This is a genomic window from Pseudomonas sp. MF4836, assembly GCF_002018875.1.
Classification (GTDB): Bacteria; Pseudomonadota; Gammaproteobacteria; order Pseudomonadales; family Pseudomonadaceae; genus Aquipseudomonas.
The window spans coordinates 1-55794 of record NZ_MVOL01000008.1; the positions used below are offsets into that span (position 1 = coordinate 1).

The 55794-nt window shown below is 57.6% G+C and carries 60 protein-coding genes, 4 tRNA genes and 2 rRNA genes (1 of these 66 only partly in view); 54 read left to right on the forward strand and 12 right to left on the reverse strand.

Annotated features, from left to right (window positions below):
- The 52 genes from MF4836_RS18835 to bfr all read left to right on the forward strand — a co-directional run.
- Positions 1–109, forward strand: a 23S ribosomal RNA gene (locus tag MF4836_RS18835); the annotation flags it as partial.
- A gap of 154 nt (positions 110–263) precedes the next feature.
- Positions 264–379: ribosomal RNA gene (gene rrf / locus MF4836_RS18840) — 5S ribosomal RNA — on the forward strand.
- Between the two features lie 187 nt (positions 380–566).
- Complete coding sequence (birA, locus tag MF4836_RS18845; RefSeq protein ID WP_078471561.1) at positions 567–1526, forward strand: bifunctional biotin--[acetyl-CoA-carboxylase] ligase/biotin operon repressor BirA; 960 nt, start codon at positions 567–569, stop codon at positions 1524–1526.
- The gene (locus MF4836_RS18850; protein WP_078471562.1) at positions 1516–2265 is read left to right on the forward strand and encodes a pantothenate kinase; all 750 of its coding nucleotides are present in this window, start codon (positions 1516–1518) and stop codon (positions 2263–2265) included. The genes birA and MF4836_RS18850 overlap by 11 nt, the downstream gene beginning before the upstream one ends.
- Positions 2266–2272: 7 nt before the next feature.
- Positions 2273–2719, forward strand: coding sequence for a hypothetical protein (locus MF4836_RS18855; RefSeq protein WP_078471563.1), 447 nt, complete (start codon positions 2273–2275; stop codon positions 2717–2719).
- 142 nt (positions 2720–2861) lie between these two features.
- A tRNA-Tyr gene (locus MF4836_RS18860) sits at positions 2862–2946 on the forward strand.
- Between the two features lie 25 nt (positions 2947–2971).
- Positions 2972–3045, forward strand: a tRNA-Gly gene (locus tag MF4836_RS18865).
- Positions 3046–3071: 26 nt separating this feature from the next.
- Positions 3072–3147, forward strand: a tRNA-Thr gene (locus MF4836_RS18870).
- An 85-nt stretch (positions 3148–3232) separates the two neighbouring features.
- Positions 3233–4426, forward strand: coding sequence for an elongation factor Tu (gene tuf, locus MF4836_RS18875; protein WP_010467251.1), 1194 nt, complete (start codon positions 3233–3235; stop codon positions 4424–4426).
- 54 nt (positions 4427–4480) lie between these two features.
- Positions 4481–4556: transfer RNA gene (locus tag MF4836_RS18880), tRNA-Trp, on the forward strand.
- A gap of 45 nt (positions 4557–4601) precedes the next feature.
- The gene (gene secE / locus MF4836_RS18885; protein WP_009045851.1) at positions 4602–4970 is read left to right on the forward strand and encodes a preprotein translocase subunit SecE; all 369 of its coding nucleotides are present in this window, start codon (positions 4602–4604) and stop codon (positions 4968–4970) included.
- A 9-nt stretch (positions 4971–4979) separates the two neighbouring features.
- Positions 4980–5513 carry a transcription termination/antitermination protein NusG gene (gene nusG, locus MF4836_RS18890; protein WP_003317113.1) on the forward strand — a complete coding sequence of 178 codons (534 nt, stop codon included), beginning with the start codon at positions 4980–4982 and terminating at the stop codon, positions 5511–5513.
- 118 nt (positions 5514–5631) lie between these two features.
- Entirely contained in the window at positions 5632–6063 is a 432-nt protein-coding gene (gene rplK / locus MF4836_RS18895; protein WP_003210097.1) for a 50S ribosomal protein L11, read from the forward strand.
- Positions 6063–6758: a 50S ribosomal protein L1 gene (rplA, locus tag MF4836_RS18900; protein ID WP_003176434.1), complete on the forward strand. Its 696-nt coding sequence runs from the start codon at positions 6063–6065 to the stop codon at positions 6756–6758. The genes rplK and rplA overlap by 1 nt, the downstream gene beginning before the upstream one ends.
- 199 nt (positions 6759–6957) lie before the next feature.
- Positions 6958–7458 (forward strand): 50S ribosomal protein L10, encoded by a 501-nt coding sequence (gene rplJ / locus MF4836_RS18905; RefSeq protein WP_020297845.1) that lies wholly within the window; start codon positions 6958–6960, stop codon positions 7456–7458.
- 79 nt (positions 7459–7537) lie between these two features.
- The gene (gene rplL / locus MF4836_RS18910; RefSeq protein ID WP_020297846.1) at positions 7538–7903 is read left to right on the forward strand and encodes a 50S ribosomal protein L7/L12; all 366 of its coding nucleotides are present in this window, start codon (positions 7538–7540) and stop codon (positions 7901–7903) included.
- A gap of 220 nt (positions 7904–8123) precedes the next feature.
- Positions 8124–12197 carry a DNA-directed RNA polymerase subunit beta gene (gene rpoB / locus MF4836_RS18915; protein WP_020297847.1) on the forward strand — a complete coding sequence of 1358 codons (4074 nt, stop codon included), beginning with the start codon at positions 8124–8126 and terminating at the stop codon, positions 12195–12197.
- A 64-nt stretch (positions 12198–12261) separates the two neighbouring features.
- Positions 12262–16461 (forward strand): DNA-directed RNA polymerase subunit beta', encoded by a 4200-nt coding sequence (gene rpoC, locus MF4836_RS18920; RefSeq protein WP_020297848.1) that lies wholly within the window; start codon positions 12262–12264, stop codon positions 16459–16461.
- 202 nt (positions 16462–16663) lie between these two features.
- Positions 16664–17035 carry a 30S ribosomal protein S12 gene (gene rpsL / locus MF4836_RS18925; protein WP_002555494.1) on the forward strand — a complete coding sequence of 124 codons (372 nt, stop codon included), beginning with the start codon at positions 16664–16666 and terminating at the stop codon, positions 17033–17035.
- A gap of 119 nt (positions 17036–17154) precedes the next feature.
- Complete coding sequence (gene rpsG, locus MF4836_RS18930) at positions 17155–17625, forward strand: 30S ribosomal protein S7 (protein WP_002555493.1); 471 nt, start codon at positions 17155–17157, stop codon at positions 17623–17625.
- A gap of 30 nt (positions 17626–17655) precedes the next feature.
- On the forward strand, positions 17656–19758 hold the full coding sequence (gene fusA, locus MF4836_RS18935) for an elongation factor G (protein ID WP_020297849.1): 2103 nt from the start codon (positions 17656–17658) through the stop codon (positions 19756–19758).
- Positions 19759–19788: 30 nt separating this feature from the next.
- Positions 19789–20982 carry an elongation factor Tu gene (gene tuf / locus MF4836_RS18940; RefSeq protein WP_008145495.1) on the forward strand — a complete coding sequence of 398 codons (1194 nt, stop codon included), beginning with the start codon at positions 19789–19791 and terminating at the stop codon, positions 20980–20982.
- A 151-nt stretch (positions 20983–21133) separates the two neighbouring features.
- Positions 21134–21445: a 30S ribosomal protein S10 gene (rpsJ, locus tag MF4836_RS18945; protein ID WP_003186070.1), complete on the forward strand. Its 312-nt coding sequence runs from the start codon at positions 21134–21136 to the stop codon at positions 21443–21445.
- 80 nt (positions 21446–21525) lie between these two features.
- Positions 21526–22161 carry a 50S ribosomal protein L3 gene (rplC, locus tag MF4836_RS18950; RefSeq protein ID WP_007253310.1) on the forward strand — a complete coding sequence of 212 codons (636 nt, stop codon included), beginning with the start codon at positions 21526–21528 and terminating at the stop codon, positions 22159–22161.
- Positions 22162–22173: 12 nt separating this feature from the next.
- Entirely contained in the window at positions 22174–22776 is a 603-nt protein-coding gene (gene rplD, locus MF4836_RS18955; protein ID WP_020297850.1) for a 50S ribosomal protein L4, read from the forward strand.
- Entirely contained in the window at positions 22773–23072 is a 300-nt protein-coding gene (gene rplW / locus MF4836_RS18960) for a 50S ribosomal protein L23 (protein WP_078471564.1), read from the forward strand. Before rplD ends, rplW begins: the two co-directional genes overlap by 4 nt.
- A 14-nt stretch (positions 23073–23086) precedes the next feature.
- Positions 23087–23911: a 50S ribosomal protein L2 gene (gene rplB, locus MF4836_RS18965; RefSeq protein WP_003210080.1), complete on the forward strand. Its 825-nt coding sequence runs from the start codon at positions 23087–23089 to the stop codon at positions 23909–23911.
- 16 nt (positions 23912–23927) lie between these two features.
- Positions 23928–24203, forward strand: a complete 276-nt coding sequence (gene rpsS / locus MF4836_RS18970) for a 30S ribosomal protein S19 (RefSeq protein WP_002555486.1) — start codon at positions 23928–23930, stop codon at positions 24201–24203.
- 13 nt (positions 24204–24216) lie between these two features.
- Positions 24217–24549 carry a 50S ribosomal protein L22 gene (gene rplV, locus MF4836_RS18975; protein ID WP_003103908.1) on the forward strand — a complete coding sequence of 111 codons (333 nt, stop codon included), beginning with the start codon at positions 24217–24219 and terminating at the stop codon, positions 24547–24549.
- 13 nt (positions 24550–24562) lie between these two features.
- The gene (rpsC, locus tag MF4836_RS18980) at positions 24563–25249 is read left to right on the forward strand and encodes a 30S ribosomal protein S3 (RefSeq protein WP_003176422.1); all 687 of its coding nucleotides are present in this window, start codon (positions 24563–24565) and stop codon (positions 25247–25249) included.
- 12 nt (positions 25250–25261) lie between these two features.
- Complete coding sequence (gene rplP, locus MF4836_RS18985; RefSeq protein ID WP_019409905.1) at positions 25262–25675, forward strand: 50S ribosomal protein L16; 414 nt, start codon at positions 25262–25264, stop codon at positions 25673–25675.
- Complete coding sequence (rpmC, locus tag MF4836_RS18990; RefSeq protein ID WP_002555481.1) at positions 25675–25866, forward strand: 50S ribosomal protein L29; 192 nt, start codon at positions 25675–25677, stop codon at positions 25864–25866. Before rplP ends, rpmC begins: the two co-directional genes overlap by 1 nt.
- A 2-nt stretch (positions 25867–25868) precedes the next feature.
- Complete coding sequence (gene rpsQ / locus MF4836_RS18995; RefSeq protein ID WP_003176419.1) at positions 25869–26135, forward strand: 30S ribosomal protein S17; 267 nt, start codon at positions 25869–25871, stop codon at positions 26133–26135.
- A gap of 23 nt (positions 26136–26158) precedes the next feature.
- Positions 26159–26527, forward strand: a complete 369-nt coding sequence (gene rplN / locus MF4836_RS19000) for a 50S ribosomal protein L14 (RefSeq protein WP_002555479.1) — start codon at positions 26159–26161, stop codon at positions 26525–26527.
- 11 nt (positions 26528–26538) lie between these two features.
- On the forward strand, positions 26539–26853 hold the full coding sequence (gene rplX, locus MF4836_RS19005) for a 50S ribosomal protein L24 (RefSeq protein WP_007896770.1): 315 nt from the start codon (positions 26539–26541) through the stop codon (positions 26851–26853).
- A gap of 20 nt (positions 26854–26873) precedes the next feature.
- On the forward strand, positions 26874–27413 hold the full coding sequence (gene rplE / locus MF4836_RS19010; protein WP_003210069.1) for a 50S ribosomal protein L5: 540 nt from the start codon (positions 26874–26876) through the stop codon (positions 27411–27413).
- A 13-nt stretch (positions 27414–27426) separates the two neighbouring features.
- The gene (gene rpsN / locus MF4836_RS19015) at positions 27427–27732 is read left to right on the forward strand and encodes a 30S ribosomal protein S14 (protein ID WP_020297852.1); all 306 of its coding nucleotides are present in this window, start codon (positions 27427–27429) and stop codon (positions 27730–27732) included.
- A 209-nt stretch (positions 27733–27941) separates the two neighbouring features.
- Positions 27942–28334 (forward strand): 30S ribosomal protein S8, encoded by a 393-nt coding sequence (gene rpsH / locus MF4836_RS19020; RefSeq protein ID WP_017848802.1) that lies wholly within the window; start codon positions 27942–27944, stop codon positions 28332–28334.
- 12 nt (positions 28335–28346) lie between these two features.
- Positions 28347–28880, forward strand: a complete 534-nt coding sequence (gene rplF, locus MF4836_RS19025; RefSeq protein WP_007896774.1) for a 50S ribosomal protein L6 — start codon at positions 28347–28349, stop codon at positions 28878–28880.
- A gap of 10 nt (positions 28881–28890) precedes the next feature.
- On the forward strand, positions 28891–29241 hold the full coding sequence (gene rplR / locus MF4836_RS19030; protein WP_003186037.1) for a 50S ribosomal protein L18: 351 nt from the start codon (positions 28891–28893) through the stop codon (positions 29239–29241).
- 3 nt (positions 29242–29244) lie between these two features.
- The gene (rpsE, locus tag MF4836_RS19035; protein ID WP_078471565.1) at positions 29245–29745 is read left to right on the forward strand and encodes a 30S ribosomal protein S5; all 501 of its coding nucleotides are present in this window, start codon (positions 29245–29247) and stop codon (positions 29743–29745) included.
- Positions 29746–29747: 2 nt separating this feature from the next.
- Positions 29748–29924: a 50S ribosomal protein L30 gene (gene rpmD / locus MF4836_RS19040; RefSeq protein ID WP_003176408.1), complete on the forward strand. Its 177-nt coding sequence runs from the start codon at positions 29748–29750 to the stop codon at positions 29922–29924.
- 3 nt (positions 29925–29927) lie between these two features.
- Positions 29928–30365 (forward strand): 50S ribosomal protein L15, encoded by a 438-nt coding sequence (gene rplO / locus MF4836_RS19045; protein ID WP_020297853.1) that lies wholly within the window; start codon positions 29928–29930, stop codon positions 30363–30365.
- Positions 30366–31694 (forward strand): preprotein translocase subunit SecY, encoded by a 1329-nt coding sequence (gene secY, locus MF4836_RS19050; protein ID WP_007924182.1) that lies wholly within the window; start codon positions 30366–30368, stop codon positions 31692–31694. It abuts the gene before it with no gap.
- Positions 31695–31718: 24 nt separating this feature from the next.
- Positions 31719–31835: a 50S ribosomal protein L36 gene (gene rpmJ / locus MF4836_RS19055; protein ID WP_002555468.1), complete on the forward strand. Its 117-nt coding sequence runs from the start codon at positions 31719–31721 to the stop codon at positions 31833–31835.
- A 130-nt stretch (positions 31836–31965) separates the two neighbouring features.
- Positions 31966–32322, forward strand: coding sequence for a 30S ribosomal protein S13 (rpsM, locus tag MF4836_RS19060; RefSeq protein ID WP_020297854.1), 357 nt, complete (start codon positions 31966–31968; stop codon positions 32320–32322).
- 30 nt (positions 32323–32352) lie between these two features.
- The gene (rpsK, locus tag MF4836_RS19065; RefSeq protein WP_007924177.1) at positions 32353–32742 is read left to right on the forward strand and encodes a 30S ribosomal protein S11; all 390 of its coding nucleotides are present in this window, start codon (positions 32353–32355) and stop codon (positions 32740–32742) included.
- Between the two features lie 18 nt (positions 32743–32760).
- The gene (gene rpsD / locus MF4836_RS19070) at positions 32761–33381 is read left to right on the forward strand and encodes a 30S ribosomal protein S4 (protein WP_003210056.1); all 621 of its coding nucleotides are present in this window, start codon (positions 32761–32763) and stop codon (positions 33379–33381) included.
- A 22-nt stretch (positions 33382–33403) separates the two neighbouring features.
- Positions 33404–34405, forward strand: a complete 1002-nt coding sequence (locus MF4836_RS19075; protein ID WP_003176403.1) for a DNA-directed RNA polymerase subunit alpha — start codon at positions 33404–33406, stop codon at positions 34403–34405.
- Positions 34406–34447: 42 nt separating this feature from the next.
- Entirely contained in the window at positions 34448–34834 is a 387-nt protein-coding gene (gene rplQ, locus MF4836_RS19080; RefSeq protein ID WP_020297855.1) for a 50S ribosomal protein L17, read from the forward strand.
- Between the two features lie 238 nt (positions 34835–35072).
- Positions 35073–36521, forward strand: coding sequence for a catalase (locus MF4836_RS19085; protein ID WP_078471566.1), 1449 nt, complete (start codon positions 35073–35075; stop codon positions 36519–36521).
- A gap of 155 nt (positions 36522–36676) precedes the next feature.
- Entirely contained in the window at positions 36677–37141 is a 465-nt protein-coding gene (bfr, locus tag MF4836_RS19090; RefSeq protein WP_078471567.1) for a bacterioferritin, read from the forward strand.
- 97 nt (positions 37142–37238) lie between these two features.
- Here bfr and uvrA read toward each other — a convergent pair whose 3' ends face one another.
- Positions 37239–40073: an excinuclease ABC subunit UvrA gene (gene uvrA / locus MF4836_RS19095; protein ID WP_020297858.1), complete on the reverse strand. Its 2835-nt coding sequence runs from the start codon at positions 40071–40073 to the stop codon at positions 37239–37241.
- A 205-nt stretch (positions 40074–40278) separates the two neighbouring features.
- Between uvrA and MF4836_RS19100 the strand changes: the two genes are divergently transcribed.
- Positions 40279–41673 carry an MFS transporter gene (locus MF4836_RS19100; protein WP_078471568.1) on the forward strand — a complete coding sequence of 465 codons (1395 nt, stop codon included), beginning with the start codon at positions 40279–40281 and terminating at the stop codon, positions 41671–41673.
- Between the two features lie 9 nt (positions 41674–41682).
- Positions 41683–42195, forward strand: coding sequence for a single-stranded DNA-binding protein (locus MF4836_RS19105; protein ID WP_020297860.1), 513 nt, complete (start codon positions 41683–41685; stop codon positions 42193–42195).
- An 81-nt stretch (positions 42196–42276) separates the two neighbouring features.
- Here MF4836_RS19105 and MF4836_RS19110 read toward each other — a convergent pair whose 3' ends face one another.
- The 11 genes from MF4836_RS19110 to MF4836_RS19160 all read right to left on the reverse strand — a co-directional run.
- On the reverse strand, positions 42277–43335 hold the full coding sequence (locus MF4836_RS19110; RefSeq protein ID WP_078471569.1) for a hypothetical protein: 1059 nt from the start codon (positions 43333–43335) through the stop codon (positions 42277–42279).
- Between the two features lie 36 nt (positions 43336–43371).
- Positions 43372–45192 carry a hypothetical protein gene (locus MF4836_RS19115; RefSeq protein WP_078471570.1) on the reverse strand — a complete coding sequence of 607 codons (1821 nt, stop codon included), beginning with the start codon at positions 45190–45192 and terminating at the stop codon, positions 43372–43374.
- A gap of 3 nt (positions 45193–45195) precedes the next feature.
- Positions 45196–46488, reverse strand: coding sequence for a hypothetical protein (locus MF4836_RS19120; RefSeq protein ID WP_078471571.1), 1293 nt, complete (start codon positions 46486–46488; stop codon positions 45196–45198).
- Between the two features lie 18 nt (positions 46489–46506).
- Positions 46507–47427, reverse strand: coding sequence for a hypothetical protein (locus tag MF4836_RS19125; protein ID WP_078471572.1), 921 nt, complete (start codon positions 47425–47427; stop codon positions 46507–46509).
- A 64-nt stretch (positions 47428–47491) separates the two neighbouring features.
- Positions 47492–49888, reverse strand: a complete 2397-nt coding sequence (locus MF4836_RS19130) for a hypothetical protein (protein ID WP_078471573.1) — start codon at positions 49886–49888, stop codon at positions 47492–47494.
- Positions 49889–49898: 10 nt separating this feature from the next.
- On the reverse strand, positions 49899–51038 hold the full coding sequence (locus MF4836_RS19135) for a hypothetical protein (protein WP_078471574.1): 1140 nt from the start codon (positions 51036–51038) through the stop codon (positions 49899–49901).
- The gene (locus tag MF4836_RS19140; protein WP_078471575.1) at positions 51017–52462 is read right to left on the reverse strand and encodes an alkaline phosphatase family protein; all 1446 of its coding nucleotides are present in this window, start codon (positions 52460–52462) and stop codon (positions 51017–51019) included. The genes MF4836_RS19135 and MF4836_RS19140 overlap by 22 nt, the downstream gene beginning before the upstream one ends.
- On the reverse strand, positions 52452–53687 hold the full coding sequence (gene eboE / locus MF4836_RS19145; RefSeq protein WP_078471576.1) for a metabolite traffic protein EboE: 1236 nt from the start codon (positions 53685–53687) through the stop codon (positions 52452–52454). Before eboE ends, MF4836_RS19140 begins: the two co-directional genes overlap by 11 nt.
- A complete protein-coding gene (locus MF4836_RS19150; RefSeq protein WP_020297869.1) occupies positions 53684–54568 on the reverse strand; it encodes a TatD family hydrolase in 885 nt (294 codons plus the stop codon). The genes eboE and MF4836_RS19150 overlap by 4 nt, the downstream gene beginning before the upstream one ends.
- A gap of 42 nt (positions 54569–54610) precedes the next feature.
- Positions 54611–55378, reverse strand: coding sequence for an EboA domain-containing protein (locus MF4836_RS19155; protein WP_078471577.1), 768 nt, complete (start codon positions 55376–55378; stop codon positions 54611–54613).
- A protein-coding gene (locus tag MF4836_RS19160) for a UbiA family prenyltransferase (protein WP_078471578.1) crosses the window boundary here: on the reverse strand, positions 55375–55794 show its 3' portion. Its footprint extends 471 nt past the window's final position; only the last 420 of its 891 coding nucleotides appear in the window; its start codon lies off the right edge, out of view — the gene reads right to left on this strand; the stop codon is at positions 55375–55377. Before MF4836_RS19160 ends, MF4836_RS19155 begins: the two co-directional genes overlap by 4 nt.

Consider the following 55794-nt stretch of genomic DNA (forward strand, 5'->3'; position numbering starts at 1 on the left):
CTTGAGTTCCCTGAAGGGCCGTCGAAGACTACGACGTTGATAGGTTGGGTGTGTAAGCGCTGTGAGGCGTTGAGCTAACCAATACTAATTGCCCGTGAGGCTTGACCATATAACACCCAAGCAATCTTGTAACTTCGAAAGAAGAACCTGATTGCGGTGTGTGAAGACGAAACGAACCGAAAGTTCGAGAGAAACACACAAATCTATTACATACCCAATTTGCTGAAGCGAGGCCATCTGGTCACGACTCAGTACCCGAATTTCTTGACGACCATAGAGCATTGGAACCACCTGATCCCATCCCGAACTCAGCAGTGAAACGATGCATCGCCGATGGTAGTGTGGGGTTTCCCCATGTGAGAGTAGGTCATCGTCAAGATTAAATTCCGAAACCCCTGATTGCTAACGCAATCAGGGGTTTTGTTTTTGCGCGCAGGAAAGCCAAGGCTTCATAAGTGGGGCTTGTCTTCAGTTACTTGCTTCAAGCGACTTTGCTTGCCGCTGTTTTCTATGCAACTCCCGTGTGCATAGCTATCATGCCTGCCTCTTTGTGAGGCGAGACTTGCATGTTGATGTTGTTAGAGCTTCTTAAGGATGGGCGATTTCACTCGGGGCAGGCCCTGGGCGATGCGCTGGGTATCAGTCGTAGTGCCGTATGGAAGCAGCTGCAGCAGATGGAAGCCGAGCTGGGCCTCTCTATCCATAAGGTCAGGGGGCGCGGCTATCAGTTGGCGGCGCCTATAACGCCCCTCAGTTCCGCTGAGATTGGCCGGCAGGCAGCTGTTTGCCCCTGGAGTGTGCTGGTCTACGACTCGATAGACTCGACTAATGCGAAAGCTCTACTCTTGATTGAGCGTGGGCAGCCTTCGCCGTTCCTGGTGCTGGCCGAACGCCAGACCGCCGGGCGTGGGCGGAGAGGGCGCAAGTGGGTCAGCCCCTTTGCCGAGAACCTCTATTACAGCCTTGTCCTGCGTATTGAAGGTGGGATGCGTCAGCTGGAAGGGCTCAGTTTGGTCGTTGGCCTGGCGGTGATGCAGGCCTTGCGTGAGCTGGGAGTCAGCTCCGCTGGCTTGAAGTGGCCAAACGACGTCTTGGTCGGGCAGAAAAAAATAGCTGGAATTCTATTGGAGCTGGTCGGAGATCCCGCGGATGTCTGTCATGTGGTCCTGGGGGTTGGAATAAATGCGAACATGCGCAGTGCTGACGAGGTTGATCAGGAATGGACTTCGGTGAGGCTTGAGACCGGCAAGACCGTTGACCGTAATGAGCTGGCGGCCCGACTGAGTCTCGTGCTCAAGTCCTACCTGGATCGGCATCAGCTGTCTGGATTTTCGGCTATCCAGGAAGAGTGGGAACAAAACCACTTATGGCAGGGACGACCTGTCTCGCTCATTGCGGGTGTCAACAGGATCGACGGGGTTGTTGTAGGTATTGATCGCCAAGGTGCTTTGCGCTTGATGGTAGATGGTGCCGAGAGGGTTTACAGCGGTGGTGAGCTCAGCCTGAGGTTGCGCGATGATTCTTGAGCTCGACTGTGGAAATAGCTTCATCAAGTGGCGTGTGCTGCATGCAGATGCGATCTTGGTTTTTGCCGAAGGCGTGGTCGATTCTGATCAGGTGCTTTCAGAGAGTCTGCATGGGCTGTCCGGTCTTGCGCTGACGCATTGCCGATTGGTTAGTGTGCGTAGTGCAGAAGAAACCGCCAAGCTGGTCACGCTATTGGTCGACGCATTTTCTGTATCGGTATCCTGTGCCAGTTCGGCTCGGGAGATGGCCGGCGTGCGCAATGGCTATGAGGATTTCGAAAAGCTCGGTCTGGATCGCTGGCTGGCCATGTTGGGCGGTTTTCGCCTAGCTAAAGGGGCTTGCCTGGTGCTCGATTTCGGAACGGCTGTAACGGCGGATTTTATTGCCGCTGACGGTGAGCACCTGGGGGGCTTTATTTGTCCGGGGATGCCCTTGATGCGCAGCCAGTTGCGAACTCATACCCGGCGAATTCGTTACGATGACCTGTCCGCTGAGCGTGCGCTGGTCAATCTGCTTCCGGGGCGCACCACAGTCGAGGCTGTAGAGCGAGGCTGCTTGTTGATGCTGAGGGGGTTTGTGCTGACTCAGTTAGAGCTGGCGCGCAGTTATTGGGGGGATGACTTCGTCGTCTTTCTCACTGGGGGTGACGCCGACCTGGTCTTGGGGATGGTGCCGCAAGGTCGGCTTGTGCCGGATCTTGTTTTTGTCGGGTTGGCCATGGCCTGCCCATTAACCTGAGGTTTCTATGCGTTGGTTGTTCCTGCTGCTCTTGGTTCTCAATGTGTTTTATTACGTCTGGCATCAGCAGGAAGTACCGTTACGCGCAAAAGAAGTGACATCGCTCAGTTTGTATAAGGGCTCGCAGCAGGATATCCGCTTGCTGAGCGAGTCGGCCGACGTTGTTGCGCGACGCGAGAAGAGCAAGGTTGGAGAGGTGGAGGCTGGTTGTCTCTATGTCGGTGGCTTTGCTCGTCGAGACCAGGCTCAGCAGCTTGAGCGGAGCTTGATTGGCTTAAAAGTTGAGGCTCAATTGCAATTTGTGAATCTGCCGAACGCTAACGGTTATTGGCTGCGTGTTGTGCCCGAAAGCAGGCATTTGCTGGACGAATTGCAGTTGACGAACCTTGCCAAGGAATTCAATGAGTTAAAACATAAAATAATGCCGTGCGAAGGCATTGCAACTGTCGAATAGTTTGCATAGAATGGCGCCCGCTTCGCAGTGAAGACCTCTTGGGGTTGGAATCGCGAAGCGAGGTCAACGCAGCTAACCTCAGGTTTTTAATGAGAAAATGCTTGACAGAAGGGCAGCTTAGTATAAAATGCTGCCTCGCTTAGGAGGGGTTCCCGAGCGGCCAAAGGGATCAGACTGTAAATCTGACGTCTACGACTTCGAAGGTTCGAATCCTTCCCCCTCCACCATTTTTAGCGTGAGCTGCAAGCTTACGCGGGTATAGTTTAGTGGTAGAACCTCAGCCTTCCAAGCTGATGATGCGGGTTCGATTCCCGCTACCCGCTCCAAGTTTTCAGGTTGTGCAAAGTGTTTTGCTCTTGTAGCTCAGTTGGTAGAGCACACCCTTGGTAAGGGTGAGGTCAGCGGTTCAAATCCGCTCAAGAGCTCCATAATAACAAGGCAGATATGAAAATATCTGCCTTTGTTTTAATGGCTGGTGTGACTTGTTTAATTCTTCTCCTGAGGGTGATTTCGATGGCTAAGGAAAAGTTCGAACGTAATAAGCCGCACGTCAACGTAGGTACTATCGGTCACGTGGACCATGGTAAGACTACCCTGACTGCTGCTCTGACTCGCGTCTGCTCCGAGGTTTTCGGTTCGGCAAAGGTTGACTTCGACAAAATCGATAGCGCCCCAGAAGAAAAGGCTCGTGGCATCACCATTAATACTGCTCACGTTGAGTATGATTCGGCTGTGCGCCATTACGCGCATGTTGATTGCCCGGGTCACGCTGACTACGTAAAAAACATGATCACCGGTGCTGCGCAGATGGATGGAGCTATCCTGGTCTGCTCGGCTGCTGATGGTCCGATGCCGCAAACTCGTGAGCACATCTTGTTGTCTCGCCAGGTTGGCGTTCCGTACATCGTTGTCTTCCTGAATAAGGCTGACATGGTCGATGATGCTGAGCTGCTCGAGCTGGTCGAGATGGAAGTGCGCGACTTGCTGAGCACTTATGATTTCCCGGGTGATGATACTCCTATCATCATTGGCTCGGCTCTCATGGCTTTGAACGGCCAGGACGACAACGAGATGGGCACCACTGCCGTCAAGAAGTTGGTCGAGACGCTGGATACTTACATTCCGCAGCCTGAGCGCGCTATTGATAAGCCGTTCCTGATGCCGATCGAGGATGTTTTCTCGATCTCTGGTCGCGGTACTGTTGTAACTGGTCGTGTTGAGCGTGGCATTGTTCGCATCCAGGAAGAGGTTGAGATTGTTGGTCTTCGTGACACGGTCAAAACAACCTGTACTGGTGTTGAAATGTTCCGCAAGCTGCTCGATGAGGGTCGTGCTGGTGAAAACTGCGGCGTTCTGCTGCGTGGTACCAAGCGTGATGATGTTGAGCGTGGTCAGGTCCTGGTTAAGCCGGGTACTGTCAAGCCGCACACTAAGTTCACTGCAGAGGTTTATGTCCTGAGTAAGGAGGAGGGTGGTCGTCACACTCCGTTCTTCAAGGGCTACCGTCCACAGTTCTATTTCCGGACCACTGATGTGACCGGTAATTGCGAACTGCCGGAAGGTGTTGAGATGGTGATGCCGGGTGACAACATTCAGATGACTGTCACTTTGATCAAAACCATCGCAATGGAAGATGGTTTGCGTTTCGCCATTCGTGAGGGCGGTCGTACCGTCGGCGCGGGTGTTGTGGCTAAAGTCATCGAGTAAGTTGTTGATATATCTTCATCGGGCCGGCATAATGGTCGGCCTGATTTTGTTTTTAGGTCAGTAGCTCAATTGGCAGAGCGACGGTCTCCAAAACCGTAGGTTGGGGGTTCGATTCCCTCCTGACCTGCCAGATTCACTCAGTGTGTCTGGCTTTCTTTTCACAGGATCTTCATAGATGACTCCTAAGGCTGAAGCTCAAGGCTCTCGCTTCGATCTGCTCAAGTGGCTTGTAGTAGTCGCTCTTGTGGTCGTTGGCGTTGTTGGCAATCAGTACTACTCTGCTTCGCCGATCCTGTACCGTGTACTCGCTTTGCTTGCTATTGCTGCTGTAGCTGCCTTTGTAGGTCTGCAGACTGCCAAGGGCAAGTCTTTCTTTGTACTGGTTAAGGAAGCTCGCACCGAGATTCGTAAAGTCGTGTGGCCAACCCGCCAAGAAACCACGCAGACCACATTGATTGTTGTGGCTGTTGTTCTGGTTATGGCGTTGCTGTTGTGGGGGCTTGATTCCCTGCTCGGTTGGCTTGTTTCCTTGATTGTTGGCTAAGGGTGTCCCGTGGCTAAGCGTTGGTACGTTGTGCATGCTTACTCGGGTTACGAGAAGCATGTAATGCGCTCGTTGGTAGAGCGCGTAAAGCTGGCTGGCATGGAAGATGGATTCGGCGAAATTCTGGTTCCCACTGAAGAAGTGGTTGAAATGCGTAATGGCCAGAAGCGCAAAAGCGAGCGTAAATTCTTCCCAGGTTACGTGCTGGTACAGATGGACATGAACGAGGGTACTTGGCACTTGGTCAAGGACACTCCTCGCGTGATGGGCTTTATTGGCGGTACTGCCGACAAACCTGCGCCGATCACCGACAAGGAGGCGGAAGCTATCCTGCGTCGCGTCGCTGACGGTAGCGACAAGCCCAAGCCTAAGACGCTGTTCGAGCCAGGTGAAGTTGTTCGCGTCACTGATGGTCCGTTCGCTGATTTTAATGGCACGGTCGAAGAAGTTAACTACGAAAAGAGTCGCATCCAAGTGGCTGTGCTCATTTTCGGTCGCTCTACCCCGGTAGAGCTAGAGTTCAGTCAGGTCGAAAAGGCATAACTGAACGAGAATCCCATACCCCGCAGCCCCAGGCTGTGGGGTTTTTTCGTCACTGGGATAAACGCGCAAGTAACCGGGGAGCCTTTTCAGGCGTCTGAACCCGTAATTGGAGTGCCTCATGGCCAAGAAGATTACCGCTTACATCAAGCTGCAAGTGAAGGCCGCTCAGGCCAACCCAAGCCCACCCGTCGGTCCAGCTCTGGGTCAGCACGGCGTGAACATCATGGAGTTCTGCAAGGCTTTCAACGCCCGTACTCAGGGTATTGAGCCAGGTCTGCCGACTCCAGTGATCATCACTGTATACAGCGACCGTAGCTTCACCTTCGAAACCAAGTCGACCCCGGCTTCGGTTCTATTGAAGAAAGCTGCTGGTCTGACTAGCGGTTCCGCTCGTCCTAACACCGTTAAGGTTGGCACCGTGACCCGTGCTCAGCTGGAAGAAATCGCGAAAACCAAAAACGCGGATCTGACTGCAGCTGATATGGATGCAGCCGTGCGTACCATCGCCGGTTCTGCTCGTAGCATGGGCCTTAACGTGGAGGGTGTGTAATGGCTAAGCTGACCAAGCGCCAAAAGGCTATCGCCGGCAAAATCGAAGCGGGCAAGTCCTACAACTTTGTAGACGCTGCTGCTCTGCTGACTGAGCTGTCGACTGTCAAGTTCAGCGAGTCCGTTGACGTTGCTGTAAACCTGGGTGTTGACCCGCGTAAATCCGACCAGGTCGTTCGTAGCGCTACTGTGCTGCCACACGGCACTGGCAAGACCGTTCGCGTTGCTGTGTTCACCCAAGGCCCAGCTGCTGAAGCAGCTCTGGCTGCCGGCGCAGATCGCGTTGGCATGGACGACCTGGCTGCCGAAATGAAAGGCGGCGACCTGAACTATGACGTCGTAATTGCTTCCCCGGATGCAATGCGCGTTGTAGGTCAGTTGGGTCAGATCCTCGGTCCACGCGGCCTGATGCCTAACCCTAAAGTCGGCACCGTAACTCCAGACGTAGCTACCGCGGTTAAAAACGCCAAGGCTGGTCAGGTTCGTTATCGCACCGACAAAAACGGCATCATCCACACTTCCGTTGGCAAGGTCGGTTTCGACGCCGTCAAGCTGAAGGAAAACGTTGAAGCACTGATCGCTGATCTGAAGCGTATCAAGCCAGCTTCTTCGAAAGGCATCTACGTCAAGCGCGTTACCCTGAGCACCACTATGGGCCCAGGTCTGGTCATCGACCAAGGCTCGCTGGACGTATAAGAACACAAGTTGGTGCAAGCGATTGCGCCAACTGAAAGATTGGGGTCCCTGCCTGGCGGGGGCTATCCAAGACCGTAGGCGACGCAAGTCTTAAACCTCAAGCCTACGCAGATGGTGCTCCCGGTTCCTTACCGAATCAGACACCAAAACGACATCCGGCCTCGGTTGGATGAAACGGTAACAAGCAGGAGTTAAACCCGTGGCAATTAAACTCGAAGACAAGAAGGCCATCGTCGCTGAAGTCAACGAGGCTGCCAAAGCTGCTCTGTCCGCTGTCGTGGCTGATGCCCGTGGTGTGACAGTAGGCGCTATGACCGGACTCCGTAAAGAGGCCCGTGAAGCTGGCGTTTACGTACGCGTTGTACGTAACACCCTGCTCAAGCGCGCTGTTGCTGGCACTCAATATGACGTGCTCAACGACGTGTTCACTGGCCCGACCTTGATCGCATTCTCCAAAGAACATCCGGGCGCTGCTGCTCGTATCTTCAAAGAGTTTGCCAAAGGTCAGGACAAGTTCGAGATCAAGGCAGCTGCGTTCGAGGGCAAGTTCCTCGCAGCTAATCAGATCGACGTACTGGCAAGCCTGCCGACCCGTGACGAAGCAATTTCTCAGCTGATGAGCGTGATTCAAGGCGCAACCAGCAAATTGGCTCGTACTCTGGCGGCTCTTCGCGACCAGAAAGAAGCTGCCGCAGCCTAAGGCTGAGCATCTCCTTTTGCGTTTATTGTTTATTTCGATGGCCGCTTAGGCCGTCACCCCAATACAGGAATTTATAGTCATGTCTCTGACTAACGACCAAATCATCGAAGCAATCGGCGAAAAATCCGTTCTGGAAATCGTTGAGCTGATCAAGGCCATGGAAGAGAAGTTCGGCGTTTCCGCTGCCGCTGCTTCCGCTGGTCCAGCTGCTGTTGCTGCCGTTGTTGAAGAACAAACTGAATTCAACGTCATGCTGCTCGAAGCTGGCGAGAAGAAAGTTAACGTGATCAAGGCTGTACGTGAACTGACCGGTCTGGGCCTGAAAGAAGCCAAGGCTGTAGTTGACGGCGCTCCTGCCCTGGTTCTGGAAGCTGTAGCTAAAGAAGCAGCTGACAAAGCCAAAGCAACTCTGGAAGAAGCAGGCGCTAAAGTCGAGCTGAAGTAAGCATCGACTTTGCGTTTCCAGCCCGAGCGTTAAGCGACAGGCTGATGGCTGGTGGCTCTTGCCACCGGCCTTTTTCCGTTATTGGCAGCCGACTGGGTCGGTGTCTCTAACGAGCTGTAACCACCCTGTGCGGTGGCGCAAACCATGGGGTTTGCACGATTTTCTGGCTGCTCCCGTCGGGAGGGGCCAAACAAGCAGGTGACCAAGCTGGGGAACGCTGATGGCTTACTCATATACTGAGAAAAAACGTATCCGCAAGGACTTTAGCAAGTTGCCGGACGTCATGGATGTGCCGTACCTCCTGGCCATCCAGCTGGATTCGTATCGTGAATTCTTGCAAGCGGGAGCGACTAAAGATCAGTTCCGCGACGTGGGCCTGCATGCGGCCTTCAAATCCGTTTTCCCGATCATCAGCTACTCCGGCAATGCTGCGTTGGAGTATGTCGGTTATCGTCTGGGCGAACCGGCGTTTGATGTCAAAGAATGCGTGTTGCGCGGTGTAACTTACGCCGTACCTTTGCGGGTAAAAGTGCGCCTGATCATTTTCGACAAAGAATCGTCGAACAAAGCGATCAAGGACATCAAAGAGCAAGAAGTCTACATGGGTGAAATCCCCCTGATGACTGAGAACGGTACCTTCGTAATTAACGGTACCGAGCGTGTAATCGTTTCCCAGCTGCACCGTTCCCCTGGCGTTTTCTTCGACCACGACCGTGGCAAGACGCACAGCTCCGGTAAGCTGCTGTACTCGGCGCGGATCATTCCTTACCGTGGTTCGTGGTTGGACTTCGAGTTCGACCCGAAAGATTGCGTATTCGTACGTATCGACCGTCGTCGCAAGCTACCTGCATCGGTACTGCTGCGCGCGCTGGGCTACACCACAGAAGAAGTGCTGGACGCTTTCTATACCACCAACGTATTCCATGTGAAGGGTGAAAACCTGAGCCTGGAGCTGGTGCCTCAGCGCCTGCGTGGTGAAATTGCCGTCCTCGATATTCTGGATGACAAAGGCAAGGTTATTGTCGAGCAAGGTCGTCGTATCACCGCTCGTCACATCAACCAGCTGGAAAAAGCCGGGATCAAAGAGCTGGAAGTGCCTCTGGACTACGTCCTGGGTCGCACTACCGCCAAGGTCATCGTGCATCCGGCCACCGGCGAAATCCTGGCAGAGTGCAATACCGAGCTGAATACCGAGATCCTGGCAAAAATCGCCAAGTCTCAGGTCGTTCGTATCGAAACTCTGTACACCAACGATATCGACTGCGGTCCGTTCGTCTCCGACACGTTGAAGATCGACTCCACCAGCAACCAACTGGAAGCGCTGGTCGAGATCTATCGCATGATGCGTCCTGGCGAGCCGCCAACCAAAGACGCTGCCGAAACCCTGTTCAACAACCTGTTCTTCAGCCCTGAGCGTTATGACCTGTCTGCGGTCGGCCGGATGAAGTTCAACCGTCGTATCGGTCGTACCGAGATCGAAGGTTCGGGCGTGCTGTGCAAGGAAGACATCGTTGCGGTCCTGAAGACTCTGGTCGACATCCGTAACGGCAAGGGCATCGTCGATGACATCGACCACCTGGGTAACCGTCGTGTTCGCTGCGTAGGCGAAATGGCCGAGAACCAGTTCCGCGTTGGCCTGGTACGTGTTGAGCGTGCGGTCAAAGAGCGTCTGTCGATGGCTGAAAGCGAAGGCCTGATGCCGCAAGACTTGATCAACGCCAAGCCAGTGGCTGCGGCGGTGAAAGAGTTCTTCGGTTCCAGCCAGCTTTCCCAGTTCATGGACCAGAACAACCCGCTGTCCGAGATCACCCACAAGCGCCGTGTTTCTGCACTGGGCCCGGGCGGTCTGACGCGTGAGCGTGCTGGCTTTGAAGTTCGTGACGTACACCCGACTCACTACGGTCGTGTATGCCCGATCGAAACGCCGGAAGGTCCGAACATCGGTCTGATCAACTCCTTGGCGGCCTATGCGCGCACCAACCAGTACGGCTTCCTCGAGAGCCCGTACCGTGTGGTGAAAGACGCTCTGGTTACCGACGAGATCGTGTTCCTGTCCGCCATCGAAGAAGCTGATCACGTGATCGCTCAGGCTTCGGCCACGATGAACGACAAGAAGATGCTGATCGACGAGCTGGTAGCTGTTCGTCACTTGAACGAGTTCACCGTCAAGGCGCCAGAAGACGTCACCTTGATGGACGTATCGCCGAAGCAGGTAGTTTCGGTTGCAGCGTCGCTGATCCCGTTCCTCGAGCACGATGACGCCAACCGTGCGTTGATGGGTTCCAACATGCAGCGTCAAGCTGTACCCACCCTGCGTGCTGACAAGCCGCTGGTCGGTACCGGCATGGAGCGTAACGTAGCTCGTGACTCCGGCGTTTGCGTCGTGGCTCGTCGTGGCGGTGTTATCGATTCCGTTGATGCAAGCCGTATCGTGGTTCGTGTTGCTGATGACGAAGTTGAAACCGGTGAAGCTGGTGTCGACATCTACAACCTGACCAAATACACCCGCTCCAACCAGAACACATGCATCAACCAGCGTCCGCTGGTGCGTAAAGGTGATCGTGTTCAGCGTAGCGACATCATGGCTGATGGCCCGTCCACCGATATGGGTGAGCTGGCGTTGGGTCAGAACATGCGCATCGCGTTCATGGCCTGGAACGGTTACAACTTCGAAGACTCCATCTGCTTGTCGGAACGAGTTGTTCAGGAAGACCGCTTTACCACGATCCACATTCAGGAACTGACCTGTGTGGCACGTGACACCAAGCTTGGGCCAGAGGAAATCACTGCAGACATCCCTAATGTGGGTGAAGCTGCACTGAACAAGCTGGACGAAGCCGGTATCGTTTACGTAGGTGCTGAAGTTGGCGCGGGCGACATCCTGGTGGGCAAGGTCACTCCGAAAGGCGAGACCCAGCTGACTCCGGAAGAGAAACTGCTGCGTGCAATCTTCGGTGAAAAAGCCAGCGACGTTAAAGACACCTCCCTGCGCGTACCTACCGGTACCAAAGGTACTGTCATCGACGTACAGGTCTTCACTCGTGACGGCGTTGAGCGTGATGCTCGTGCACTGTCGATCGAGAAGAGCCAGCTCGACGAGATCCGCAAGGATCTGAACGAAGAGTTCCGCATCGTTGAAGGCGCTACTTTCGAACGTCTGCGTTCCGCCCTGGTCGGCCATAAAGCCGAAGGCGGCGCCGGTCTGAAGAAAGGTCAGGACATCACCGACGAAGTACTCGACGGTCTTGAGCATGGTCAGTGGTTCAAACTGCGCATGGTTGAAGACGCTCTTAACGAGCAGCTCGAGAAGGCTCAGGCCTATATCGTTGATCGTCGCCGTCTGCTGGACGACAAGTTCGAAGACAAGAAGCGCAAACTGCAGCAGGGCGATGACCTGGCTCCAGGCGTGCTGAAAATCGTCAAGGTTTACCTGGCAATCCGTCGTCGCATCCAACCGGGCGACAAGATGGCCGGTCGTCACGGTAACAAAGGTGTGGTCTCCGTGATCATGCCGGTTGAAGACATGCCGCACGATGCCAATGGCACCCCGGTCGACGTCGTTCTCAACCCGTTGGGCGTACCTTCGCGTATGAACGTTGGTCAGATTCTCGAAACCCACCTGGGCCTCGCGGCTAAAGGCTTGGGCGAGAAGATCAATCGCATGATCGAAGAGCAGCGTAAAGTTGCTGAACTGCGCAAGTTCCTGGACGAGATCTACAACCAGATCGGCGGCCGTAACGAAGATCTGGATAGCTTCTCCGATCAGGAAATCCTGGATCTGGCGAAAAACCTGCGCGGCGGCGTACCGATGGCCACTCCGGTGTTCGACGGTGCCAAGGAAATCGAAATCAAGGCCATGCTGAAACTGGCTGACCTGCCAGAAAGCGGCCAGATGCAGTTGACCGACGGCCGTACCGGCAACAAGTTCGAGCGCCCGGTTACTGTTGGCTACATGTACATGCTGAAGCTGAACCACTTGGTAGACGACAAGATGCACGCTCGTTCTACCGGTTCGTACAGCCTGGTTACCCAGCAGCCGCTGGGTGGTAAGGCGCAGTTCGGTGGTCAGCGTTTCGGGGAGATGGAGGTCTGGGCACTGGAAGCATACGGTGCTGCATACACTCTGCAAGAAATGCTCACAGTGAAGTCGGACGATGTGAACGGTCGGACCAAGATGTACAAAAACATCGTGGACGGCGATCACCGTATGGAGCCGGGCATGCCCGAGTCCTTCAACGTGTTGATCAAAGAAATTCGTTCCCTCGGCATCGATATCGATCTGGAAACCGAATAACACGTGACGCGAATCGAGAGCGGGGCTGGATTGCCCGCTCTCTGCTCCGCCAGGAGGAAAGGCCTTGAAAGACCTACTGAATTTGCTGAAAAACCAGGGTCAAGTCGAAGAGTTCGACGCCATCCGTATCGGATTGGCATCGCCTGAGATGATCCGTTCGTGGTCGTTCGGTGAAGTTAAAAAGCCGGAAACCATCAACTACCGTACGTTCAAACCCGAGCGTGACGGCCTGTTCTGCGCCAAGATCTTTGGCCCGGTTAAGGATTACGAGTGCCTGTGCGGTAAGTACAAGCGCCTGAAACACCGCGGTGTGATCTGCGAGAAGTGCGGCGTTGAAGTTGCACTGGCCAAGGTTCGTCGTGAGCGCATGGCGCACATCGAACTGGCTTCTCCGGTTGCCCACATCTGGTTCCTGAAATCGCTGCCGTCCCGTATCGGCTTGCTGATGGACATGACCCTGCGTGATATCGAACGCGTTCTCTACTTTGAGAGCTATGTCGTTATCGATCCAGGCATGACCACCCTTGAAAAGGGTCAGCTGCTGAACGACGAGCAGTACTTCGAAGCGCTGGAAGAGTTCGGTGACGATTTCGATGCCCGCATGGGTGCCGAAGCTGTTCGTGAGCTGTTGCACGCTATCGATCTGGAGCACGAGATTGGTCGTCTGCGTGAAGAGATTCCGCAAACCAACTCCGAAACCAAAATCAAGAAGCTGTCCAAGCGTCTGAAGTTGATGGAAGCCTTCCAGGGTTCCGGCAACCTGCCAGAGTGGATGGTGCTGACCGTTCTGCCGGTTCTGCCGCCAGATCTGCGTCCACTGGTCCCGCTGGATGGCGGTCGCTTCGCGACTTCCGACCTCAACGATCTGTATCGTCGAGTGATCAACCGTAACAACCGTTTGAAGCGCCTGCTTGATCTGTCCGCTCCGGACATCATCGTGCGCAACGAAAAACGTATGTTGCAGGAAGCCGTCGACGCATTGCTCGACAACGGTCGTCGTGGCCGCGCTATCACCGGTTCCAACAAGCGTCCTCTGAAATCCCTGGCTGACATGATCAAGGGTAAGCAAGGTCGTTTCCGTCAGAACTTGCTCGGTAAGCGTGTTGACTACTCCGGTCGTTCGGTAATTACCGTGGGTCCGACCCTGCGTCTGCACCAGTGCGGTCTGCCGAAGAAGATGGCTCTCGAGCTGTTCAAGCCGTTCATTTTCGGCAAGCTGGAAATGCGTGGTCTCGCTACCACCATCAAAGCTGCCAAGAAGATGGTCGAGCGTGAGCTGCCAGAGGTTTGGGACGTACTCGCTGAAGTAATCCGCGAACACCCAGTGCTTCTCAACCGTGCACCGACCCTTCACCGTCTGGGTATCCAGGCGTTTGAACCGGTACTGATCGAAGGTAAGGCTATCCAGCTGCACCCGTTGGTCTGTGCTGCGTACAACGCCGACTTCGACGGCGACCAAATGGCCGTGCACGTACCGCTGACGCTGGAAGCCCAGTTGGAAGCGCGTGCGTTGATGATGTCGACCAACAACATTCTGTCGCCAGCCAACGGTGAGCCAATCATCGTTCCGTCGCAGGACGTTGTATTGGGTCTGTATTACATGACCCGTGAAGCGATCAATGCCAAGGGCGAAGGTCGTATCTTCGCTGACCTGCAGGAAGTCGACCGCGTATTCCGCGCCGGCGAAGCTGCGCTGCACGCCAAGATCAAGGTTCGTATCAACGAAACCGTTAACGATCGTGATGGCGGCAGCGTGAGCGGCACCCGTATTGTCGACACCACTGTCGGCCGTGCGCTGCTGTTCCAGGTTGTGCCTAAAGGTCTGTCCTTCGACGTCGTCAACCTGCCGATGAAGAAAAAGGCGATCTCCAAGCTGATCAACCAGTGCTACCGCGTGGTTGGTCTGAAAGAGACCGTGATCTTCGCTGACCAGTTGATGTACACCGGTTTTGCTTATTCGACCATTTCCGGCGTTTCCATCGGTGTTAACGACTTCGTTATCCCGGATGAAAAAGCCCGCATCATCGGTGCTGCTACCGACGAAGTGAAAGAGATCGAAAGCCAGTACGCCTCCGGCCTGGTAACCCAGGGCGAGAAGTACAACAAAGTGATCGACCTTTGGTCGAAAGCGAACGACGAAGTTTCCAAGGCGATGATGGCCAACCTCTCGAAAGAGAAAGTCATCGACCGCAATGGTGTCGAAGTCGAGCAAGAATCGTTCAACTCGATGTACATGATGGCCGACTCGGGCGCACGGGGTTCTGCGGCGCAGATCCGTCAGCTCGCCGGTATGCGTGGCCTGATGGCCAAGCCGGACGGCTCCATCATTGAAACGCCGATTACTGCGAACTTCCGTGAAGGTTTGAGCGTACTTCAGTACTTCATCTCGACTCACGGTGCTCGTAAAGGTTTGGCGGATACCGCGTTGAAAACTGCGAACTCCGGTTACCTGACTCGTCGTCTGGTAGACGTGGCGCAGGATCTGGTTGTAACCGAGATCGATTGCGGCACCGAGCACGGCCTGTTGATGACTCCGCACATTGAAGGCGGTGACGTTGTAGAGCCGCTGGGTGAGCGCGTATTGGGTCGTGTTATTGCCCGTGACGTATTCAAGCCGGGTACCGAGGAAGTTATCGTTCCTGCCGGCACCCTGGTAGATGAGAAGTGGGTCGAGTTCATCGAGCTAAACAGCATCGACGAAGTGATCGTGCGTTCGCCGATCAGCTGCGAAACCCGCTACGGCATTTGCGCCAAGTGCTACGGCCGTGACTTGGCTCGTGGTCACCAGGTGAACATTGGTGAAGCTGTCGGCGTTATCGCTGCTCAGTCGATCGGTGAGCCGGGTACCCAGCTGACAATGCGTACGTTCCACATCGGTGGTGCGGCAAGCCGGACCTCCGCAGCTGACAGCGTTCAGGTGAAGAATGGCGGTACCGTCCGTCTGCATAACCTGAAGCACGTTGAGCGAGTGGATGGTCACCTGGTTGCTGTGTCCCGTTCCGGTGAGCTGGCAATCGCTGATGACTTCGGTCGTGAGCGCGAGCGTTACAAGCTGCCGTACGGTGCTGTGATTTCGGTTAAGGAAGGTGACAAGGTCGACGCTGGCGCAATCGTGGCCAAGTGGGATCCGCACACTCACCCAATCGTTACCGAAATGAAAGGTACCGTGACCTACGTGGGCATGGAAGAAGGCATCACGATCAAGCGTCAGACTGACGAATTGACCGGTATGACCAACATTGAAGTGCTCGACGCGAAAGATCGTCCAGCTGCCGGCAAGGACATTCGTCCTGCTGTGAAGATGGTCGATGACAACGGCAAGGATCTGTTGCTGCCAGGTACTGACGTTATCGCTCAGTACTTCCTGCCAGCCAACGCCCTGGTCGGTGTAGCGGATGGTGCGAAGATCGCGATCGGTGATGTTATCGCTCGTATCCCGCAAGAAACTTCGAAGACCCGTGACATCACCGGTGGTCTGCCGCGTGTTGCCGACTTGTTCGAAGCTCGTCGTCCGAAAGAAGCGTCGATTCTGGCTGAAGTCAGCGGCACCATCGCGTTCGGTAAAGAGACCAAAGGCAAGCGCCGTCTGGTTATCACCCCGAACGACGGTACCGATCCGTACGAAGAGCTGATTCCAAAGTGGCGTCACCTGAACGTCTTCGAAGGCGAGCAAGTGAACCGCGGCGAAGTTATCTCCGACGGTCCAAGCGATCCACACGACATCTTGCGTCTGCTGGGTGTGAGTGCGCTGGCCAAGTACATCGTTAACGAGATCCAGGACGTTTACCGTCTGCAAGGCGTGAAGATCAACGATAAGCACATCGAGACCATTCTGCGTCAGATGCTGCGTAAGGTTGAGATCGCTGAATCTGGCGATTCCACCTTCATCAAGGGCGACCAGATGGAGTTGACTCACGTACTGGTAGAAAACGAGCGTCTGGCTGGCGACGATAAATTTGTTTCCAAATTTACTCGTGTGCTGCTGGGTATCACCAAGGCGTCGTTGTCCACCGAATCGTTCATCTCGGCGGCCTCTTTCCAAGAGACCACTCGCGTACTGACCGAAGCGGCGGTAACCGGCAAGCGCGATTACCTGCGCGGCCTGAAAGAGAACGTGGTTGTGGGTCGTCTGATCCCAGCCGGTACCGGCCTGGCGTATCACAGCGAGCGTAAGCGTCGTCGTGAAGCAGACAAGCCGCTGCGCGTAAGCGCAAGTGAAGTTGAAGCTGCACTGACCGAAGCGCTGAACTCCAGCGGCAACTGAGGTCTGCAGTAGATTGAGATAGGGCCCTGGCCTTCATCGAGCAACTCACCAAGGTGTTTTTACCTTGGCGAGTTGGGCGATGAGGTCGGGGCCTTGCCTTGACTGGGGACAAGATCCTCTTTAGACTCTTGTACCCCTAAATTTGGTGGAGCTTGTGCTCTGCCATTTTGTTTATGTCGAAAGACAACAGTGGAGCTAGTAGATGGCAACTATCAACCAGCTGGTACGTCAGCCGCGTAAGCGTATCGTCGAGAAATCCGACGTGCCTGCGCTGCAGAACTGCCCGCAACGTCGTGGCGTGTGCACTCGCGTGTATACCACTACGCCGAAAAAACCTAACTCGGCACTGCGTAAAGTATGCCGTGTGCGTCTGACCAACGGTTTCGAGGTTTCCTCGTACATCGGCGGTGAAGGCCACAACCTGCAAGAGCACAGCGTGGTACTGATCCGCGGCGGTCGTGTAAAAGACTTGCCAGGTGTTCGTTACCACACCGTTCGCGGCTCCCTGGATACCTCCGGCGTTAAAGGTCGTAACCAAGGTCGTTCGAAGTACGGTACCAAGAAGCCTAAGTAGTAGCGGCTTTTTGTAAAAACTGAATCATCTTATTTTCTGAGTCGATAAGAGTAAGGTCGGAGGCGTCCCGAAAGGGCAATGATTCCGAGCGAACCTGAAGACCGTTTGAGGGCTTATCCATGCCAAGAAGACGCGTAGCAGCCAAGCGCGAAGTGCTTGACGATCCAAAATACGGAAGCCAAATTCTGGCCAAGTTCATGAACCACGTAATGGAAAGCGGCAAGAAAGCCGTTGCCGAGCGTATCGTTTATGGCGCGCTGGAAAAGGTTAAAGAACGCAAGAACAGCGACCCCCTGGAAATCTTCGAGAAAGCTCTCGACGCCATCGCTCCGCTGGTCGAAGTGAAGTCGCGCCGTGTAGGCGGTGCTACTTACCAGGTTCCAGTCGAAGTTCGTCCGTCCCGTCGTAACGCCCTGGCAATGCGCTGGTTGGTAGACTTCGCCCGTAAGCGCGGCGAGAAGTCTATGGCTCTGCGTTTGGCTGGCGAACTGTTGGATGCTGCTGAAGGTAAAGGTGCTGCTGTTAAGAAGCGTGAAGACGTGCACCGTATGGCCGAAGCTAACAAAGCTTTCTCGCACTACCGCTTCTAATTTCAGCGTCACTAATTTTGCGAGGGCTTTATGGCTCGTACTACTCCGATTAACCGCTACCGTAACATTGGTATCGTTGCTCACGTGGATGCTGGTAAAACCACCACTACCGAGCGCGTCCTTTTTTACACCGGCGTAAACCACAAGATGGGCGAGGTGCATGACGGCGCCGCGACCACCGACTGGATGGTGCAGGAGCAGGAGCGTGGTATTACCATTACTTCTGCTGCAATCACCACCTTCTGGCAGGGTTCTGCCAAGCAGTTCGACAAATACCGTTTCAACGTAATCGATACCCCGGGCCACGTAGACTTCACTATTGAAGTTGAGCGTTCCCTGCGCGTACTCGACGGCGCGGTAGTTGTGTTCTGCGGTACCTCGGGTGTTGAGCCTCAGTCGGAAACCGTATGGCGTCAAGCCAACAAGTACGGCGTTCCACGTCTTGTTTACGTAAACAAGATGGACCGCGCGGGTGCTAACTTCCTGCGTGTAGTTGCTCAGATCAAACAGCGTCTGGGTCACACTCCGGTGCCTATCCAGTTGGCGATCGGTTCCGAAGACAACTTCCGTGGTCAGATCGATCTGATGAGCATGGAAGCGGTTTACTGGGACGATGCTGATAAAGGCATGGTGCCACGTCGCGAAGCTATTCCTGCAGATATGCTGGAACTGGCTGAAGAGTGGCGCAGCAACATGGTTGAGGCTGCTGCCGAAGCCAACGAAGATCTGATGAACAAGTACCTCGAGGGTGAAGAACTCACCGTCGAAGAAATCAAGGCTGCTCTGCGTCAGCGTACTATCGCTGGCGAAATCGTCTTGGCTGTTTGCGGTTCTTCCTTCAAGAACAAGGGTGTTCCCCTGGTTCTCGACGCCGTTATCGACTACCTGCCTGCACCGGTCGACATTCCTGCCATCAAGGGTACTGACCCGGATGACGAGACTATCGAACTGGAGCGTCATGCAGACGACAGCGAGCCGTTCTCGGCTCTGGCGTTCAAGATTGCTACTGACCCATTCGTGGGTACTTTGACCTTCGTTCGAGTTTACTCGGGCGTGTTGAGCTCCGGCGACGGCGTTATCAACTCGGTTAAAGGCAAGAAAGAGCGCGTGGGTCGTATGGTGCAAATGCACGCAAACGCCCGTGAAGAAATCAAGGAAGTACGCGCTGGTGACATCGCGGCCTTGATCGGCATGAAGGACGTCACCACTGGTGAAACCTTGTGCACCGCTGACAAGCCAATCATCCTGGTTCGCATGGACTTCCCGGAGCCGGTTATTTCGGTTGCCGTTGAGCCTAAGACCAAGGATGACCAGGAAAAAATGGGTATCGCTCTGGGCAAGCTTGCTCAGGAAGATCCATCTTTCCGCGTCAAAACTGATGAAGAGACTGGTCAGACGATCATCTCCGGCATGGGCGAGTTGCACCTGGACATCCTGGTTGACCGGATGCGCCGTGAGTTCAACGTCGAAGCCAACATCGGTAAGCCTCAGGTTTCCTATCGTGAGCGCATCACGAAGAGCTGTGAGATCGAAGGTAAGTTCGTTCGTCAGTCCGGCGGTCGTGGCCAGTTCGGCCATTGCTGGATTCGTTTTGCTCCTGCTGACGAAGGTCAGGAAGGTCTGCAATTCCTGAACGAAGTTGTTGGTGGTGTGGTTCCTAAGGAATACATCCCGGCAATCCAGAAGGGTATCGAAGAGCAGATGAAGAACGGCGTTGTTGCCGGCTATCCGCTGATCGGCCTGAAGGCTACCGTGTTCGATGGTTCTTACCATGACGTCGACTCCAATGAGATGGCGTTTAAGGTTGCTGCTTCCATGGCTACCAAGCAATTGGCTACCAAAGGTGGTGGTGAGCTGCTTGAGCCGATCATGGCGGTAGAGGTTGTTACGCCTGAAGACTATATGGGTGATGTGATGGGCGACCTTAACCGTCGTCGTGGCATGATCCAGGGTATGGAAGACACGGTATCCGGCAAGGTTATTCGCGCCGAGGTTCCGCTGGGTGAGATGTTCGGTTATGCGACCGACGTCCGTTCCATGTCCCAGGGTCGCGCAAGCTACTCTATGGAATTCAAAAAATACGATACAGCTCCGGCGCACATCGTCGAAACTGTCACCAAAAAACAAGGCTGATTCAGTCCTTTAGGCAAGGAGTTAATTGTCGTGGCTAAAGAAAAATTTGACCGTACCCTCCCGCACGTCAACGTTGGCACCATTGGTCACGTTGACCACGGTAAAACCACGCTGACCGCTGCTCTGACTCGCGTCTGCTCCGAAGTTTTCGGTTCGGCTGTTGTTGCTTTCGACAAGATCGACAGCGCTCCAGAAGAGAAGGCTCGTGGTATCACCATCAACACCGCGCACGTTGAATACAACTCGCTGATCCGTCACTACGCTCACGTTGACTGCCCAGGTCACGCTGACTATGTGAAGAACATGATCACCGGTGCTGCTCAGATGGACGGCGCTATCCTGGTTTGCTCGGCCGCTGATGGTCCGATGCCACAAACCCGTGAGCACATCCTGCTGTCCCGTCAGGTTGGCGTTCCGTACATCGTTGTCTTCCTGAACAAGGCTGACATGGTTGACGACGCTGAGCTGCTGGAACTGGTTGAGATGGAAGTGCGCGATCTGCTGAGCACTTACGACTTCCCAGGTGACGACACTCCGATCATCATCGGTTCCGCTCTGATGGCTCTGAACGGCCAAGACGACAACGAAATGGGCACCACTGCCGTTCGTAAACTGGTTGAGACTCTGGACAGCTACATTCCAGATCCAGTTCGTGTTATCGACAAGCCGTTCCTGATGCCAATCGAAGACGTATTCTCGATCTCCGGTCGCGGTACTGTTGTAACTGGCCGTATCGAGCGCGGTATCGTCAAGGTTCAGGATCCACTGGAAATCGTTGGTCTGCGTGACACTACTGTCACCACCTGCACCGGTGTTGAAATGTTCCGTAAGCTGCTCGACGAAGGTCGTGCTGGCGAGAACTGCGGCGTGCTGCTGCGCGGCACCAAGCGTGACGACGTAGAGCGTGGCCAGGTTCTGGTCAAGCCAGGTTCGGTTAAGCCGCACACTACCTTCGAAGCTGAAGTGTACGTGCTGAGCAAAGAAGAAGGCGGTCGTCACACTCCGTTCTTCAAAGGCTACCGTCCACAGTTCTACTTCCGGACCACTGACGTGACCGGTAACTGCGAACTGCCGGAAGGCGTTGAAATGGTAATGCCAGGCGACAACATCAAAATGGTTGTCACCCTGATCAAAACCATCGCAATGGAAGATGGTCTGCGTTTCGCTATTCGTGAAGGCGGTCGTACCGTCGGCGCTGGCGTCGTAGCCAAAATCATCGCCTAAGCGTTGATTGATTAAAAAGCCCTCGCTAGCGGTCTCCGCTGGCGGGGGTTTTTTATTGGGTTGACACTCTGTTGGCCCGTCTATAGAATTGCGCCTCCTTTTAACGGGCGTATTGCGCTCGGTGGGAATAGCAGCCGGAGTCTGAAATCCAATGCAAAATCAGCAAATCCGTATCAGGTTGAAGGCTTTTGACCATCGCCTGATCGACCAATCCACCCAGGAAATCGTGGAAACCGCGAAACGTACTGGTGCTCAAGTGCGTGGTCCAATTCCACTGCCTACCCGTAAAGAGCGGTTCACCGTTCTGGTCTCCCCGCACGTCAACAAAGACGCGCGTGACCAGTACGAGATCCGTACTCATAAGCGCGTTCTGGACATCGTCCAGCCAACGGATAAAACCGTTGATGCTCTTATGAAGCTTGATCTTGCGGCCGGTGTGGAAGTGCAGATCAGCCTCGGCTAAGACTCGGTCTTAGTCGTGTAACGCTCTGAAATGGGCGGCCATAGCGGGTGAAAGCCCCGTACACTCATGAGGTTTACAACATGACTATTGGTGTAGTCGGTCGTAAATGCGGTATGACCCGTATTTTCACCGAAGAAGGTGTCTCCATTCCGGTCACGGTCATTGAGATCGAGCCGAATCGCGTCACCCAGTTCAAAACTGAAGAGACCGATGGCTATCGTGCAGTGCAAGTCACTGTAGGCGAGCGTCGTGCTTCGCGTGTTACAGCTGCTCAAGCTGGCCACTTCGCCAAGGCGAACGTTGCCGCTGGTCGTACCGTAATGGAATTCCGTCTTGAAGAAGGCGACTACCAGGCCGGCGATCTGATCAACGCTGAAATCTTCGCTGCTGGTCAACTGGTTGATGTAACCGGTCAGTCCAAAGGTAAAGGCTTCCAGGGTACGATCAAGCGTTGGAACTTCCGCGGGCAAGATAATACCCACGGTAACTCCGTGTCCCACCGCGTTCCAGGCTCTATCGGCCAGTGCCAGACTCCTGGTCGTGTATTCAAGGGCAAGAAAATGTCCGGTCATATGGGCGCTGAGCGCGTGACCGTGCAGTCCCTTGAAGTAGTGCGCGTGGACGCTGAACGCAATCTGTTGTTGGTCAAGGGCGCTGTTCCTGGCGCTACTGGCGGCAACTTGGTTGTACGTCCAGCAGCCAAGGCTCGCGGTTAAGGGGAAGCTGACATGCAATTAAATGTAAATGACGCTCAAGCGATCGAAGTTTCCGAACTGACATTTGGCGGCGAATTCAACGAGACGCTGGTTCACCAAGCAGTCGTGGCCTACATGGCCGGCGGCCGTCAAGGTAGCAAGCAGCAAAAGACCCGTTCCGACGTTCGTGGTGGCGGTAAGCGCCCATGGCGTCAGAAAGGTACTGGCCGTGCTCGTGCCGGTACTATCCGTAGCCCAATCTGGCGTGGCGGCGGTACCACTTTCGCAGCTCGTCCACAGGATCACACTCAGAAGCTCAACAAGAAGATGTATCGCGCAGCACTGCGCTCCATCCTTGCTGAACTCGTGCGTACTGATCGTCTGGTTGTGGTTCAGGACTTCGCTGTTGATGCACCGAAGACCAAAGATCTGCTGAACAAACTGACCGGCATGGGCCTGACTGACGTCTTGATCGTGTCTGAAGTAGTTGATCAGAACCTGTACCTGGCTGCTCGTAACCTGCCACACGTTGATGTACGTGACGTGCAAGGTTCCGATCCAGTTAGTCTGATCGCATACGACAAGGTGTTGATCACCGTGTCGGCCGTGAAGAAATTCGAGGAGCTGCTGGGATGAACCAGGAACGCGTATTTAAAGTTCTGCTTGGCCCGCACGTTTCCGAGAAGGCTACGGTTCTGGCTGACAAGAAAGGCCAGTTCGTTTTCAAGGTTGCAACTGACGCAACCAAGCTGGAAATCAAGAAGGCCGTCGAATGCCTGTTCAGCGTGAAAGTAGAGCGTGTTACTACCCTGAATGTTCTGGGTAAGAGCAAGCGCACTGCTCGCGGTCTGGGCAAGCGTAATGACTGGAAGAAGGCAGTTATCTCCCTTCAGCCAGGCCAAGATCTCGATTTCAGCAGCAGTGCTGAGTAAGGAAGGGGTGCATCATGGCAATCGTTAAATGCAAACCGACTTCCCCTGGCCGCCGTTTTGTGGTCAAGGTGGTCAACCAGGAGCTGCATAAAGGCGCTCCTCACGCACCGCTGCTCGAGAAAAAATCGAAGACTGGTGGTCGTAACAACAATGGTCGTATTACCACTCGTCACATCGGTGGTGGCCATAAGCAGCATTATCGTCTGGTCGATTTCCGTCGCAACGACAAAGATGGCATCGCTGCCACTGTCGAGCGTATCGAATACGATCCAAACCGTACTGCTCACATCGCTTTGCTGCTGTACGCAGACGGCGAGCGCCGCTACATCATCGCCCCTAAAGGCGTGAGTGCTGGCGACCAGCTGATCGCAGGTGCCTTGGCGCCGATCAAGCCGGGCAACGCTCTGCAACTGCGTAACATTCCAGTTGGTAGCACCGTACACGGCATCGAACTGAAGCCAGGTAAAGGCGCGCAAATCGCTCGTTCGGCAGGTGCTTCGGCCCAGCTGATCGCTCGTGAAGGTGTCTACGTGACCCTGCGTCTGCGCTCTGGTGAAATGCGTAAAGTCCTGGCTGAATGCCGTGCGACCCTGGGTGAAGTCTCGAACTCCGAGCACAGCCTGCGTTCGCTGGGTAAAGCTGGTGCCAAACGCTGGCGTGGCGTTCGCCCAACCGTTCGTGGTGTTGCCATGAACCCGGTTGACCACCCACACGGTGGTGGTGAAGGTCGTACCTCTGGTGGTCGTCATCCGGTATCGCCATGGGGCTTCCCGACTAAGGGCGCGAAGACTCGTGGTAATAAGCGTACCGACAAAATGATCGTCCGTCGTCGCAAGTAAATAGAGGGATACGACAGTGCCACGTTCTCTGAAAAAAGGTCCTTTTATTGATCTTCACCTACTGAAGAAGATCGAAGTGGCGGCGGAAAAGAACGATCGCAAACCAGTTAAGACCTGGTCGCGCCGTTCCATGATCCTGCCACAAATGGTCGGTCTGACCATCGCAGTACACAACGGTCGTCAACATGTTCCAGTTCTCGTGAACGAAGACATGGTCGGCCACAAACTGGGCGAGTTTGCCGGTACCCGCACTTATCGTGGGCACGTGGCAGACAAGAAAGCCAAGCGTTAAGGGGTAAGGAACGATGGAAGTAGCCGCTAAGTTGTCGGGCGCTCGAATCTCCGCCCAGAAAGCCCGCTTGGTCGCCGACCAGATCCGCGGGAAGAAGGTGGGCGAAGCGCTCAACCTGTTGGCTTTCAGCAGTAAGAAAGCCGCCGAGATCATGAAGAAAGTGCTGGAGTCGGCCGTAGCCAACGCCGAGCATAACGAAGGCGCAGACGTTGATGACCTTAAAGTCAGCACCGTTTTCGTCAACGAAGGGCGTTCGCTGAAGCGCATCATGCCACGTGCCAAAGGCCGTGCTGATCGCATCGTCAAGCGGTCTTGCCATATCACTGTCAAGGTTGCTGACAAGTAACGGAGTCGAAGAGATGGGTCAGAAAGTACATCCCATTGGCATTCGCCTGGGAATCGTCAAGGAGCACACCTCCGTCTGGTACGCAGACGGTCGGACTTATGCGGACTATTTGTTCGCTGATCTGAAGGTGCGTGAGTATCTCCAAGACAAACTAAAAAGCGCGTCCGTAAGCCGTATCGATATCCATCGTCCGGCTCAAACTGCACGTATCACCATCCACACCGCTCGTCCAGGTATCGTTATCGGGAAGAAAGGTGAAGATGTTGAGAAACTGCGTCAGGACCTGACCAAGCAAATGGGTGTGCCTGTGCACATCAATATCGAAGAGATCCGTAAGCCGGAACTCGACGGTATGCTGGTTGCGCAGAGCGTAGCTCAGCAGCTGGAGCGCCGTGTAATGTTCCGTCGCGCTATGAAGCGCGCTGTACAGAACGCCATGCGCATTGGTGCCAAAGGCATCAAAATCCAAGTGAGCGGTCGTCTCGGCGGTGCTGAAATCGCACGTACTGAATGGTATCGCGAAGGTCGTGTGCCACTGCACACCCTGCGTGCCGACATCGACTATGCCAACTACGAAGCTCACACCACTTATGGTGTGATCGGTGTAAAGGTTTGGATCTTCAAAGGCGAAGTAATTGGTGGTCGCCAAGAAGAGCTGAAGCCACAAGCACCAGCGCCTCGTAAAAAAGCTGCTAAGTAAGGGGTACGCCAAATGTTGCAACCTAAGCGTACGAAGTTCCGCAAGCAGATGACCGGCCACAACCGTGGCTTGGCATTGCGCGGTAGCAAAGTCAGCTTCGGCGAATATGCGCTGAAGTCTGTAGCTCGTGGTCGTCTCACCGCTCGTCAGATCGAGTCAGCGCGTCGTGCACTGACCCGTCACGTTAAACGTGGCGGCAAGATCTGGATCCGTGTATTCCCGGACAAGCCTATTTCCAAGAAGCCACTCGAAGTTCGGATGGGTAAAGGTAAGGGTAACGTCGAATACTGGGTTGCCCAGATTCAGCCAGGCAAAGTCCTGTATGAAATCGAGGGTGTTTCTGAAGAGCTGGCGCGTGAGGCTTTCGCCCTGGCTGCTGCAAAGCTGCCGCTCGCCACCTCCTTTGTTAAACGGACGGTGATGTGATGAAAGCGAATGAACTTCGTGAAAAATCCGCACAGCAGCTGAACGAGCAACTGCTCGGCCTGCTGCGCGACCAGTTCAATCTGCGTATGCAGAAAGCAACTGGCCAGTTGGGGCAGTCTCATCTGCTCTCGCAAGTTAAGCGTGACATCGCTCGCGTGAAGACTGTGCTCAACCAGCAGGCAGGTAAGTGATCATGGCTGAAGCCGAAAAGACTGTCCGTACGCTGACTGGCCGTGTTGTCAGCGACAAGATGGACAAAACCATCACCGTTTTGATCGAGCGTCGCGTTAAGCACCCGATCTACGGTAAATACGTTAAGCGTTCGACTAAGCTGCACGCGCACGACGAAACCAATCAGTGCCACATCGGCGACAAAGTCACTATTCGTGAAACTCGTCCGCTGGCCAAGACCAAGTCTTGGGCACTGGTTGATGTTCTCGAACGCGCTGTGGAAGTCTAAGGACTAGGGGTCGGAGAAATTATATGATTCAGACTCAATCCATGCTCGATGTGGCCGATAACAGCGGCGCTCGCCGCGTTATGTGCATCAAGGTGCTGGGTGGCTCCCATCGTCGTTACGCTGGTATCGGTGACATCATCAAAGTTACCGTGAAGGAAGCAATTCCTCGCGGTAAAGTGAAAAAAGGCCAAGTGATGACTGCTGTTGTAGTCCGCACTCGTCACGGCGTTCGCCGTGCAGATGGCTCCATTATCCGCTTTGATGGCAACGCTGCTGTTCTTCTGAACAACAAGCAAGAGCCGATCGGCACCCGTATCTTTGGGCCAGTGACCCGTGAACTTCGTACTGAGAAGTTCATGAAGATCGTCTCGCTCGCCCCAGAAGTGCTGTAAGGAGATCCGACATGCAAAAGATTCGTCGTGACGACGAGATCATCGTGATCGCCGGCAAAGACAAAGGTAAGCGCGGTAAGGTGCTGAAGGTTCTTGCTGATGACCGTCTGGTCGTTGGTGGTCTGAACCTGGTCAAGCGTCATACCAAGCCTAACCCGATGTCGGGCGTACAAGGCGGTATCGTCGAGAAAGAAGCGCCACTGCACGCTTCTAACGTCGCCATCTTCAACGGCGAAACCAACAAGGCTGACCGCGTTGGTTTCAAAGTAGAAGACGGTAAGAAAATTCGTGTCTTCAAGTCGACCCAAAAAGCGGTTGATGCTTGAACACTGCTAGGTAGAAGACCATGGCACGACTAAAAGAGATTTACCGGAAGGAAATCGCACCGAAACTTAAGGAAGAACTTAAGCTTTCGAACGTGATGGAAGTTCCGCGCGTTACCAAAATCACCCTGAACATGGGTCTGGGCGAAGCGATCGGCGACAAAAAAGTCATCGAGCACGCTGTTGCTGACCTGGAAAAGATCACCGGCCAGAAAGTCGTTGTGACCTACGCTCGGAAATCCATCGCTGGCTTTAAAGTCCGTGAAGGTTGGCCGATCGGCGTCAAAGTGACCCTGCGCCGTGAGCGTATGTACGAGTTCCTGGATCGTCTGCTGTCGATCTCCCTGCCTCGGGTTCGCGACTTCCGCGGCCTGAATGCCAAGTCCTTCGATGGTCGTGGCAACTACAGCATGGGCGTTAAAGAGCAGATCATTTTCCCGGAAATCGACTACGACAAGATCGATGCTCTCCGCGGTCTGGACATCACCCTGACCACCACTGCCAAGAACGATGATGAAGGCCGCGCTCTGCTGCGTGCATTCAAATTCCCGTTCCGCAACTGATTGGAGTAGGAAAATGGCCAAGAAGAGCATGAAAAATCGCGAGCTGAAGCGTCAGCTCACGGTTGCCAAGTACGCCAAAAAGCGTGCAGCACTGAAAGCTATCATCGTTGATCTGAACGCAAGTCCAGAAGCACGTTGGGAAGCTACAGTTGCCCTGCAGAAGCAGCCACGTGACGCAAGCGCTGCGCGCATGCGTAACCGCTGCCGCCTGACCGGTCGTCCACACGGCGTTTACCGCAAGTTCGGCCTCGGCCGTAACAAACTGCGTGAAGCGGCAATGCGTGGTGACGTACCAGGTCTGGTTAAAGCCAGCTGGTAAGTACTGTCAAAGTCTCGGTGTTCAGGTTCGCAAGATCCTGACCACCGGTGGCCTTGAATCTGGATCAAGCCCCTATTGGGGCTTGTTTCATTTCTGGAATATGTCTAAGATACGCGGCTCGCCTGAGCCCGTGTTTTTTATGCCCGGAGATTCTCGGCGACACGTAGTAGCCGCAAGGCTAATTTTTTTGTATTAGGAGCGTCTAGCCCATGAGTATGCAGGACCCGTTAGCGGACATGCTAACTCGAATCCGTAATGCCCAGATGGCTGAAAAGTCCGTCGTAAGCATGCCATCTTCCACGTTGAAGGTAGCTGTTGCCAAAGTCCTGAAAGACGAAGGCTACATTGCGGGTTATCAGATCAGCAGCGAAATCAAACCACTGCTGTCCATCGAGCTGAAGTACTTCGAAGGCCGTCCGGTCATCGAGGAAGTGAAGCGCGTTAGCCGTCCAGGCCTGCGTCAGTACAAGTCCGTTGAAGATCTGCCAAAAGTTCGTGGCGGTCTCGGCGTGTCTATCGTCTCCACCAACAAAGGTGTGATGACGGATCGTGCTGCGCGCGCTGCCGGTGTCGGCGGCGAAGTTCTTTGCACTGTGTTCTAAGGGGGGATAAGCATGTCACGCGTCGCTAAGAACCCCGTTAAGCTGCCAGCCGGTGTCGAAGTCAAATTCGCAGGCCAACAGCTTTCGGTGAAGGGTGCCAAGGGCACTCTCGAACTGAACATCCATTCGTCCGTTGAGATTGTTGAAGAAGCTGGTGAGCTGCGTTTCGCTGCTCGCAATGGCGATCAACAAACTCGCGCAATGGCCGGTACCACTCGTGCGTTGGTAAACAACATGGTCCAAGGCGTAAGCCAAGGCTTCGAGCGTAAGCTCCAGCTGGTCGGTGTTGGTTACAAAGCGCAAGCAAAAGGCACGGTGCTGAACCTGGCCCTTGGCTTCTCGCACCCAGTGGATTACGAGCTGCCGGAAGGCATCACCGCTGAGACTCCTAGCCAGACCGATATCCTGATCCGGGGCATCGATAAGCAGCTGGTAGGTCAAGTGGCCGCTGAGATCCGCGACTTCCGTCCACCAGAGCCGTACAAAGGCAAAGGTGTGCGCTACGCGGACGAAGTCGTCCGTCGTAAAGAAGCCAAGAAGAAGTAGGGCATAGCAAATGACCGACAAAAAAGTTACTCGACTGCGTCGCGCTCGCAAAGCACGCCTGAAAATGCACGAACTCGAAGTCGTGCGTCTCTGCGTGTTCCGCTCGTCGCAGCACATCTACGCCCAGGTCATCTCGGCCGACGGCAACAAAGTCCTGGCAAGCGCCTCGACTTTGGATAAAGAACTGCGTGATGGGGCCACTGGCAACATCGACGCGGCCACTAAGGTTGGCCAGCTGGTCGCTACGCGTGCAAAAGCCGCTGGCGTCTCGCAGGTGGCTTTCGACCGCTCTGGCTTCAAGTACCACGGCCGCGTCAAGGCGCTGGCTGATGCTGCTCGTGAAGCTGGGCTGGAGTTCTAAGTTATGTCAAATAACGACCAAAAGCGCGACGAAGGCTACATTGAGAAGCTGGTTCAAGTTAACCGCGTAGCCAAAACCGTTAAAGGCGGCCGTATCTTCACTTTCACCGCGTTGACCGTGGTTGGTGATGGTAAGGGCCGTGTTGGCTTCGGCCGTGGCAAGTCGCGTGAAGTGCCTGCTGCGATCCAGAAGGCAATGGAAGCTGCTCGCCGCAACATGATCCAAGTTGATCTGAACGGCAACACTCTGCAGTACGCAATGAAGTCCGCTCACGGCGCTTCGAAGGTGTACATGCAGCCTGCTTCTGAAGGTACCGGTATCATCGCTGGCGGCGCTATGCGTGCCGTCCTCGAAGTTGCTGGCGTTCAGAACGTTCTGGCCAAGTGCTACGGCTCGACTAACCCGGTAAACGTGGTTCACGCCACTTTCAAAGGTTTGAAAGCAATGCAGTCTCCTGAATCCATTGCTGCCAAGCGCGGCAAAAGTGTCAAGGAGATCTTCTGATCATGGCTACCGTAAAAGTAACGCTGATCAAAAGCATGACCGGCCGCATCCCTAACCACAAACTGTGCGTTAAGGGTTTGGGTCTGCGTCGCATCGGTCACACTGTAGAAGTCCAGGATACTCCCGAGAATCGCGGGATGATCAACAAGGCTTACTACATGCTGCGTGTAGAGGGTTAATCGATGAAACTCAATGATCTGAGTCCAGCGCCGGGTTCCCGTCGCGAAAAGCATCGTCCGGGCCGTGGTATCGGTAGTGGTTTGGGTAAGACCGGTGGCCGTGGCCACAAAGGTCAAAGCTCCCGCTCCGGTGGCACTATCGCTCCAGGCTTTGAAGGCGGCCAACAGCCGCTGCATCGTCGCCTGCCGAAATTCGGTTTCGTTTCCCTGAAAGCCATGGATCGCGCAGAAGTGCGTCTGTCCGAACTGGCTAAAGTGGATGGCGACATCGTCACCGTGCAGTCCCTGAAAGATGCCAACGTGATCAACGTCAACGTTCAGCGTGTGAAAATCATGCTGTCCGGCGAAGTTACTCGCGCTGTCACCATCGGAAAGGGAATCGGCGCCACCAAAGGTGCGCGTGCGGCTATCGAAGCAGCTGGCGGCAAGTTCGAGGAATAAATGGCTAAGCAAGGTGCTCTCTCTGCGCTCGGCAAAGGCGGTATGTCTGAACTCTGGGCTCGTCTGCGTTTTCTGTTCCTGGCGATTATCGTCTACCGAATAGGCGCACACATCCCGGTTCCAGGTATCAACCCGGACCGACTCGCGGACCTGTTTCGACAGAATGAGGGGACCATTCTTAGCTTGTTCAACATGTTTTCCGGCGGCGCGCTGGAGCGGATGAGCATCTTTGCACTGGGGATCATGCCGTACATTTCGGCATCGATCATCATGCAGCTGATGACCGCCGTCAGCCCGCAGCTGGAGCAGTTGAAGAAGGAAGGTGAAGCTGGCCGTCGCAAGATTAGCCAGTACACCCGCTACGGCACCGTTGTCCTCGCTCTGGTTCAGGCTATCGGCATGTCCGTTGGTCTGGCTGGGCAGGGCGTTGCGTTCACTGGTGACTTTGGCTTCCATTTCGTCGCGGTATCCACTTTTGTGGCTGGTGCGATGTTCATGATGTGGCTGGGTGAGCAGATTACTGAGCGTGGTGTTGGTAACGGTATCTCGATGTTGATTTTCGCAGGTATCGTTGCCGGTCTTCCGAGGGCAATTGGGCAGTCTTTCGAGTCTGCACGTCAGGGTGATATCAACATCTTCGCCCTGGTTGCTATCGGTTTGCTGGCAGTAGCGATTATCGGTTTTGTGGTGTTCATTGAGCGTGGTCAGCGTCGTATTGCTGTTCACTACGCCAAGCGTCAGCAGGGCCGCAAGGTTTTTGCTGCGCAGACTAGCCACTTGCCGCTGAAAGTGAATATGGCCGGTGTTATTCCTGCTATCTTCGCGAGCAGCATTTTGCTGTTCCCGGCTTCGTTGGGTGCCTGGTTCGGTCAGTCTGAAGGTATGGGCTGGTTGCAGGACATCTCGCAGTCGATCGCTCCTGGTCAGCCGTTGAATATTCTGCTGTTTAGTGCAGGGATTATTTTCTTCTGCTTCTTCTATACGGCGTTGATGTTCAATCCGAAAGACGTAGCGGAAAACCTGAAGAAGTCCGGTGCCTTTATTCCGGGTATCCGTCCAGGTGAGCAGTCTGCGCGCTATATTGATGGCGTTTTGACTCGCTTGACCATGTTCGGTGCTCTATATATGACGGCCGTCTGCCTGTTGCCCCAGTTCCTGGTGGTTGCAGCAAACGTTCCGTTCTACCTTGGCGGGACCTCGTTGCTGATCGTGGTCGTGGTTGTTATGGACTTCATGTCCCAAGTACAATCGCACCTCGTTTCGCACCAGTACGAATCCCTGATGAAGAAAGCCAACCTGAAGGGTTACGGCAGCGGCATGCTGCGCTGACCCATAAGGTTCGAGGAGTTGGTGATGAAAGTTCGTGCATCGGTGAAAAAGCTGTGCCGTAACTGCAAGATTATTCGCCGCGAAGGTGTTGTTCGAGTAATTTGCAGCGCGGAACCGCGTCACAAACAGCGCCAAGGCTGAGTGTGATTGTGCTTCAAGCCCAGCAGCTAGTGCGCTGCTGGGTTGATTATTTGTTATTACAGCGATATTATCTCGCGCCCTATTTCTTGGCTTCCGGGGCGTAGGTAGCTGTCAATTGGAGTCCCACTGAATGGCCCGTATTGCAGGCGTTAACATTCCAGATAACAAGCATACTGTTATCTCGCTGACCTACATCTATGGTGTTGGTCGCACTACTGCGCAGAAAATCTGTGCAGTGACTGGGGTAAACCCAGCGGCAAAGATCAAAGATCTGAGCGACGAGCAAATTGAACAGCTGCGTGGCGAAGTGTCGAAGTTCACCACTGAAGGTGACCTGCGTCGCGAAATCAACATGAAAATCAAACGCTTGATGGATCTGGGCTGCTACCGCGGTCTGCGCCATCGTCGTGGTCTTCCAGTGCGCGGTCAGCGTACCAAGACCAACGCGCGTACTCGCAAAGGTCCGCGTAAGCCGATCCGCAAGTAATCGCACCAGCGAATCGACAGGAATTTAGTCATGGCAAAACCTGCTGCTCGTCCTCGTAAAAAGATTAAAAAGACAGTGGTTGATGGCATCGCCCACATCCACGCGTCTTTCAACAACACCATCGTGACCATCACCGACCGTCAAGGTAACGCTCTTTCCTGGGCAACCTCCGGTGGTTCGGGTTTCCGCGGTTCTCGCAAGTCCACCCCGTTCGCTGCTCAAGTAGCTGCTGAACGTGCTGGTCAAGCTGCGCTGGAATACGGCCTGAAAAACCTCGACGTTAACGTCAAGGGTCCAGGTCCAGGTCGTGAATCTGCAGTCCGCGCTTTGAACGGCTGTGGCTACAAGATCGCCAGCATCACCGACGTGACGCCAATCCCGCACAACGGGTGCCGTCCGCCGAAGAAGCGCCGCGTGTAATCCAGGAGATTGTAAAGAATGGCTCGTTACATTGGTCCAAAATGCAAACTGGCTCGTCGCGAAGGCACCGATCTCTTCCTGAAGAGCGGCGTGCGCGCTATCGAATCTAAGTGCAACATCGAAGCAGCACCTGGTATCCACGGCCAACGCCGCGGTCGCCAGTCCGACTACGGCACCCAACTGCGTGAAAAGCAGAAGGTCCGTCGTATCTACGGCGTTCTCGAGCGTCAGTTCAGCGGCTACTACAAAGAAGCTGCTGGCAAGAAAGGTGCAACCGGTGAAAACCTGCTGCAACTGCTCGAATGCCGTCTGGACAACGTTGTATACCGTATGGGTTTTGGCTCTACTCGTGCCGAATCCCGTCAGCTGGTATCGCACAAATCCGTTAGCGTAAACGGCCAGACCGTTAACGTCCCGTCGTACCAGGTTCGTGCTGGTGACGTGGTCGCGATTCGCGAGAAAGCAAAGAACCAACTTCGCATTGTCCAAGCTCTCGATCTGTGTGCCCAACGTGGCCGCGTAGAATGGGTAGAAGTAGACACTGAGAAGAAGTCGGGCGTTTTCAAGAACGTTCCAGCTCGCAGTGATCTGTCCGCCGACATCAACGAAAGCCTGATTGTCGAGCTCTACTCCAAGTAAGGGCTAGAAAATAGGTGCATCCATGCAGATTTCGGTAAATGAGTTCCTGACACCCCGCCATATTGATGTGCAGGTTGTCAGTCCAACCCGCGCCAAGATCACTCTCGAGCCTCTCGAGCGTGGTTTTGGCCACACCCTGGGCAACGCGCTGCGCCGCATCCTGTTGTCCTCAATGCCCGGCTGTGCAGTAGTCGAGGCCGAGATTGACGGTGTGCTCCACGAGTACAGCGCCATCGAAGGTGTACAGGAAGACGTAATTGAAATCCTGTTGAACCTTAAAGGTCTGGCTATCAAGCTGCACGGCCGTGACGAAGTTACGCTGACCTTGTCGAAGAAGGGTTCGGGGGTGGTTACCGCTGCCGATATTCAGCTGGATCATGATGTCGAGATCGTTAACCCCGATCACGTAATCGCTAACCTGGCGTCTAACGGCGCCCTGAACATGAAGCTCACCGTAGCTCGTGGTCGTGGTTATGAACCGGCAGACTCGCGTCAGAGCGATGAAGACGAAAGCCGCAGCATCGGTCGCTTGCAGCTTGACTCTTCGTTCAGCCCGGTTCGCCGTATCGCATACGTGGTGGAAAACGCCCGTGTCGAGCAGCGTACTAACCTGGACAAGCTGGTTATTGATCTGGAAACCAACGGTACCCTGGATCCTGAAGAGGCTATCCGTCGTGCTGCAACCATTCTGCAACAGCAGTTGGCTGCGTTCGTCGACCTCAAAGGTGACAGTGAGCCAGTGGTAATCGAGCAAGAAGACGAGATCGATCCGATCCTGCTTCGCCCGGTTGACGATCTGGAACTGACTGTACGTTCGGCTAACTGCCTTAAGGCGGAAAACATTTACTACATCGGCGACCTGATTCAGCGTACCGAAGTAGAACTGTTGAAGACTCCGAACCTTGGCAAGAAATCCTTGACCGAAATCAAGGACGTTCTGGCCTCCCGCGGTCTGTCCCTCGGCATGCGCCTCGACAACTGGCCGCCTGCAAGTCTTAAGAAGGACGACAAGGCGACTGCCTGATCGTCGTAATCACCGAACGTTGTGTTTGGTAAGGAATGAACCATGCGTCATCGTAAAAGTGGTCGTCACCTGAGCCGCACCAGCTCGCACCGCAAGGCCATGTTTCAAAACATGGCGGTGTCGCTGTTCGAGCACGAGCTGATCAAAACTACACTGCCGAAAGCTAAAGAACTGCGTCGCGTTGCTGAGCCGCTGATCACTTTGGCCAAGACAGACAGCCTGGCTAACCGCCGTCTGGCTTTCGACCGTACTCGTTCGAAAGCTATCGTTGGTAAGCTCTTCAACGACCTGGGCAAGCGTTACGCTACCCGTGAGGGTGGCTACCTGCGCATCCTCAAGTGCGGTTTCCGCGCTGGCGACAACGCTCCTATGGCGTACGTCGAGTTGGTTGATCGTGCTGTCAGCGGCGAAGCTGTATCCGCTGAGTAAGACGTCAGTCTGAAACGAAGAACCGGGCCTAGTGCCCGGTTTTTTGTGTCTGCAGTAAAAGCCGGCAACCAATCAAACCTTTCAGCAGAGCTCGATTTGGCTATTTGTCTTCCTGGCTAATTAGTAATTATCTATCGAACATCATGAATTAATGAATTTGATGGTGTCATCGGGATGGTCAATACTCGATGTCAGCCGATTAGCCGGCAGTTTCAAGACTGACAGAGGAAGATTGAGCATGAGCCAGAACAAAACGCTTACCACCGCCAGTGGCGCTCCGGTCGCCGATAACCAGAATTCCCGTTCCGCCGGTCCTCGTGGCCCATTGCTGCTCGACGACTTTCATTTGATCGAGAAGCTTGCCCACTTCAACCGTGAAAACATCCCTGAGCGTCGCGTGCATGCCAAGGGTTCAGGTGCCTACGGGACGTTCGCTGTCACCCGGGACATCACTCAGTACACCAGCGCCAAGCTGTTCGAGTCCGTGGGCAAGCAAACACCGACCTTTTTGCGCTTCTCCACGGTAGGCGGTGAGCGTGGCTCGGCTGATACCGAACGCGATCCCCGTGGTTTCGCCTTGAAGTTCTATACCGAGGAAGGTAATTGGGACATCGTTGGCAACAACACGCCGGTGTTTTTCATCCGTGACCCGCTGAAGTTTCCCGATTTTATCCACACCCAAAAGCGTCTGCCGCAGAGCAATCTGAAGAGCGGCCAGATGATGTGGGACTTCTGGTCGCATTCGCCTGAGGCGCTGCACCAGGTCACCATCCTGTTCTCGGATCGGGGTATTCCTGATGGCTACCGCCACATGCACGGGTTCGGCAGTCACACTTACAGCCTGATCAGCGCCACAGGCGAGCGGCACTGGGTGAAGTGGCACTACAAGACCCTGCAAGGGATCAAGAACCTCGCTCCGGCGGAAGCGGCAAGACTGGCGGGTACTGATCCGGATTACGCCCAGCGCGACCTGTTTGGCGCGATTGAGCGTGGTGACTTCCCAAAATGGCGCGTGTGCATTCAGATCATGAGCGAGGCCCAGGCCGCAGCTCATTACGAGAACCCGTTTGACGTGACCAAGACCTGGTCGCAGAAGGAGTTCCCGCTGATTGAAGTGGGCGAGCTGGAGCTTAACCGCAACCCGCAGAATTACTTCGCTGAAGTCGAACAGGCGGCGTTTGGTCCAAGCAATATGGTGCCGGGGGTAGGCCTGTCGCCGGACCGCATGCTGCAAGGACGAGTCTTTGCGTATGCCGACGCTCATCGCTATCGCGTGGGTACCAACCACCAGCAACTGCCGGTCAACGCGCCGCGCAGCCCGGTGAACAGCTACCAGCGCGACGGCTCCATGGCCTTCGGCAGCAACGGTGGCGCGGCGCCTAACTATGAGCCGAACAGCTACGCGGATGCGCCCAAACAGGCGCCTCGGTATGCCGAGCCCGCATTGGCGCTCAGCGGCGCGGCAGATCGTTATGATCACCGTGAAGACACCGACTACTACAGTCATGCTGGCGCGCTTTTCCGCCTGATGAACGAAGATCAGAAGGCGTTGTTGATCAGCAACATTGCCGGTGCCATGGCCGGTGTTTCGGCGGACGTGGTCCAGCGTCAACTGCAACATTTCTTCAAGGCCGACCCGGCTTATGGAGAAGGAGTCGCAAAGGCGTTGGGCGTACAGCTTAACTAAGTCTAAACGAGAAGCAGAACCGCCCTCATTTGGGCGGTTTTTGCGTTATTTAAGCTACTTTTCTCAGAATATCTTCACTTTGTTAGCGTTTTTCCAGTGACCTGCAAGTCAGCTTGGTTCAAACTATCCACTTTCAAGCAGGGAGATGTAGGGCGATGCAAGGTCACCCGGACGTAATCGATTACCTCAACACGTTGCTGACGGGCGAGCTGGCAGCACGTGACCAATATTTCATCCATTCGCGGATGTACGAAGACTGGGGCTTCAGCAAGCTCTTCGAACGTATCAATCACGAGATGGAAGAAGAGGCACAACATGCTGACGCCCTGATGCGTCGCATCTTGATGCTCGAAGGCACGCCGCGCATGCGTCCAGATGATCTGGACACCGGCACCACGGTGCTTGAGATGCTCGCCAGCGATCTGCGCCTGGAATACAAGGTGCGCGCCGCGCTGTGCAAAGGCATCGAGCTTTGCGAGTTGCACAAGGACTATGTCAGCCGTGACATCCTGCGCATTCAATTGGCCGATACCGAAGAAGATCACACCTACTGGCTGGAGAAGCAGTTGGGCCTGATCAAGGTCATCGGACTGGAAAACTACCTGCAATCGCAGTTCTGATTTTCCGTCAGCGCCGTACTGGATCGTTCGCAAGGCGATTTCAGTGACATAAAAAAGCCCCTGGCATCTCACAATGCCAGGGGCTTTTTCGTGGGGCTCAATCCCTGTCGCGAGCCAACAGAGGTTTGAGGTAGTACCCGGTGTGGGACTGCGCCATCTCGGCCACTTGCTCCGGTGTGCCGACCGCGATGATCTGCCCGCCCTTGGAGCCGCCTTCAGGGCCCAGGTCCACCAGCCAGTCAGCGGTCTTGATCACGTCCAGGTTGTGCTCGATCACCACCACGGTGTTGCCGTGGTCGCGCAGGCGATGCAAGACGTCGAGCAGTTGCTGGATATCGGCGAAGTGCAGGCCGGTAGTCGGCTCGTCGAGGATGTACAGGGTCTTGCCGGTATCGCGCTTGGACAACTCACGCGACAGCTTGACCCGCTGGGCCTCGCCACCGGACAGCGTAGTCGCCGACTGCCCGAGCTTGATGTAGGACAGGCCGACATCCATCAGGGTCTGCAGTTTGCGCGCCAGCGCTGGCACTGCATCGAAGAAGACCCGCGCTTCCTCGATCGTCATTTCCAGCACTTCGTGGATGCTCTTGCCCTTGTATTTGACCTCAAGGGTTTCGCGGTTGTAGCGCTTGCTCTTGCACACATCGCAGGGCACGTAGATGTCCGGCAGGAAGTGCATCTCGACCTTGATCAGACCGTCGCCCTGGCAAGCCTCGCAGCGTCCACCCTTGACGTTGAACGAGAAGCGCCCCGGCCCGTAACCGCGCGAACGCGACTCTGGGACGCCGGCGAACAGCTCGCGAATCGGTGTGAACAGACCGGTGTAGGTCGCCGGGTTGGAACGCGGTGTCCGTCCAATCGGGCTCTGGTCGATATCGACCACCTTATCCAGATGCTGCAGGCCGTTGATGCTGTCGTGGGCAGCGGCTTCCAGGGTGGTTGCACCGTTCAGTGCCGTGGCGCTGAGAGGGAACAGGGTGTTGTTGATCAGGGTCGACTTGCCCGAGCCGGAGACCCCGGTCACGCAGGTCAGCAGGCCGATTGGAATCTCCAGGTCGACGTTGCGCAAGTTGTTGCCACGGGCGCCCTTGAGCGACAAGGTGAGCTTCTTATTACGCGGCGTGCGCTTGGCTGGCACCGCGATCTTCACCCGCCCCGACAGGTACTTGCCGGTCAGCGAATCAGGGTGGGCCATGACTTCGGCTGGCGTGCCTTCGGCAACGATGTGTCCACCGTGCACCCCGGCGCCTGGGCCGATATCCACCACGTAGTCGGCCAGGCGAATGGCGTCTTCGTCATGCTCAACCACGATCACCGTGTTGCCGATGTCGCGAAGGTGCTTGAGGGTGCCCAGCAGGCGATCGTTGTCCCGCTGATGCAGGCCGATTGACGGTTCGTCGAGGATGTACAGCACCCCGACCAGGCCTGCGCCGATCTGGCTGGCCAGGCGAATCCGCTGTGCCTCGCCACCGGACAAGGTGTCCGCGCTGCGGTCCAGCGACAGGTAATCGAGACCGACATTGACCAGGAACTGCAGGCGCTCGCGAATCTCCTTGAGGATCTTGTCGGCAATTTCGCCGCGACGTCCGGTCAGCTTGAGCACGCCGAAGTATTCACAGGCGTCGCCGATCGGCAGGTTGGTCACCGCCGGCAGGGTTTTCTCGCCGACCCACACATGCCGCGCTTCACGACGCAGGCGGGTGCCACGGCAATCCGGGCAGGGCTGGGTGCTGAGGAACTTCGCCAGCTCTTCGCGCACGGTGGCCGACTCGGTTTCGCGGTAGCGACGCTCGAGGTTCGGCACGATGCCTTCGAACGGGTGCGAGCGCTTGACGATATCGCCACGGTCGTTGAGGTACTTGAAGTCGACGTTCTGCGAACCGCTGCCGTTGAGGATGACCTTCTGCTGGTCGGCGGGCAGTTGGTTGAATGGCACTTCGAGGCTGAAACCGTAGTGCGACGCCAGGGAACCGAGCATCTGGAAGTAGTAGACGTTGCGCCGGTCCCAGCCGCGAATCGCACCTTCGGCCAGGGTCAGGTCGCCGTTGACCAGGCGCTTGATATCGAAGAACTGCTTGACCCCCAACCCGTCACAGGTCGGGCAGGCGCCAGCCGGGTTGTTGAAGGAGAACAGCTTGGGTTCCAGCTCACTGATGGCGTGTCCGCAGATCGGGCAGGCAAAGCGCGCGGAGAAGATGATTTCTTCACCAGGCTCATCATCCATCGGCGCCACCAGGGCGATGCCGTCCGCCAGTTTCAGGGCGGTTTCGAAGGATTCGGCCAGGCGCTGCTGCAGATCGGCCCGGACCTTGAAGCGGTCTACGACCACGTCGATCGAATGCTTCTTCTGTTTATCCAGCTTCGGCAGTTCGTCGAGTTCGCACAGCCTGCCGTTGACCCGTGCCCGGACAAAGCCCTGGGCCCGCAGTTCTTCGAAGACCGAGAGGTGCTCGCCCTTGCGCTCGCGAATCACCGGGGCCAGCAGCATCAGCTTGCTGCCTTCCGGCTGGGCCAGGACCAGGTCGACCATCTGGCTGACGGTCTGGGCTTCCAGCGGGATATCGTGATCGGGGCAGCGCGGAATACCGACGCGGGCATACAGCAGGCGCAGGTAGTCGTAGATTTCAGTGATGGTGCCCACGGTGGAGCGCGGGTTGTGCGAGGTCGATTTCTGTTCGATGGAGATGGCTGGCGACAGACCTTCGATGGTGTCGACGTCAGGCTTTTCCATCATCGACAGGAACTGTCGGGCGTAGGCCGACAGCGACTCGACATAACGGCGCTGGCCTTCGGCGTACAGGGTGTCGAAGGCCAGGGACGACTTGCCGGATCCGGACAGGCCGGTGATGACGATCAGCTTGTCCCGCGGCAGGGTCAGGTCGATGTTCTTCAGGTTGTGGGTTCGGGCCCCACGAATCAGGATCTTGTCCAAAAGCGGCCTCGCTTGGCGGGCATCGAAAACGAAGGAGTATAAAGCCAAATACTGGATGGATGCACACTATCAACGTGCGGATTTATGCGGCGGTCGAGGGGGTGTGACCCCAGGTCGCGGCACGGGTACGTGACAAAGAGTCGCCATGTACCCCGTCTATCGATGGGACTGGTAGAATCGCCGCCGGTTCACATGAGGTTTATCCATGCACGATCCCCACAGCGAACGCATGAGTGGCAGCGAGACCCGCGCAGCGAGCGGTCTGGCCCTGGTGTTCGCCTTCCGTATGCTTGGCATGTTTATGGTGTTGCCGGTCCTGGCGACCTATGGCATGGACCTGGCTGGCGCAACCCCGGCCCTGATCGGCCTGGCGATTGGCGCCTACGGCTTGACCCAGGCATTGTTCCAGATCCCGTTCGGCATCATCTCCGACCGCATTGGCCGGCGCCCGGTGATCTACCTCGGGTTGATCGTCTTTGCCCTGGGCAGTGTGCTGGCGGCCAACGCCGATTCGATCTGGGGGGTGATTGCCGGACGGGTCCTGCAGGGGGCGGGGGCGATTTCCGCGGCGGTCATGGCGCTGCTGTCAGACCTGACCCGCGAGCAACACCGGACCAAAGCCATGGCGATGATCGGTATGACCATCGGTCTGTCGTTTGCCGTGGCCATGGTGGTCGGTCCGTTGCTGACCCGCAGCTTTGGCCTGTCGGGGTTGTTCCTGGCGACCGGCGGCATGGCCCTGGTGGGGATTCTGATCATTGCCTTTATGGTGCCGCGCTCCACCGGGCCGTTGCAGCATCGTGAATCCGGCGTGGCCCGCCAGGCACTGTTGCCGACCCTCAAGCATCCGGACCTGCTGCGCCTGGATCTTGGTATCTTCGTGTTGCATGCGATGCTGATGTCGAGCTTCGTTGCCCTGCCTCTGGCGCTGGTGGAAAAAGCCGGCCTGCCCAAGGAACAGCACTGGTGGGTCTACCTCACCGCGTTGTTGATCTCGTTCTTCGCCATGATCCCGTTCATCATCTACGGCGAGAAGAAACGCAAAATGAAACGAGTTCTGCTCGGTGCCGTCAGTACCCTGATGCTCACTGAGCTATTCTTCTGGCAGTTCGGCGACAGCTTGCGGGCGCTGGTGATAGGTACGGTGGTGTTCTTCACCGCGTTCAATCTGCTGGAAGCCTCCTTGCCATCGCTGATCAGCAAGGTTTCACCGGCCGGCGGCAAAGGCACGGCCATGGGGGTTTACTCCACCAGTCAGTTTCTCGGTTCGGCCTTGGGCGGTATCCTTGGCGGCTGGTTGTTCCAACATGGCGGTTTGTCGGTTGTGTTCCTGGGATGCGCAGGTCTGGCTGCACTCTGGCTGGTCTTTGCTGTTACCATGCGCGAGCCCCCATATGTGACGAGCCTGCGCTTGCCGTTATCGCCCGAAGCGATCCGCGAAGCCGGTCTGGTCGAGCGCCTGAAGGCCGTTGTTGGGGTAACAGATGCAGTGGTGGTGGCCGAGGAGGCCGCCATTTACATCAAATTGGACACCGAATTATTGGATCGCGCGACCCTCGAGCAGCTGGTCAATCCAGCGCCGGCGGCGAGCGAAGCCTAGGAGAACGTTATGGCCCGTGGGGTTAACAAAGTCATATTGGTCGGCACTTGCGGCCAGGATCCCGAAGTTCGCTACCTGCCTAACGGTAACGCCGTGACCAACCTGAGTCTGGCAACCAGCGAACAGTGGACCGACAAACAGACCGGCCAGAAAGTCGAAAAGACTGAATGGCACCGCGTCTCGATGTTCGGCAAAGTCGCGGAGATCGCTGGCGAGTACCTGCGTAAAGGTTCGCAGGTCTACATCGAAGGCAAACTGCAAACCCGCGAGTGGGAAAAAGACGGCATCAAGCGTTACACCACTGAAATCGTGGTCGACATGCAAGGCACCATGCAACTGTTGGGCGGCCGTCCACAGGGCGACCAGCAAGGCGGTGGCATGTCCAACTCGGCGCCACGTCCTCAGCAGTCCCGTCCGCAGCCAAGCCAGCAGCCACAGCGTGAGTCGCGTCCAGCGCCTCAGCAGGCGGCACCGCAGCCGGCTCCGGATTTCGACAGCTTCGATGACGATATTCCGTTCTGATCCAGCGCCGTCAAAAGCACTGAGCAAAGGCCCTTGGCGATAATCGCCAAGGGCCTTTTTCTTTGCCTGGCGATCAGTCCGCTAGGGCAGTTGCACCCGGCGAACCTGGCCGGACAGCGCGGCGACGCCGTTGTCCGGTGTAGGCAGGGGGCGACCGGTGAGACCCATGCCTTCGCTGATCAATACCGCCCCCGGCACCAGGCACAGGTTGGAGGGGGTATCCAGATGCTGGGCCAGCAGCGTGACCTGCCCGGTGTTCAGGCTGCAACTGAGCAGCCGGCCACTGAAGCGGGCAAAACCGCCGTGCAGGCACTCGCCGGCCCAACTTGGAAGCAGGGGTTGCAGCAGACGGTCGCACAGCTCCAGGACCAACACCTGGCCGTCCTGGCTCAGGGCCAGGCCGGTGGGCAGTTGCAGGCCATCAATCAGCACCTCAATGCGCCCACTGTGCAGCCAGACCCGGATCACCTGGCCGGCACGCTCGGCGAAATCAATGCCGCGCCGCGCCGGATCGCTGTGCAGCTCACCCGAGAACAGGCTGATCAACACGGCGGCGGTCGCCGGTTCATAGACCAGGGTCACCGGCACCGCTTCCTGGCCCAGGCCCAGGTCCGGCAAGTCGAACAGCACGCGCTCTTCCTTGTCGCCCTTGAACTCTACCAGTTGATTGGTATCGGGTTTGACCGCCAGCCAGCTGCGGCGCACCGGGTGATAGCACAGCGAGTTCAGGTTGCCGCGGCTGTTGAATACCGGCTCGGGCGGCCGGTATTGCAGGTCGAGGATTTTCGAGCCTTCGACATAGTTGGTCTGGCTGACCAGGCAGCGTCCGTCGCCACAGGCGATATCCGACAGCCCCATGATTTCATCGCGCAACATGCGCGCCTGCAGGTTCATGGAACGAAAGCCGTCGGCCACGATTTCCGGTGGCAGATACGCCCCCGGCATATCGGGATCGGGGCGCAGGCGGCTGATGCGCCCGCTGAAGCTTTGGTCGGGCAGGCCTGAACCGGCTTCGGCCATCAGCAGGCTGCCGTCGCTTTGCAGGCACAGGCCCCGCGGGTTCAGCAGCCCTTGGGCGACGATGCTGCTGGGGCGCAGGTTTGGCGCCGGGTGGGCGGGAATCAGGATCGGCATCGGCATGGCGGCTCTCCAGTGCAAAGGGGGGGCAGGGCGTCATCACAACTGGGGCTGCCAGGGCTCGCTGGTGAGCCAGGCTTTGAGCAGCGCCCGCTGGCTCGGTGACATCGAGTGCACCACTGGCATGTACAGCGTGGTGCCGTTATAGACCTCGGAGGTGCGCGCCAGGATCATCTGCCGTGCGTTCCACACCGCATCCTGCTGGTTGAGCGGGATGTAGCGCGACATCGCCGGGAACGCCAGGTAGTGAAAACGCAGCACGTGTTCGTAGACCTGATCCCAGGTAACGCTGGTGCCCGGGGCGATGCCGAAACTGGTCTGGGCGAACTTGCGAAAGTTGATGAAATACGCCCCGTCGTCGCTGCCGACGACGCTGAAATTCAAGGTGGCAAACCCGGCCTGGGGTTCTGAGCCTGGCTTGAGGGTCACCTTGAAGCTGACGCTGGCACTGCCTTTGCTCACGGTCAGTTGCGGCTCGAACACCAGGAAGTCCCAATATTCAGGGTCCAGGTACGGGGCGTGCTCGTCGTCGTTGGAAGGGCCCGGTGTGATCTTGATCACCGTGTCTTGCGTCACGGGCCCGCCCAGTTGGGTCACGTTCAGGGTGATCTGGACCCCGTCCGGGTGGTCGTCCAGGTAGATATTGCGCTGGTCGGCGCTCAGGCGATAAGCCTGCTCGGGGGCGTTCACCGTGGTCTTGGCGAGGGTCAGTGGGGCCTTGATGCCCAGTGGCTGGCTGGCGACCAACTGTTGCTGCTCGGCGCTCAGGGGCAAATCAACGATGCCGCCGTAGAGGTAGTAGTACTGCAGGTCTTTGCCGAAGGGGCTGAGGGTGGTCAGCCTGGTCGATCCAGCGGTGATGGACACCGGGCCGTAATCCGCATTGGGCCCGATGGGGCTGGTGATATCGGTGCGCACGCTGCGAAAGGCCTGCTTGGGAATGATGTTGAGCATGTCGATGCTCAGCAGCTCATCGCTGGTCAAGGTGGCGTAGCCGGTGCCGCCGCTGGTCTGGTTGATCAACTGGCGGCCAGCCGGAAAGATCAGCGGCTCCCCGGGGAACGCCGGGGCCAGGGTGCCGACCATGCGCCCGATGCTCGGGTTGGCGGTGAAGAGCTTGGCGGCGTAGTCGGCGTCGAGCTCGGCGGTGGTCATGCTCGGGCACATTTCGAACATGACGAAGCGCACCACAATCCCGCTGGCTCCCGGCGCTTCGATGATGGACTTCAGAATCGCGCTGTCCTGGTTGTAACTGACGATGTCCTTGAGCGGGAAGGTCAGCTGGAAGGTGCCGCTGATCCGGTTCGACCCGGGCGCATCGGGCTCACCTTCGAGGATCCGCAGGGCCACGTCGAAGCTGCTGCACACCGTATTGCCGCGGATCAGCAATTGAGGGCTGTCACTGCTGCCGATCTGCAGGCCACCGACGAAAATCTGCGTGCTGATGGTCCCGGTCGGGTCAAGGTCGACCATCATCGGCCCGGTGACCGGCGGGTTCTGGGTGACCGGGTCCACCGAACCCATCAGGTACAACGGCTGGCCGATCAGGTCGCCATGGGTGCTGATGTCTCCCGGCTGGCCCTGGGAGCTGATCAGCACGTTCTGCATGTCGACGGAGTGCTGGCCATAGTGGTTCCAGCCGCCGGCGGTGTACTTGACCCCGGTGGGGGCGTTGATGAATTGGTTCAGTTGATCATCGCTGTAGGCCTGGGCCGGGGGCGACACGGTCGAGGTGGTCAGGTCGAACAGGGCCAGGGTCTGGCCGTTGTCGATGGGGAGGGTCGCGGCGTTGTTCGGCACGCTGACGTTGGTGCGGATGCCGCCCCAGAAATTCAGCCGTGGGCCATTCAGAATACTCATGGTCTATTCCTCATCCTTGATGGAAGTGCCTGCGGGTGCCTTGGCGAATTTGAACAGGTAGGAGAAGTCCGCCTTGAAGCGGCTGTTGATCGGGGTGGCCTTGGAGTGGCAATCGGTGCAGCTGCTGTTGGGCTGGATATAGCTTTCCATGGTCACGTTGGCGGCCAGGGCCGGCGTCGGCGAACCCTGGGGATTGCTGGGGTTGCTCGGGTCGCTGGGCCATTGGGTGGTCACCAGCTGGTAATACTTGAACACCGTCGATTGCACTTGCGCAGCGGCCTGGAACTGACTGTTGAGGGTTACGGTAGCCGGGGTCAGGGGCGTGAACCGGTCCAGCGGATTGGGCGTGGTGAAGCTGGTTCCGGGTTTGGGCTGGCACACCTGGTGGCCATCCTGCAGGGTCCAGTTGCAAGGCGACTGGTTGAGGCTGTCGGCGGGGGCGCCGGCGTTGAAATAGGAGTACTTGACCCCCGGCGCCGGCTGATTGACCCATTTTCCCTCGACCAAGACCTTGGGTGGAACGTTGTCGACCTGCTCGAAGGTCGACCAGATCCACTGCGGATAACCCGGCGCCTTGGTGATGATGTGCAGGCCGACCAGGCCCAGGTTGACCTGGGTGGTACCGTCCGGGACGCCCTGGTCGTTGAACTGGGTGACCGTGGCGGGCATTTGCAGGTAGCGGCTGGCATCGTCCTGGGCGGTCAGGATGCGCCAGCTGGATTTGATCTCGCTGGTCGCACTGGGAAACTTGATGTTGCTGGCCTTGGACACGATGTCGGCGTTGTAGAAGTCGTTGGCGACGATGTAGTTGTAGGAGGCCTCGTTGGCGGCCAGTTCGTAATAGGTGGGTTTTCCGTTCTGGTCGATCAGCCAGCCGCCGACCGCCTGATTGTCGGAGTGCACGACGGTGTTGTTCTTCAGCGCGGCAATGTTGATCAGCCGCAGGCGCTTGGCCTGCAACGCCGAGTTCCACGGTCCGGGCGGCTTGGCGCCGGGGAGGAAGATTTCATCGACGTTTTTGTAGGTTTGCCACACGGTCGGGCCAGGGGCGCCCAGGGCCGCCGAGCAATCGGGCTGGCCCCGGGCTCCGGCCTTGGCGGGCCAGCTCAGGGCGACAAACATCTGCCAGCTGTAGCGATCGAACGCATCCTGGCTGGCGTCGGCGATGGGCACGACGCTGGGTGGCTGGCATGAGAGGTCGATGCCCGAGGTGGTCTGGGCCGGCTGCTCCCGGGCAACGGCGGGCAGGCTGAGCAGGCCGAGCAAGATCAGGCTAAAGCGCGGAAAAGTGTTCATGGCGATCCTTCGTCATTGTCAGGGTTGGCGTTGCATCAACTTGTTCCACTGCGCCGATTTGCCGTTGCTCTGGCCGGTAGGCGGCTCGAACAATTGGCAGGGTGGCGGGTTGCTCGGGCACATGGCTGCGACCTGGTCCCAGGTCTTGGCCGGGTCGGGTTTCTCGATGCGGAAGTTGACGTAGTTCTGGCTGACGATGGGGGCGTTGGCGACGCTGGCGTCCCCGGAGAAAAAGAACGACTGCGGCTTGCGGTAGGGCGGCGTGCCGGTCTGCGCCTTGTTGAAGGCATAGCCGAACAGGATCGGTCCCTGGGGCGAATCCAGGTCCAGGGCGTAGGCCTGCACGCTGCCCTTGAGGTTCTGGCTGCGGCTGGGGCTGTAGGGCAGGTGCTGCACGAAGTCCTGGCGCGGCGGGTGGTTCATCGGCGAAAAACTGCAACAGGCCGGCATGTCCTTGGGGCGATCGTCGTAGGTCAGGAAATACGCCTTGTTGCCCAGGGAGACGAAGGTGCAGCTGTAGTTGTTGTTCTTGATCGGGAAGATCGGCAGGCAGTACTTCTCGTAGTGCTCGAACATCGCGCCGTAACCGTCGCCATCGGGCGGCAGGTAGCCGGTGTCGTAGTAGCTGGTGCCCTTGGACACGGTGTAGTCCGAAGGTTTCAGGGTGCTGGGCGGCGAGCTGTAGGGCGGCGGGTTGTTCTGGTAGTTGGTCATCACCCGGTACATGGTCCAGTCGCTGATCCAATAGGCCGGGAAGAACGGATCGCTGGGATCGGTGGGCGCACGGGGGGCGACGCAGTTGCCGTTTTTGGCATTGCACCCCAGGGTGTTGTGCACCCCGTTGGTGAAGTACACGGCGGGGCTGTCGTCCTGGGCGAACAGCGGCGAGCTGATAAGCAGGGTCGGCAACAGCAGCCGGGTAAAGAAGCTGGCGTTCATAAGACACTCCCTTGAAGTGCCGGGTGAGGGTGTCACCCGGCGTTCCTGCGTGATGCGTTGGCGGTCAGTTGAGGGTGTTGAAGTCACTCATGCTCAGGGGGATGGGCGGGTAGTTGCGCTTGACCAGGGCCTGGGCCCACAGCTCGAGAATCGCCCGCCGGCTTTGCGACATGTCGCGGGTGATGGGCATCGAGAGCGTGCTTTCTTCCTGATACGGCTTGCTGATCAGCACGATCAATTGGTCGATGGCGCCTTCGACCCGGGTCTGGGAGTTGAGCGGCATGAACTTGTTCATGATCGGGTACAGGTAATAGAAGGGCTGCAGGATCTGCGCGTAGATGAAGTTGTTCCACAGCAGCTGGCTGGCGTTTTCGCTCTTGTAGATGGAGTTCCAGTAGTTGATGAAGTTTTGCTGCAATTGCGGCTCCATCGGCAGCACGCGCAAGGGCGCGAGGAAGTCGGCGTAGCCCCCGGTGTAGTCGAAGCTGAAGGGCACCTGTGGCGCGCTCGCGCCTTCTTGCAGGAAGAAACGCAGGGTCGGAAACCCCGGGGCCACGGCGCGCATTCCCAGTTGCGCGATGCCTCTGGCGTCAGTGCGGATTTTAGTGATGGAGTAGTTGATCAGCCCGCCACCGGGGGTGTCGCGCAGGTTGCCACTCCTGGCAAACGGCTCATCGAAGGCCAGGCACGGACGCAGATTGATCGCGGTCGGCTTGCTCAGGTACTGCTGATAGCTGATGGGGATGCCGGGTGGCACCGCCGCATCATTGCGGGCGTCCGTCTTGTGCAGTGCGGTCAGGCGTCGCCCGCTGCCGGTGGCCAACTGATTGGCAATCGGTGGCGCGTCGGTGAACTGCGGCAGCCAGGGCTCGTTCGCGTTGCGATCGTCCGGGTTGTCATAGAACAGGGTGAAGTTGGCCGGGTTGCTGAATGCCAGGTAGTAGTTGCTGGTGGTGATCATGTAGGCGTTGCCGTACTCGGCGACCCACAACACGGTGCCGGCCGGGGCTGGGACGCCGTCCTGCTGCACCATGATCTGCAGCGTTTTGTGATCGCCCACATCAATGAAACTGCCGCTCTCGATGACCTCGGCGGTCCACTTGCGCTGAGCGGCGGCGACCACGGGCGTGGCGCCTTGCTGTTGCAACAGCAGCGAGCCGTTCTCCAGGGCGCTCTGTTGCCCGCTGTTGATTGGCAGGTCAAGCAGGCCCGAGCGTTTATCGAAGGCCGCCTGGTTGTACTGCTCGAAGCCGAACTGGGCCAGGGGTTGGTACTTGCCGTTCAACTGCACCCCCACTGTGTAGTTGCCGGCGTTGAAGCGTTCCGCCTTGGCGATCGGGGCGCTGGGATCGACCGGGTAGAACGGGAAGCCGTTGGACAGGTCCAGGGACAACACCCCCGGGTTGATCTGGGCTGAAATCACCCCCAGCTGGGTGCTCGACGGCTGGGTGTCACCTGGGGTTTTCTTGTACACCGGCACCTCGCTGGCGGGCATCAGGCGCCGGCCGCCGGGGGCCGTGGGGAACTCGTCGGCAAACCACAGCCCAAGGGTACCGGCGGTGCGGCTGTAGGCCGGGTTGAAAAAAATATCGGCGACGTTGTTCAGCCCCTTCTCATACATCACCCGCACCTTTTCCATGTCCGCAGGGGCATGGGAGTGGGTGTTGATCGGCGGGAAGTCGTTGAAGACGCCGTTTTTGTCGTAGAAGGTCAGGTAGGTCGAGAACCGGAACATCAGGCCCTTGGCGCCCTGCTGGGTCATTTGCTGCTGGAGGTTTTTCAGCAGCACCGAGTTGCCGATGACCCATTGCAGGTTTTCCTTGGGAAAGCAGGTCTGCCAGGTGGTGGTCACGGTACTCAAGCCACCGAACGCGCCCCAGTTGAAGTTGAGGAAGCGATCGAGCATCCGGTACTGGCGGTTGAGCGTCAGGCCGCATTGGGCGTCGCCCAGCACCAGCTTGTCGAAATACAGCGCGGTGAAGGTGTTTTGCCAGGGGCTGATATCGACAAAACGCGCGGCACTGGGCGCGTTGCCGCCAAAGGGGTTGCCCTGCAACTGGTAGTTCTTGCTGACCAGGGCGTCCTGGAGGATGTAATTGTTGGCCTGCAACTCGCCACCCACCACCACCGAGCGGGTGTCCTTGTGGGTCACCGTGCCGCAGGCGTTGTCGCCGAACAGGTCCCATTCGGCGGGCATGAAGGGGTAGGTTTTCGGGTTGGCGTTGGTCGGCACCTGCAGCACGTAATCCGGGACCTGGTTGTACGCCAGTGGCCGGATCGACCACGGCATCAGCGCGGTCGGGGCGTTTTGCGGGGTGACGTCGTAGTACTTCAGGAACGGCCAGTTCATGTCCATCTTCACCGCGTCGTACAGCGGGAACACGTCGTTGTTGTTGGCCGTTGGCGGGTTCCAGAACATGTGGCCGTTGAGGTAGATGCGGGGGAAGTTCAATACGCTCATGTCATGCTCCTTAGCGTTGCCACTGGGCGCGTTTGAGCGACCAGACAAAATCCAGTTTTTTGTAACCGGCATACGCCGAGTCCGGCAGCGGAGTGGTCGGGTAGACGATGCCGCCCTGTTCTTTCAGGGCGAAATTGAAGTAACCCTTCTGGTTCGAGTAGGCGGCGGTGCTGTGGCAGGCCAGGCACGACGAGGTGCTCTGGAACGCCGACTCCAGCTGCGAGTTGGCCAGCACCTGGGTCACGGGCTGGAACTCGACGCCGATCAGTTCGTACTTCGACAGCCCGGGGTAGGTGGCCTGGAAACTCAGGTTCACCGGCTTGGCCGCCGGGGTCGGGCCGGTGGTGTTGGTCATCGGCGTGGCCGGTACGGCATTGGTCACGGTGTACTTGCTGTTGTTGACGTTTTCGAAGGTGGTCCACACCCAGTTGGCGCTCAGCTTGTTGATGACGTGCATGCCGCTGAGGGCGGCGTACCCGACCTGGTACTGGTTCTTGTCCGGGTAGTAGGCCTGGATGATGTAGTAGCCATCGTTCTCCAGCTTCTGCTTGAAGGCGGCATCGGTGCCGATCCAGATCCACGAGGTTTTCAGCTCCCAGGCGGTGCTCGGGAAATTCAGGTTGCCGGTTAGGGCGGCCTGGCCGTTCACGTTGTAGATCTTGTTATTGAGGATGTAGTTGAACGTGTCCTGGCCCATGAGTATGTGAAAGCGCACCGGCTGGCCGCGTTGCGCTGCCGGCACCTGGTTGCCCATTTGCAGGATCAGGCCGTCCACCTGTTGCGTGCTGTCCAGGTTCTGGAACACCCGGTTGGGGTTCATCCCCAGTTTTTGTGCCTGGGCCTGGATCGCCATAGGCGTGGGCTGCTGCGGCAGATAGGGCTTGGGCTGGGCGCCGTTGGCCAGGTACACCTGGTCCGACGGCTTGAACCCTTCCCAGACCCGGTTCGGGCTGCCCTGGGCCGAAGGCTGGTTGAGGCAGACGAACCAGTTCCAGGCCTGGGTTTCCGGGCTTTGCAAAAAGTTGGCCTTGGTCTGGCTGGGGTTGGCTCCGTACGTGAGGAAATTACCGCAGTCATAGGGAGTGGCGTTCTGTGCCTGCGCCAACCCGGCGAGTGCACTGAGAACGGTTATGGAGATGGCTCGCCGCATGGAAGCTCCTTGGCATTGGCCTTGTCGTGGTATGGGCGCCCCAGGAAGTACTGCAGGAGCAGTTGCTTGACTGCCGTGACCGGAAGTTGCTCCGGTAGCGCCAGGTCGCAATTGGTGATGAGCAGCGGGCTGCTCTGTGGGCTGTCGGGCAGGCGGCCATGGCTGCCGCGGACCATCCGCGTGTCCAGTGGGATCAGGTCCATGTAGTAGCGAAAGCCGAGTTTTTTCTGCAGCAGGCGGCGGGCGATTTTCAGCTTGGGCCAGCGGATGGCCGGGTCGATGAACATCTCCAGCGGGTCGTAGCCGGGCTTGCGGTGGATGTCCACGGTACGGGCGAAGTCCGGGGCCTTGCGGTCGTCCAGCCAGTAGTAGTAATCGAACCAGTAGCCGGCAGCGGCCACCACCACCAGCTCGCCGCTGCGCGGGTGGTCCAGGTGCCAGGCCCGCTGTTCGGTTTTGTCCAGCACCTGCTCGACACCGGGCTGGCGCTGCAACAGGGCCTTGACCCGGGCCACGTCCTGGGCGCGGCGGATGTAGATATGCGCGACCTGATGGTCGGCCACGGCAAAGGCCGCACTGGCGCCGGGGTCGAGCAGTTCCCAGGACAGCGACTGGCGGACCTGGAGCAAGCCTTCCGAGCGCAGCAGCCGGTTCAGCGAGACCGATTGCTGCACCGGCTCGATGCCGTACTCGGACAACAGCATCACCGACGCGCCCTGTTGCTCGGCAAAGTCCAGCAGGCGCCCGACTTCATGATCGATGGCGCGCAATTCATCGGCCATGGCCGGGTGCTCCGGCCCTAGGCGTTGCAGGCCGTAATCCAGGTGGGGCAGGTAGACCAGTTGCAGGTCCGGGCGGTTGATCTGGAACTCGGCCATGGCGCAGTCGACGATCCAGCGGCTGGAGGCAATGCCCGCCGCCGGCCCCCAGAAGCCATGGAACGGAAACTCGCCGATCTGCTGCTCGATGGCCTCGTGCAGCCCGGGCGGGTCGGAGTACAGGCCGAACACTTTGCGCCCGTCGGCCGGGTAGTGCGGGCGCGGGGTGATGGCGGCCGAGACCTCGGCGTACATGTTGAACCACCAGAACAGCTGGCTGCAGCGAAACCCGGGGATCTCCCGTTGCAGCACCTGCCAGACTTTTTCCCCCTGGATCAGCCCATTGGGCTGTAGCCAGAAACGCACCTCGGCCTGGTCGCGAAAGTACCAGCCGTTGCCGACAATCCCGTGCTCCGATGGCGCGCTCCCGGTGAGGATCGAGGCTTGCACCGTCGAGGTCACGGCCGGGAACACCGGCTGCAAACGGGTCATCTGCCCGCCGTGCAGCAGTTGATTGATGCGTGGCGTGGCGGCCCCGAGCAAACCCGGGGTCAGCCCGACCACGTTGATCAGCAGCAGCGGTGGGCGCGGTGCTTCAGCGGCCATGGGCCACCTCCAGCGGGCGTGGGTGGGCTTGCAGCAGTTGCCTGGCCCGCAGTTGCTCCTCGACCCATTGCAGCTCGCGGGCGATGCCCTGCAACTGCGCCGCGGCGCTGTCCGGGCGCAGCGGCTCCGGCAGCACGCCCCAGCTGTAGGTCTCGACCTCTAGCACCGGACGCAGCGCCGGATGCTCGGCCAGGTAATCGAAGGTCTGGGCCAGCGCGCCCTGGCTGCCGCTGAGCTCCGGCAACAGCAATTGCTCACTGAACAGCGGCACGTGGAAGTGGATACGCAGCTCCGCTTCCAGGACCCGGCCCTGGGCGATGTCCTGCAACACCGCGGGCAGGTCGGGCCAGGACAGCAGCCGGCCCTGGACGTCGCGAGCCTTGACCTGATGCAGGTACACCACCTCGGCAAAGTCGCCGAGGGCCTGGACCACCGCCGCCCGACGTGGATGCTCCGCTGCCGGCAGCTGGCAGACCATGGCGCTGGACAGCTGGATCTTGCCCACCGGTACGCCGGCCTGTTGCAGGCGGTGCAGGGACTGGTAGCAATCCTCGAACAGCACCGCCTGATGGCAGACGTCGAAACACAGCGCCAGGTACTCCTGGTGCGGATCGGTAGCTTGCCAATGCTGGAAAAAGGCAATGGCCTGGCCGGTGCTTTCCAGCACGCAATCGGGCTCCATTTCCAGGCACAGCCGGATCTTCTTGCCGCTCTCCTGATACAGCCTGGCCAGGCCCGCCGTGAGCTGGCGCAGTTGCTGTTCGGCACTGTGCTGCAAGGCCTGATTCCAGTGCGCGGCATACCCCAGGGGTACGCTGGACATCACCCCCTGGGTGCAATCTGGGGGCAGGGCATCGGCCAGCAGCCGTGCCAGTTGCAGGCTGTAGTCGAGGCGCTGCGGATCGGCCCAGTGCGGGCGGTAGACCTCGGCCTTTACCGCCCCCTCATGGAACCGGCCATAGGGGAAGCCATTGAGCGAGGTCAGGCGCAGGCCGCTGCGTTGCAACAGTTCGAAAAATTGCCGGCGTGCCGTCGGCTGTTGCAGCTCGGCGACCGCTCGCGCGCTGATCCAGAGACCGCTGTCCTGCTGGCTCAGCCCGCGCAGCCGGCGCACTCCCTGGAAGTCGGACTCGATCGAGGCCCGCAGCCCGGCCAGTTCCGGGGTGGGGTGCACGTTGCCGCAATAGCCGATCTGGGTGGGCGTCCATTCCCTGGGCTGGCTCATTTGATCACCGGCTCCTGGCCGCGCAGGGCCGAGTTTTCCTGCCACTGCTTGCGCTGGTCGATGGGCAGCGGGGTGCTGACCAGTGCCTTGTCCAGCTGCCCGCTCTGGGCGAAGAAATCCACCGGGTTGTGAAACAGCACCTGTTCCACCTGGGCTTCGCTGAAACCGGCGGCGAGCATGGCCTGGCCGGTTTTCGGCACTTTCAGCGGGTCGCTGATGCCCCAGTCGGCGGCGCTGTTGACCACCATTTTCTCGGTGCCGTACTCCTGCAGCAGGGCGACCATGCGCTGCTCCGACATCTTGGTGTTGGGGTAGATCGAATGGCCGCGCCAGCAATCGCTGTCGAGCACCAGGGGCAGGGTCAGTTCGTTGAGGTGGTCGATGATCACCAGGTTCTCGGCGATGCCCACCTCGCGGATCACCGCCAGGGTGCGCTTGGTGCCGCCGATCTTGTCGCGGTGCGGGGTGTGCACCAGTACTGGCAGGTTGAACTCCTTGGCCAGTTGCAGCTGGGCGGCGAGAAAGCGGTCTTCCTCGGGGGTGATGTCGTCGTAGCCGATCTCGCCGACGGCCACCACGCCGTCCTTGAGCAGGTAGCGCGGCAGGATCTCCAGCACCTCGTTGGCCACTGAGAGGTCATTGGCCTCCTTGGGGTTGAGGCCGATGGTGCAGAAGTGATGGATGCCGAACATGCTGGCGCGAAAGCGCTCCCAACCCAGCAGGGTGTCGAAATAATCGATGAAGCTGCCGACGCTGGTCCGGGCCTGGCCCTGCCAGAAGGCCGGCTCGATGACCCCGGTGATGCCGGCGGCGGCCATGTTCTGATAGTCGTCGGTGGTGCGGCTGACCATATGGATGTGCGGGTCGAAGTACTTGAGCATGGTGAATCCTCGTCGAGGGGGAGTCGGTAGGCGTGGGTTCGATCAGGAAACCGGCGGCGGCAGGTGCTCGCGCCATTCGTCCGGCAAGCGTTGCTGCTGGCTCAGGCCCTGCAGGCGTTGGCGTTGTGCCGGGCTCAGCAGCTCGAAGGCGATCGCCAGGGGCAGCCCGGGAGACACCGGGCGCCCGGCGGCGAGCTGCTCGTCCAGCAGGTCCAGGGCCAACTGGTTGAGGCTGACGCTGTGGCGTTGCGCGAGGCCTTGCAGGCGGCGCACGTCGAGCCCCATGCCCAGGGCCTTCAAGAGCAATTGGTGGAAGGCCCGTTCGCTGTAGTGGCGGGCCGGGTAGGGGGTGTCCAGGGCCAGGGCAGCGAAGACCTGGCTGTTGCTGGTGCGCCCGGCCTGCAACGCCAGCTCCAGGCCGAGCCCCTGGCGGTCGAGCCAGTCCAGGGCTTTGAGGGTGGCGATTTTTTCCTGATCGTCCCCCCACAGAAACAGCTGGCGCAGAACGGACAGTTGCTCGCTGGCCGGCTGCTGTTCCAGGGCCTGGGCCAGCAGCAGCGCGCGCGCCAGCTGGACCAGGCTCCAGCCGCTGCCGGGCAGGGCGCGCTCCTTGAGGTGGCGCTTGCACTGGCTGCTCAACAGCGCCGCCGTGCTGGCATCGGCACCTTGCGCCAGTTGCTCCAGGGCCTGGCGCCACCAGTGCCGCTCATTGTCATCAAGCTGCTGGGTGAGTAGTTGGCGCTGGGCGTCGAGGCAGTCCTGGCGCATGTCCAGGGCCGCCGATGGCTGTGGTTTCAGGTCGGTGTTCATGTGGGTTTGATCCAGCGCTGGAAGTGTGGGAGCAGGAAAAACACCAGGACGCATAACAGGCTGCCCATGGGCTGGTTGGCCACCGCCAGCACCAGCGCATCGAACAGGGGCAGGGCCGCGAGGCCAGCCCCGATAAAGGCCCGGACCTGGCGTTGCCGGGGGTTGGCCAGGTGGCGCCAGTAATGCCAGCCCAACCAGCCGAGCCAGAGCAGCAGCACCGCCCAGAACCAGGCGTTGACCGCGTATATCGCCAGTGCCAGAGGGCTCAGCATCAACAGCAGCGGCAGGCGGCTGATCAGTTGGTTGCGATGCTCCTGGCGGGCCAGGTAGGTCAGGCCGCTGATGTACACGCCAAGCAACACCGCGCACAGCCAGATCGGCTCCGGCGGCACCGCGAGGCTGGCCGCAGCGGTGAG

Bases quoted from the DNA above. Each gene is read 5' to 3' on its own strand.
- birA (WP_078471561.1), top strand. From the start codon at position 567: ATGTTGATGTTGTTAGAGCTTCTTAAGGATGGGCGATTTCACTCGGGG.
- MF4836_RS18850 (WP_078471562.1), top strand. From the start codon at position 1,516: ATGATTCTTGAGCTCGACTGTGGAAATAGCTTCATCAAGTGGCGTGTG.
- MF4836_RS18855 (WP_078471563.1), top strand. From the start codon at position 2,273: ATGCGTTGGTTGTTCCTGCTGCTCTTGGTTCTCAATGTGTTTTATTAC.
- tuf (WP_010467251.1), top strand. From the start codon at position 3,233: ATGGCTAAGGAAAAGTTCGAACGTAATAAGCCGCACGTCAACGTAGGT.
- secE (WP_009045851.1), top strand. From the start codon at position 4,602: ATGACTCCTAAGGCTGAAGCTCAAGGCTCTCGCTTCGATCTGCTCAAG.
- rplK (WP_003210097.1), top strand. From the start codon at position 5,632: ATGGCCAAGAAGATTACCGCTTACATCAAGCTGCAAGTGAAGGCCGCT.
- rplA (WP_003176434.1), top strand. From the start codon at position 6,063: ATGGCTAAGCTGACCAAGCGCCAAAAGGCTATCGCCGGCAAAATCGAA.
- rplL (WP_020297846.1), top strand. From the start codon at position 7,538: ATGTCTCTGACTAACGACCAAATCATCGAAGCAATCGGCGAAAAATCC.
- rpoB (WP_020297847.1), top strand. From the start codon at position 8,124: ATGGCTTACTCATATACTGAGAAAAAACGTATCCGCAAGGACTTTAGC.
- rpsL (WP_002555494.1), top strand. From the start codon at position 16,664: ATGGCAACTATCAACCAGCTGGTACGTCAGCCGCGTAAGCGTATCGTC.
- rpsG (WP_002555493.1), top strand. From the start codon at position 17,155: ATGCCAAGAAGACGCGTAGCAGCCAAGCGCGAAGTGCTTGACGATCCA.
- fusA (WP_020297849.1), top strand. From the start codon at position 17,656: ATGGCTCGTACTACTCCGATTAACCGCTACCGTAACATTGGTATCGTT.
- rpsJ (WP_003186070.1), top strand. From the start codon at position 21,134: ATGCAAAATCAGCAAATCCGTATCAGGTTGAAGGCTTTTGACCATCGC.
- rplC (WP_007253310.1), top strand. From the start codon at position 21,526: ATGACTATTGGTGTAGTCGGTCGTAAATGCGGTATGACCCGTATTTTC.
- rplD (WP_020297850.1), top strand. From the start codon at position 22,174: ATGCAATTAAATGTAAATGACGCTCAAGCGATCGAAGTTTCCGAACTG.
- rplW (WP_078471564.1), top strand. From the start codon at position 22,773: ATGAACCAGGAACGCGTATTTAAAGTTCTGCTTGGCCCGCACGTTTCC.
- rplB (WP_003210080.1), top strand. From the start codon at position 23,087: ATGGCAATCGTTAAATGCAAACCGACTTCCCCTGGCCGCCGTTTTGTG.
- rplV (WP_003103908.1), top strand. From the start codon at position 24,217: ATGGAAGTAGCCGCTAAGTTGTCGGGCGCTCGAATCTCCGCCCAGAAA.
- rpsC (WP_003176422.1), top strand. From the start codon at position 24,563: ATGGGTCAGAAAGTACATCCCATTGGCATTCGCCTGGGAATCGTCAAG.
- rplP (WP_019409905.1), top strand. From the start codon at position 25,262: ATGTTGCAACCTAAGCGTACGAAGTTCCGCAAGCAGATGACCGGCCAC.
- rpmC (WP_002555481.1), top strand. From the start codon at position 25,675: ATGAAAGCGAATGAACTTCGTGAAAAATCCGCACAGCAGCTGAACGAG.
- rpsQ (WP_003176419.1), top strand. From the start codon at position 25,869: ATGGCTGAAGCCGAAAAGACTGTCCGTACGCTGACTGGCCGTGTTGTC.
- rplN (WP_002555479.1), top strand. From the start codon at position 26,159: ATGATTCAGACTCAATCCATGCTCGATGTGGCCGATAACAGCGGCGCT.
- rplX (WP_007896770.1), top strand. From the start codon at position 26,539: ATGCAAAAGATTCGTCGTGACGACGAGATCATCGTGATCGCCGGCAAA.
- rplE (WP_003210069.1), top strand. From the start codon at position 26,874: ATGGCACGACTAAAAGAGATTTACCGGAAGGAAATCGCACCGAAACTT.
- rpsN (WP_020297852.1), top strand. From the start codon at position 27,427: ATGGCCAAGAAGAGCATGAAAAATCGCGAGCTGAAGCGTCAGCTCACG.
- rpsH (WP_017848802.1), top strand. From the start codon at position 27,942: ATGAGTATGCAGGACCCGTTAGCGGACATGCTAACTCGAATCCGTAAT.
- rplF (WP_007896774.1), top strand. From the start codon at position 28,347: ATGTCACGCGTCGCTAAGAACCCCGTTAAGCTGCCAGCCGGTGTCGAA.
- rplR (WP_003186037.1), top strand. From the start codon at position 28,891: ATGACCGACAAAAAAGTTACTCGACTGCGTCGCGCTCGCAAAGCACGC.
- rpsE (WP_078471565.1), top strand. From the start codon at position 29,245: ATGTCAAATAACGACCAAAAGCGCGACGAAGGCTACATTGAGAAGCTG.
- rpmD (WP_003176408.1), top strand. From the start codon at position 29,748: ATGGCTACCGTAAAAGTAACGCTGATCAAAAGCATGACCGGCCGCATC.
- rplO (WP_020297853.1), top strand. From the start codon at position 29,928: ATGAAACTCAATGATCTGAGTCCAGCGCCGGGTTCCCGTCGCGAAAAG.
- secY (WP_007924182.1), top strand. From the start codon at position 30,366: ATGGCTAAGCAAGGTGCTCTCTCTGCGCTCGGCAAAGGCGGTATGTCT.
- rpmJ (WP_002555468.1), top strand. From the start codon at position 31,719: ATGAAAGTTCGTGCATCGGTGAAAAAGCTGTGCCGTAACTGCAAGATT.
- rpsM (WP_020297854.1), top strand. From the start codon at position 31,966: ATGGCCCGTATTGCAGGCGTTAACATTCCAGATAACAAGCATACTGTT.
- rpsK (WP_007924177.1), top strand. From the start codon at position 32,353: ATGGCAAAACCTGCTGCTCGTCCTCGTAAAAAGATTAAAAAGACAGTG.
- rpsD (WP_003210056.1), top strand. From the start codon at position 32,761: ATGGCTCGTTACATTGGTCCAAAATGCAAACTGGCTCGTCGCGAAGGC.
- MF4836_RS19075 (WP_003176403.1), top strand. From the start codon at position 33,404: ATGCAGATTTCGGTAAATGAGTTCCTGACACCCCGCCATATTGATGTG.
- rplQ (WP_020297855.1), top strand. From the start codon at position 34,448: ATGCGTCATCGTAAAAGTGGTCGTCACCTGAGCCGCACCAGCTCGCAC.
- MF4836_RS19085 (WP_078471566.1), top strand. From the start codon at position 35,073: ATGAGCCAGAACAAAACGCTTACCACCGCCAGTGGCGCTCCGGTCGCC.
- bfr (WP_078471567.1), top strand. From the start codon at position 36,677: ATGCAAGGTCACCCGGACGTAATCGATTACCTCAACACGTTGCTGACG.
- MF4836_RS19100 (WP_078471568.1), top strand. From the start codon at position 40,279: ATGCACGATCCCCACAGCGAACGCATGAGTGGCAGCGAGACCCGCGCA.
- MF4836_RS19105 (WP_020297860.1), top strand. From the start codon at position 41,683: ATGGCCCGTGGGGTTAACAAAGTCATATTGGTCGGCACTTGCGGCCAG.
- MF4836_RS19110 (WP_078471569.1), bottom strand. From the start codon at position 43,335: ATGCCGATGCCGATCCTGATTCCCGCCCACCCGGCGCCAAACCTGCGC.
- MF4836_RS19115 (WP_078471570.1), bottom strand. From the start codon at position 45,192: ATGAGTATTCTGAATGGCCCACGGCTGAATTTCTGGGGCGGCATCCGC.
- MF4836_RS19120 (WP_078471571.1), bottom strand. From the start codon at position 46,488: ATGAACACTTTTCCGCGCTTTAGCCTGATCTTGCTCGGCCTGCTCAGC.
- MF4836_RS19125 (WP_078471572.1), bottom strand. From the start codon at position 47,427: ATGAACGCCAGCTTCTTTACCCGGCTGCTGTTGCCGACCCTGCTTATC.
- MF4836_RS19130 (WP_078471573.1), bottom strand. From the start codon at position 49,888: ATGAGCGTATTGAACTTCCCCCGCATCTACCTCAACGGCCACATGTTC.
- MF4836_RS19135 (WP_078471574.1), bottom strand. From the start codon at position 51,038: ATGCGGCGAGCCATCTCCATAACCGTTCTCAGTGCACTCGCCGGGTTG.
- MF4836_RS19140 (WP_078471575.1), bottom strand. From the start codon at position 52,462: ATGGCCGCTGAAGCACCGCGCCCACCGCTGCTGCTGATCAACGTGGTC.
- eboE (WP_078471576.1), bottom strand. From the start codon at position 53,687: ATGAGCCAGCCCAGGGAATGGACGCCCACCCAGATCGGCTATTGCGGC.
- MF4836_RS19150 (WP_020297869.1), bottom strand. From the start codon at position 54,568: ATGCTCAAGTACTTCGACCCGCACATCCATATGGTCAGCCGCACCACC.
- MF4836_RS19155 (WP_078471577.1), bottom strand. From the start codon at position 55,378: ATGAACACCGACCTGAAACCACAGCCATCGGCGGCCCTGGACATGCGC.